This window comes from Massilia rubra, assembly GCF_011682065.1.
GTDB lineage: Bacteria > Pseudomonadota > Gammaproteobacteria > Burkholderiales > Burkholderiaceae_D > Telluria_A > Telluria_A rubra.
Genome location: NZ_VUYU01000001.1, coordinates 1 through 57671, shown reverse-complemented (window position 1 = coordinate 57671; position 57671 = coordinate 1). Strand labels below are relative to the sequence as shown.

At 63.8% G+C, this 57671-nt stretch carries 53 protein-coding genes (1 of these 53 running past the window's edge); 22 read left to right on the top strand and 31 right to left on the bottom strand.

Annotated elements, in window-relative coordinates; genetic code table 11:
* From F0185_RS00265 to F0185_RS00220, 10 genes are all read left to right on the top strand, one after another.
* Positions 1–928, top strand: the 3' portion of a protein-coding gene (locus tag F0185_RS00265; RefSeq protein ID WP_166872046.1) for a PhoH family protein. 122 nt of this gene lie to the left of the window's left edge; the window shows 928 of its 1050 coding nt (coding positions 123–1050); the start codon falls outside the window, past its left edge; it ends in the stop codon at positions 926–928.
* Positions 912–1376: an rRNA maturation RNase YbeY gene (ybeY, locus tag F0185_RS00260; RefSeq protein ID WP_167220511.1), complete on the top strand. Its 465-nt coding sequence runs from the start codon at positions 912–914 to the stop codon at positions 1374–1376. Before F0185_RS00265 ends, ybeY begins: the two co-directional genes overlap by 17 nt.
* A gap of 151 nt (positions 1377–1527) precedes the next feature.
* The gene (locus F0185_RS00255) at positions 1528–3822 is read left to right on the top strand and encodes a hypothetical protein (protein WP_167220509.1); all 2295 of its coding nucleotides are present in this window, start codon (positions 1528–1530) and stop codon (positions 3820–3822) included.
* A 240-nt stretch (positions 3823–4062) separates the two neighbouring features.
* The gene (locus tag F0185_RS00250; protein WP_166887064.1) at positions 4063–4941 is read left to right on the top strand and encodes a CorC family transporter; all 879 of its coding nucleotides are present in this window, start codon (positions 4063–4065) and stop codon (positions 4939–4941) included.
* Complete coding sequence (gene lnt, locus F0185_RS00245) at positions 4941–6497, top strand: apolipoprotein N-acyltransferase (protein WP_167220507.1); 1557 nt, start codon at positions 4941–4943, stop codon at positions 6495–6497. Before F0185_RS00250 ends, lnt begins: the two co-directional genes overlap by 1 nt.
* Positions 6498–6600: 103 nt before the next feature.
* Positions 6601–7527: a glycine--tRNA ligase subunit alpha gene (glyQ, locus tag F0185_RS00240; protein WP_167220505.1), complete on the top strand. Its 927-nt coding sequence runs from the start codon at positions 6601–6603 to the stop codon at positions 7525–7527.
* A 17-nt stretch (positions 7528–7544) separates the two neighbouring features.
* The gene (gene glyS, locus F0185_RS00235) at positions 7545–9632 is read left to right on the top strand and encodes a glycine--tRNA ligase subunit beta (RefSeq protein ID WP_167221278.1); all 2088 of its coding nucleotides are present in this window, start codon (positions 7545–7547) and stop codon (positions 9630–9632) included.
* An 11-nt stretch (positions 9633–9643) separates the two neighbouring features.
* Positions 9644–10216 (top strand): D-glycero-beta-D-manno-heptose 1,7-bisphosphate 7-phosphatase, encoded by a 573-nt coding sequence (gene gmhB / locus F0185_RS00230; RefSeq protein WP_166887073.1) that lies wholly within the window; start codon positions 9644–9646, stop codon positions 10214–10216.
* 31 nt (positions 10217–10247) lie between these two features.
* Positions 10248–10988 (top strand): lysophospholipid acyltransferase family protein, encoded by a 741-nt coding sequence (locus F0185_RS00225; protein ID WP_166887076.1) that lies wholly within the window; start codon positions 10248–10250, stop codon positions 10986–10988.
* A 14-nt stretch (positions 10989–11002) separates the two neighbouring features.
* A complete protein-coding gene (locus F0185_RS00220; RefSeq protein WP_167221276.1) occupies positions 11003–11935 on the top strand; it encodes a M48 family metallopeptidase in 933 nt (310 codons plus the stop codon).
* A 37-nt stretch (positions 11936–11972) separates the two neighbouring features.
* On the opposite strand, the gene F0185_RS00215 is transcribed toward F0185_RS00220, so the two are convergent.
* From F0185_RS00215 to rfbC, 8 genes are all read right to left on the bottom strand, one after another.
* Positions 11973–12527 (bottom strand): YcxB family protein, encoded by a 555-nt coding sequence (locus tag F0185_RS00215; RefSeq protein WP_229476642.1) that lies wholly within the window; start codon positions 12525–12527, stop codon positions 11973–11975.
* A 45-nt stretch (positions 12528–12572) separates the two neighbouring features.
* Positions 12573–13835, bottom strand: coding sequence for a lipid IV(A) 3-deoxy-D-manno-octulosonic acid transferase (gene waaA, locus F0185_RS00210; protein ID WP_167220503.1), 1263 nt, complete (start codon positions 13833–13835; stop codon positions 12573–12575).
* Positions 13835–14815: a lipopolysaccharide heptosyltransferase I gene (gene waaC, locus F0185_RS00205; protein WP_167221272.1), complete on the bottom strand. Its 981-nt coding sequence runs from the start codon at positions 14813–14815 to the stop codon at positions 13835–13837. The genes waaA and waaC overlap by 1 nt, the downstream gene beginning before the upstream one ends.
* Before the next feature lie 22 nt (positions 14816–14837).
* Positions 14838–16220, bottom strand: a complete 1383-nt coding sequence (locus F0185_RS00200; protein WP_167220501.1) for a phosphomannomutase/phosphoglucomutase — start codon at positions 16218–16220, stop codon at positions 14838–14840.
* Between the two features lie 206 nt (positions 16221–16426).
* Positions 16427–16735: an H-NS histone family protein gene (locus F0185_RS00195; RefSeq protein ID WP_166887084.1), complete on the bottom strand. Its 309-nt coding sequence runs from the start codon at positions 16733–16735 to the stop codon at positions 16427–16429.
* A gap of 81 nt (positions 16736–16816) precedes the next feature.
* The gene (locus tag F0185_RS00190) at positions 16817–17911 is read right to left on the bottom strand and encodes a glycosyltransferase family 4 protein (protein ID WP_166887087.1); all 1095 of its coding nucleotides are present in this window, start codon (positions 17909–17911) and stop codon (positions 16817–16819) included.
* A gap of 225 nt (positions 17912–18136) precedes the next feature.
* Positions 18137–19021, bottom strand: a complete 885-nt coding sequence (rfbD, locus tag F0185_RS00185; protein ID WP_167220499.1) for a dTDP-4-dehydrorhamnose reductase — start codon at positions 19019–19021, stop codon at positions 18137–18139.
* The gene (gene rfbC, locus F0185_RS00180) at positions 19018–19563 is read right to left on the bottom strand and encodes a dTDP-4-dehydrorhamnose 3,5-epimerase (protein ID WP_166887092.1); all 546 of its coding nucleotides are present in this window, start codon (positions 19561–19563) and stop codon (positions 19018–19020) included. Before rfbC ends, rfbD begins: the two co-directional genes overlap by 4 nt.
* Before the next feature lie 282 nt (positions 19564–19845).
* Here rfbC and F0185_RS00175 point away from each other — a divergent pair, with 282 nt between their 5' ends.
* Entirely contained in the window at positions 19846–20691 is an 846-nt protein-coding gene (locus F0185_RS00175; protein ID WP_166887095.1) for a symmetrical bis(5'-nucleosyl)-tetraphosphatase, read from the top strand.
* Here the strand turns inward: F0185_RS00175 and F0185_RS00170 are convergent.
* The 6 genes from F0185_RS00170 to F0185_RS00145 all read right to left on the bottom strand — a co-directional run bounded on the left by F0185_RS00170 (position 20688) and on the right by F0185_RS00145 (position 25401).
* The gene (locus F0185_RS00170; protein ID WP_167220497.1) at positions 20688–21428 is read right to left on the bottom strand and encodes a lysophospholipid acyltransferase family protein; all 741 of its coding nucleotides are present in this window, start codon (positions 21426–21428) and stop codon (positions 20688–20690) included. The two genes, F0185_RS00175 and F0185_RS00170, sit on opposite strands and share 4 nt — an antisense overlap.
* A 94-nt stretch (positions 21429–21522) precedes the next feature.
* Positions 21523–22833 (bottom strand): dihydroorotase, encoded by a 1311-nt coding sequence (locus F0185_RS00165; protein WP_167220495.1) that lies wholly within the window; start codon positions 22831–22833, stop codon positions 21523–21525.
* Between the two features lie 2 nt (positions 22834–22835).
* Positions 22836–23801 carry an aspartate carbamoyltransferase catalytic subunit gene (locus tag F0185_RS00160; protein ID WP_099875215.1) on the bottom strand — a complete coding sequence of 322 codons (966 nt, stop codon included), beginning with the start codon at positions 23799–23801 and terminating at the stop codon, positions 22836–22838.
* Positions 23794–24330, bottom strand: a complete 537-nt coding sequence (pyrR, locus tag F0185_RS00155; protein ID WP_167220493.1) for a bifunctional pyr operon transcriptional regulator/uracil phosphoribosyltransferase PyrR — start codon at positions 24328–24330, stop codon at positions 23794–23796. Before pyrR ends, F0185_RS00160 begins: the two co-directional genes overlap by 8 nt.
* Entirely contained in the window at positions 24314–24706 is a 393-nt protein-coding gene (gene ruvX / locus F0185_RS00150) for a Holliday junction resolvase RuvX (RefSeq protein ID WP_167221270.1), read from the bottom strand. Before ruvX ends, pyrR begins: the two co-directional genes overlap by 17 nt.
* Positions 24707–24744: 38 nt before the next feature.
* Complete coding sequence (locus F0185_RS00145; protein ID WP_166887110.1) at positions 24745–25401, bottom strand: YqgE/AlgH family protein; 657 nt, start codon at positions 25399–25401, stop codon at positions 24745–24747.
* Positions 25402–25594: 193 nt separating this feature from the next.
* Here F0185_RS00145 and F0185_RS00140 point away from each other — a divergent pair, with 193 nt between their 5' ends.
* Positions 25595–27043 (top strand): cryptochrome/photolyase family protein, encoded by a 1449-nt coding sequence (locus F0185_RS00140; RefSeq protein ID WP_167220491.1) that lies wholly within the window; start codon positions 25595–25597, stop codon positions 27041–27043.
* Between the two features lie 207 nt (positions 27044–27250).
* On the opposite strand, the gene F0185_RS00135 is transcribed toward F0185_RS00140, so the two are convergent.
* From F0185_RS00135 to F0185_RS00110, 6 genes are all read right to left on the bottom strand, one after another.
* Positions 27251–33259: a hybrid sensor histidine kinase/response regulator gene (locus F0185_RS00135; protein ID WP_167220489.1), complete on the bottom strand. Its 6009-nt coding sequence runs from the start codon at positions 33257–33259 to the stop codon at positions 27251–27253.
* Positions 33260–33286: 27 nt separating this feature from the next.
* Complete coding sequence (locus tag F0185_RS00130; RefSeq protein ID WP_229476640.1) at positions 33287–35608, bottom strand: methyl-accepting chemotaxis protein; 2322 nt, start codon at positions 35606–35608, stop codon at positions 33287–33289.
* Positions 35609–35652: 44 nt separating this feature from the next.
* A complete protein-coding gene (locus F0185_RS00125) occupies positions 35653–36186 on the bottom strand; it encodes a chemotaxis protein CheW (protein WP_368737892.1) in 534 nt (177 codons plus the stop codon).
* A 3-nt stretch (positions 36187–36189) separates the two neighbouring features.
* Positions 36190–36561, bottom strand: a complete 372-nt coding sequence (locus tag F0185_RS00120) for a response regulator (RefSeq protein WP_166871988.1) — start codon at positions 36559–36561, stop codon at positions 36190–36192.
* A 15-nt stretch (positions 36562–36576) separates the two neighbouring features.
* The gene (locus F0185_RS00115; RefSeq protein ID WP_126076625.1) at positions 36577–36978 is read right to left on the bottom strand and encodes a response regulator; all 402 of its coding nucleotides are present in this window, start codon (positions 36976–36978) and stop codon (positions 36577–36579) included.
* A 105-nt stretch (positions 36979–37083) separates the two neighbouring features.
* Positions 37084–37236: a rubredoxin gene (locus F0185_RS00110; protein ID WP_054268606.1), complete on the bottom strand. Its 153-nt coding sequence runs from the start codon at positions 37234–37236 to the stop codon at positions 37084–37086.
* Positions 37237–37344: 108 nt separating this feature from the next.
* On the opposite strand from F0185_RS00110, the gene thiD reads away from it, so the two are divergent.
* Together thiD and hemL are read left to right on the top strand one after the other, a co-directional pair.
* A complete protein-coding gene (thiD, locus tag F0185_RS00105) occupies positions 37345–38181 on the top strand; it encodes a bifunctional hydroxymethylpyrimidine kinase/phosphomethylpyrimidine kinase (protein ID WP_167220487.1) in 837 nt (278 codons plus the stop codon).
* Positions 38178–39467: a glutamate-1-semialdehyde 2,1-aminomutase gene (gene hemL, locus F0185_RS00100; RefSeq protein ID WP_167220485.1), complete on the top strand. Its 1290-nt coding sequence runs from the start codon at positions 38178–38180 to the stop codon at positions 39465–39467. The genes thiD and hemL overlap by 4 nt, the downstream gene beginning before the upstream one ends.
* On the opposite strand, the gene F0185_RS00095 is transcribed toward hemL, so the two are convergent.
* From F0185_RS00095 to mpl, 11 genes are all read right to left on the bottom strand, one after another.
* Entirely contained in the window at positions 39468–39830 is a 363-nt protein-coding gene (locus tag F0185_RS00095) for a colicin immunity protein (protein ID WP_167220483.1), read from the bottom strand.
* Between the two features lie 35 nt (positions 39831–39865).
* The gene (locus F0185_RS00090; protein WP_167220481.1) at positions 39866–40339 is read right to left on the bottom strand and encodes a hypothetical protein; all 474 of its coding nucleotides are present in this window, start codon (positions 40337–40339) and stop codon (positions 39866–39868) included.
* Between the two features lie 387 nt (positions 40340–40726).
* On the bottom strand, positions 40727–41692 hold the full coding sequence (gene corA, locus F0185_RS00085; protein ID WP_167220479.1) for a magnesium/cobalt transporter CorA: 966 nt from the start codon (positions 41690–41692) through the stop codon (positions 40727–40729).
* Between the two features lie 81 nt (positions 41693–41773).
* Entirely contained in the window at positions 41774–42196 is a 423-nt protein-coding gene (locus F0185_RS00080) for a DUF4124 domain-containing protein (protein WP_167220477.1), read from the bottom strand.
* Between the two features lie 20 nt (positions 42197–42216).
* The gene (gene mtgA, locus F0185_RS00075) at positions 42217–42942 is read right to left on the bottom strand and encodes a monofunctional biosynthetic peptidoglycan transglycosylase (protein WP_167220475.1); all 726 of its coding nucleotides are present in this window, start codon (positions 42940–42942) and stop codon (positions 42217–42219) included.
* Positions 42939–43766 (bottom strand): shikimate dehydrogenase, encoded by an 828-nt coding sequence (gene aroE, locus F0185_RS00070; protein ID WP_167220473.1) that lies wholly within the window; start codon positions 43764–43766, stop codon positions 42939–42941. The genes mtgA and aroE overlap by 4 nt, the downstream gene beginning before the upstream one ends.
* Positions 43763–44647 carry an energy transducer TonB gene (locus F0185_RS00065; RefSeq protein ID WP_167220471.1) on the bottom strand — a complete coding sequence of 295 codons (885 nt, stop codon included), beginning with the start codon at positions 44645–44647 and terminating at the stop codon, positions 43763–43765. Before F0185_RS00065 ends, aroE begins: the two co-directional genes overlap by 4 nt.
* Positions 44648–44726: 79 nt before the next feature.
* Positions 44727–46775, bottom strand: a complete 2049-nt coding sequence (locus F0185_RS00060) for a ribonuclease catalytic domain-containing protein (protein WP_167220469.1) — start codon at positions 46773–46775, stop codon at positions 44727–44729.
* 42 nt (positions 46776–46817) lie between these two features.
* Positions 46818–47411, bottom strand: a complete 594-nt coding sequence (locus F0185_RS00055; protein ID WP_167221266.1) for a chorismate--pyruvate lyase family protein — start codon at positions 47409–47411, stop codon at positions 46818–46820.
* The gene (locus F0185_RS00050) at positions 47408–47995 is read right to left on the bottom strand and encodes a YqiA/YcfP family alpha/beta fold hydrolase (protein WP_167220467.1); all 588 of its coding nucleotides are present in this window, start codon (positions 47993–47995) and stop codon (positions 47408–47410) included. The genes F0185_RS00055 and F0185_RS00050 overlap by 4 nt, the downstream gene beginning before the upstream one ends.
* Positions 47992–49371, bottom strand: a complete 1380-nt coding sequence (mpl, locus tag F0185_RS00045; protein WP_167220465.1) for a UDP-N-acetylmuramate:L-alanyl-gamma-D-glutamyl-meso-diaminopimelate ligase — start codon at positions 49369–49371, stop codon at positions 47992–47994. The genes F0185_RS00050 and mpl overlap by 4 nt, the downstream gene beginning before the upstream one ends.
* A 217-nt stretch (positions 49372–49588) precedes the next feature.
* Between mpl and F0185_RS00040 the strand changes: the two genes are divergently transcribed.
* The 8 genes from F0185_RS00040 (at position 49589) to F0185_RS00005 (ending at position 57558) form a co-directional block, all read left to right on the top strand.
* Positions 49589–50233 (top strand): hypothetical protein, encoded by a 645-nt coding sequence (locus tag F0185_RS00040; RefSeq protein WP_167220463.1) that lies wholly within the window; start codon positions 49589–49591, stop codon positions 50231–50233.
* Entirely contained in the window at positions 50230–50802 is a 573-nt protein-coding gene (locus F0185_RS00035) for a TlpA family protein disulfide reductase (protein ID WP_167220461.1), read from the top strand. Before F0185_RS00040 ends, F0185_RS00035 begins: the two co-directional genes overlap by 4 nt.
* A 196-nt stretch (positions 50803–50998) precedes the next feature.
* On the top strand, positions 50999–51436 hold the full coding sequence (gene aroQ / locus F0185_RS00030; protein WP_167220459.1) for a type II 3-dehydroquinate dehydratase: 438 nt from the start codon (positions 50999–51001) through the stop codon (positions 51434–51436).
* A 92-nt stretch (positions 51437–51528) separates the two neighbouring features.
* Positions 51529–51993, top strand: coding sequence for an acetyl-CoA carboxylase biotin carboxyl carrier protein (accB, locus tag F0185_RS00025; RefSeq protein WP_166887162.1), 465 nt, complete (start codon positions 51529–51531; stop codon positions 51991–51993).
* Between the two features lie 9 nt (positions 51994–52002).
* Positions 52003–53403 carry an acetyl-CoA carboxylase biotin carboxylase subunit gene (gene accC / locus F0185_RS00020; RefSeq protein WP_166887165.1) on the top strand — a complete coding sequence of 467 codons (1401 nt, stop codon included), beginning with the start codon at positions 52003–52005 and terminating at the stop codon, positions 53401–53403.
* Positions 53400–54347, top strand: a complete 948-nt coding sequence (prmA, locus tag F0185_RS00015; RefSeq protein ID WP_167220443.1) for a 50S ribosomal protein L11 methyltransferase — start codon at positions 53400–53402, stop codon at positions 54345–54347. The genes accC and prmA overlap by 4 nt, the downstream gene beginning before the upstream one ends.
* Positions 54348–54351: 4 nt before the next feature.
* On the top strand, positions 54352–56610 hold the full coding sequence (locus F0185_RS35280) for a zinc-ribbon and DUF3426 domain-containing protein (RefSeq protein ID WP_167220441.1): 2259 nt from the start codon (positions 54352–54354) through the stop codon (positions 56608–56610).
* A gap of 9 nt (positions 56611–56619) precedes the next feature.
* Positions 56620–57558 (top strand): carbohydrate kinase family protein, encoded by a 939-nt coding sequence (locus tag F0185_RS00005; protein ID WP_167220439.1) that lies wholly within the window; start codon positions 56620–56622, stop codon positions 57556–57558.
* Positions 57559–57671 lie beyond the last annotated feature (113 nt).

The window sequence follows — 57671 nt, the reverse complement described above, 5'->3', positions numbered from 1 at the left end:
CGTGACCATTTTCCGGCGCGGCGAAAAATTCATCGTCAGCGGCCATAACGCCGAACACGCGGTCCAGATCCTGGAGCGCTTCTACGCCGTCGCCAACAAGATCGTTCCGATCGAAGAAGTGCAACTGGCGCTGGTCGAACAGCGCTCCGGCCTGCACAGCCAGCAAAGCCCGGACAGCACGCCGACCGAAGCGCTGCCCGACATCGAGATCAACAGCCCGACGCTGAAAACGCGCCGCCACGACCTGCGCGGACGCACGCCGCACCAGATCCAGTACCTGCGCTCGATCCTCGAACACGACATCAGCTTCGGCGTCGGTCCCGCCGGCACCGGCAAGACCTACCTGGCGGTGGCCTGCGCGGTCGACGCGCTCGAACGCGACGCCGTCAAGCGCATCATCCTGACCCGTCCCGCGGTGGAAGCGGGCGAGCGCCTGGGCTTCCTGCCGGGCGACCTGACCCAGAAGATCGATCCGTACCTGCGCCCTTTGTACGACGCGCTGTACGACCTGCTCGGTTTCGACCGCACCCAGAAGATGTTCGAGAAACAGGTGATCGAGATCGCCCCGCTGGCCTACATGCGCGGGCGCACCCTCAATCACGCGTTTGTGATCCTCGACGAAGCGCAGAACACGACCGTCGAACAGATGAAGATGTTCCTGACCCGGATCGGCTTCGGCAGCAAGGCCGTGGTCACCGGCGACGTCACCCAGGTCGACCTGCACAAGACCCAAAAGAGCGGCTTGAGCGACGCCGTGCATGTGCTCAAGGACGTGCGCGGGATCGCCTTTACCCAGTTCTCCAGCGCCGACGTGGTGCGCCATCCGCTGGTGGCGCGCATCGTCGATGCGTACGAATCGGCCGCCTCGGTCGACGACCTGGCCGCCCTGCCGAAACCTGTTATCGCTAAAAATGTCCGCAAAAAATAAGCTGTCGCTGTCGGTCCAGTATCCCGACCCCCGCCTGCGCGAATCGATCACGCGCCCGAAAGTGCGGCGCTGGGTGCAGGCGGCGCTGTTGGCGCCGGCCGAACTGACCATCCGCTTCGTCGACGCCGAAGAAGGCCGTGTGCTCAATCGCGACTACCGCGACAAGGACTACGCCACCAATGTGCTGACCTTCGCCTACAACGAAGGCGAAGACGTCGCCGAGGATGAACCCACCCGCGCCGACATCATCCTGTGCACCGACGTGCTCGAAAAAGAAGCGCTGGAACAGAAAAAGACCGTGGAAGAGCATGCCGCGCACCTGATCGTGCATGGCGTGCTGCACGCGCAAGGCTACGACCATGACGACGATGACGAGGCGACCGAGATGGAGCAGCTCGAGCGCGACATCCTCGCCGCGCTCGGCTACCCCGATCCGTACGCGTCCTGAAACCTCCGGCGACGCGCGCGCCTGTCACTTTCTTTCCACAATGCTAACGCTTTGATGGACCCGGAACGGGGCTCTGAAGTACCATACGGCACTGTATAAATCGTATGTACGGCGGCGCGCTGACGTGCCTTTGCACCTTTCCGGGATTTTCGTGACGACTTTTCTTTACCTGCAGCGCTTCGCCGACGGCGAAAGCGCTGTCATGCCTTTCGATGTCCTGCTTTCCATCCTCGCGCGCCACGGCAAACCCGGTCGCGGCCTGTACGACACCGAAATCACCTTCGCCAACGAGCTGGCGGCCGGCGCCACCCTCATCGGCGCGCGCACCGGCGGCGCCCTGTGCGTCGGCTTCGAACGCCCGCGCTTCGACGCGCCGCTGCGCGCACTGGTGTGGGAGTGCATGCGCGAGTTGGGCTGCGCCGTGTTCGACGACGCGCTCGACATGGTGTACACCCCGCTGCACGGCGACTGCACCCTGCCGCCGGCATTGATGGCCGCCTGCGCCAACGGCGTGCGCCAGGTCGACAGCGCCCAGCAGCTCTGGCCCGACCAGTTGGAAACGCGCTTGCCGGACGTGGCGCCTCCCGGCCTGCCCTATGCCAAAGGCCTGCAGCTGTTCGACGAGGGCGACTTCAGCGCCAAGGAAGTGACGATCGAGCTGGCGATCCGGCCGGAAGCCTGCAACGCCGCCACCCTGCGCGTGCTGCGCAACCTGACCGCGCGCGTCGACGCCGCCATTGGCGCCAATCCGCTCTACCAGCCGTTCTACCGCTTCGTGCACGACGACAGCGCGCGCCTGTTCCTGGCGTCGGCGCAACTGGGGCCGCTGGCCCACAGCGCCACCATGATCAGCCCCGGTCCGGGCCTGTCCACGCACCGCCCCGGCTTTGCCAGCGAGCGCGGGATCGATGCCGGCGCCCGCGCCGAACAGGCCAGGCTGGTCGCTTTCGTGCGCGCCAAATACCAGCTCACGCTCGACGGCGGCGGCGCCAGCATCGATGCGCTGTCGGCCCTGCTCGACAAGCTGCACGCCTGGTACCTGCTCGAACGCGCCAAGCAGCCGGCCAACGCCGCCTTCAGCAGCCCGCTCGCCGCCAGTTGGGCGCTGCGCGCCGGCGACTACCTCGGTTGCGTCGTCGCCAGCCAGATCGGGGGCCAGTGGGGCGCCATCACGCGCGGCGGACATCGCCTGGCGGTGGTGCGCACCCATCGCGGGCGCATCTGCCATCCGCACCTGCAAGTGCTCGACCACATCGTCAACGGCGCCGACGACAGCGTGGCGCGCTGGTACGCCCGGCTTGCCGTGAGCGACGCCAGCGCCTGCGCGCGCGCCGACGATATCGCCGCCCGCATCCCGCAGCTGTGCGCACTGCTGCTGGCGAGCGACGCCGCCGCCCTGCCGCTCGCGGCGCAACTGCCACGCGAGCAGCTCGATTACAGCGTGGCCTCGCTGCGCCACCTCGACGCCTGGCTCGGGCAGCTGCGCCAGCAGGGCGCGGCCGTGCCTGCGCACGAACTGGAGCGCGTGATCGACGCGGCCGGCGCCTATCTGGGGGAAGTCGTGCGCGGCAACACGGCGGACCACGGCCAGTGGCAATGGATGAACTACGACGACATGGTGCGCGCCTATCCGGCCTTTGCGCGCCAGCGCGCGCGCGCGCGCGGCTTCATGGCTTTTCTCGACAGCGTGGAACACACCACCTACCCGCTGGCCACGGTCGCCACGCTGCTGGCCGACGCGCGCGCCGAATCGCTGCAGGACTACGCGCGCAAGCTGCTGCCGCAGGCCGCCGACGAACGCGCCGGGCCGCTGGCGCCGGGCGAGATCGAACAATGGCCGGCCGCTCCCGCGATGGCGCTGGCGCTCGACCAGGTCCGCAACGCCGTCATGAAGTGGCGCCGCACGGCCACGCCGGCCGACTACGCCGCCACCTGCGCCGACAACCCGGGCTGGCTGGGCGGCGACAGCCTGGCCGAGATCTACCGCCGCCAGCATCTGCTGCTCGAAAGAGGCATGGTGGTGTGGGCCTCGCTGGTCCAGGCCGACAAGGCCCTGTTCGCGCAGGGTCCGCACGACATGCCGGCGCTGCTGGCGTACAGCCTCGAGCGCCATTTCGAAGCGCGCCCGCAAGCGCTGCACCGCATCGCGCAAGAGCTGTCTTCGTACAAGGGCAAGGAGGCGCCGGCCGCGCTGCAACACATCACCCACTGCCTGGCCGCCGAACAGCAACGCCCGCAGGACATGGCGGTGCCGGACATGCTCACGCAGCGGCGCGTAATGATCTCGTCCTTCCTGGCGATCCGCAAGCACATGCCGGCCGACGTGCTGCACGGCGCCTGGTTCCCGGTGCTGACCCACCCGGACACCCTGTGCCTGATGATCGCGCCGCGCGCCTTCTGGCCGCCGGAACTGGCCAGCGCATGGAAGTCGGGCGCGATGGTGTAAGCGGCGCCGGCGAGAGGGGCGCGCTATTTCCCCCAGCCGCGCGAGCGCCTCGCTCGCCAGCGCGCCTTTCCCGCGACTGCCCGTTGATGCCCACCAACGGCGCAACGGTGGCCGATGCCGGCGAAGAAGCCCGGTCCAGCGCCATCGTGCCCCGTATACCGGCCCCGGTTCCGCTTAAAAAACAGGCAACCCCGCTTTTGGTGTATCCTACGCCTATCGCAACAACGGCTCACGCCAACTATGCCAGAGCACCCTAATGACGTCCGAACGGACGCCAAGACCCACCGGTCACTGTTTGAACGCCTGACCGCACTGATCTCTCCCGAGCCCGAAAACCGCGCCGAGCTGCTTGAAGTGCTGCACGACGCCCATGAACGCAACCTGATCGACGCCGATGCGCTGTCCATGATCGAAGGGGTGTTCCAGGTCTCGGACCTGTCCGCGCGCGACATCATGGTGCCGCGCTCGCAGATGGACGTCATCGACATCAGCAAGCCGATCGAGGAATGGATGCCGCAAGTGCTGGAAACAGCCCACTCGCGCTTCCCTGCCATCGAGGGCGAACGCGACAAGGTCATCGGCATCCTGCTGGCCAAGGACTTGCTACGCTACTACGCCGAAGAAACGTTCGACGTGCGCGAGATGCTGCGTCCCGCCATCTTCATTCCAGAATCGAAACGCCTGAATGTGCTGCTGCGCGATTTCCGCGCCAATCACAATCACATGGCCATCGTCGTCGACGAATACAGCGGCGTTGCCGGCCTGATCACGATTGAAGACGTGCTCGAGCAGATTGTCGGCGACATCGAGGATGAATACGATTTCGATGAAGAAGAAGACAACATCCTGTCGATCAAGGAAGGCCAGCTCGGCCCGCGCTGGCGCATCAAGGCCTTGACCGAGATCAGCCAGTTCAACGAAGAACTCGGCACCAACCTGCCCGAAGACGACGTCGACACCATTGGCGGCCTCGTTGCCAGCCACCTCGGGCGCATGCCGCACAAGGGCGACACCTTCGACGTGGCCAACCTGCGCTTCGAAGTGTTGCGTGCCGACGCGCGCCAGGTGCATGTCTTGTTGGTGGAAAAACTTCCGCTGCCCGAAGACGAACACGATTGATGTTGCGCCGCTCGACCGTTCCGCTCGATCCGGCGCTGCGCGCTCCCCGCACCACGCTGTTGCCCATGCTGTTCGCCGCCCTCGCGGGCGCGTCCTGCGTGCTGGCGTTCGCGCCGGTCGGCTGGTGGCCGCTGCAAATCCTCGCGCTCGCCTTCCTGTTCTACCAAATCGGCATGGACACCAATGTCCGCCGCAGCAGCCTGATCGGCTGGGCCTTCGGCTTCGGCTGGTCGGTTGCCGGCATGCACTGGCTATACATCTCCATGAATCGCTTCGGCAGCATTCCGGGGCCGATGGCGGTGGCGGCCGTGTGCCTGCTGGGTCTGTACATGGGCTTGTTCGGGGCCTTGGCCAGCGGGGTGTCGACCTGGCTGCGCAAGCGCTGGTCCCTTCCGGTTGCCAGTTTCCTGCTGCTGGTGCTGCCGGTGGCCTGGGGCTTGTCGGACTGGATGCGCGGCTGGGTCATGACGGGCTTCCCCTGGGTGGCCACCGGTTACGCCCATAACGCCAGCCCGCTGGGCGGCTACGCCCCGATTGTCGGCGTGTACGGCATCGGGGCGATCGCGGCCGTCTGCGCCAGTTGCATCGTCATGCTGACCCAGCGCGCGCGCTGGCCCGGCATGGGCTTGCTCGGCGCCATCCTCGCGGCCGGCTACGGGCTCACCTTCGTGGCCTGGACCGCACCGCAAGGCAAGCCGATCAGCGTGCGCCTGTTGCAGGGCAACGTCGAACAACAGAAAAAATTCGATCCGGACCACGTACTGCGCGCGCTGGAAATGTATCGCGGCATGATCACCGCCCAGCCGGCCGACCTGATCGCCCTGCCGGAGACTGCCATCGCCAGCCTGCCCCAGTACCTGCCGCCCGATTATTTGCCGTCGCTCAAGAACTATGCCGCCGCCACCGGCAGCCACATCCTGTCCGGCATTCCCATGTCCGACGGACCCGGCAGCTATGCCAACAGCGTGATCGGCGTCAACCCGTCCGGCCAGGATTACCGCTACGACAAGCACCACCTGGTCCCGTTCGGCGAGTTCATTCCGCTGGGTTTCCGCTGGTTCGTCGACATGATGCACATTCCGCTGGGCGACATGAGCCGCGGGGCGCAAGTGCAGAGCCCTTTTGCCGTCAAGGACCAGCTGGTGTTGCCGAATGTCTGTTACGAAGATGCCTTTGGCGAAGAAATTGCCTTACAGCTGCGCACCATGCCGCATCCGGCCACGATGCTGCTCAATATGTCGAACCTGGCCTGGTTCGGCGAATCGGTGGCGATTCCCCAGCATGTGCAGATGTCGCAAATGCGTTCGCTCGAAACCGGGCGGCCGATGCTGCGCGCCACCAACACCGGCGCGACGGTCGTGATCGATGGGCGCGGCAAGATCGTCCATTCCCTGCCGATGTACAGCAACGGCGTCCTGGCGGCCCAGGTGCAGGGCATGGGCGGCATGACGCCATTCATCCGCATGGGCAACTATTTGTTCCTGGCACTGGCGGCGCTGGCGTTCGGCGTCGCCTGGTTCTCGGGCCGTAACTTTGCAAAAACGCAGCAAACATGACATTGTCGTCACTTGCCCCCCAGCGTCCCGCTAAAACCCGCTAAAATTGGTCGTTTTAGCAAACTCATTCGTTCGCGCCGTCAGCCGCGCGACAGCCACCAAGATGCTCACATTTCAACAAATTATCCTGACCTTGCAAACCTACTGGGACAAGCAGGGCTGCGCCTTGCTCCAGCCATACGATATGGAAGTCGGCGCGGGCACCTTTCACACAGGCACCTTCCTGCGCGCCATCGGACCGGAACCCTGGCGCGCCGCCTACGTGCAGCCCTCGCGCCGCCCGAAAGATGGCCGTTACGGCGAAAACCCGAACCGCATGCAGCACTACTATCAGTATCAGGTGGTCCTGAAACCGGCGCCGGAAAACATCCTCGACCTGTACTTGGGTTCGCTCAAGGCGCTCGGCCTGGACCTGCAAAAGAACGATGTGCGCTTCGTCGAAGACGACTGGGAAAGCCCGACACTGGGCGCCTGGGGCCTCGGCTGGGAAGTCTGGCTGAACGGCATGGAAGTGACCCAGTTCACCTATTTCCAGCAAGTGGGCGGCCTCGATTGCAAGCCGGTGCTCGGCGAAATCACCTACGGCATCGAACGGCTGGCCATGTACTTGCAGGGCGTCGAGAACGTGTACGACCTGGTCTGGACCGAATGGGAAGAAGATGGGGCGGCCGGCGCTCCGGTCAAGAAATCGCTCAGCTACGGCGACGTGTTCCATCAGAACGAAGTCGAGCAATCGACCTATAACTTCGAACACGCCAACACCGACCTGCTGTTTACCCAGTTCGCCAACCACGAATCGGAAGCCAAGCGCCTGATCGAACTCGAACTGACCCTGCCGGCCTACGAGCAGATCATGAAGGCTTCGCACAGCTTCAACATGCTCGACGCGCGTGGCGCCATTTCGGTCACCGAACGCGCCGCCTACATCGGGCGCGTGCGCACCTTGTCGCGCCTGGTCGCCCAAGCCTATTACGACTCGCGCGAAAAGCTGGGATTCCCGATGGCTCCCAAAGCGCCGCTCGCCGCCTGAAAGATAAAACTAGAATGATGAATCAAACCCTACTCGTCGAACTGCTGACCGAAGAACTGCCGCCGAAAGCGCTGGCCAAACTGGGCGCCGCGTTCGCCGCCGGCATTGTGAACGGACTCAAATCGCGCGACTTCCTCGGCGACGACAGCGTGGCGACAAGCTACGCCTCGCCGCGCCGCCTGGCCGTCTCGATCACCGGCGTGCGCGCCATGTCGCCCGATAAATCGGTGCGTGAAAAAGTCTTGCCGGTCAGCGTCGCACTGGACGCCGACGGCAAGGGCACCGCGCCGCTGGCCAAGAAGCTGGCCGCCCTCGGCGTGCCCGACCTCGATATCGCGACCCTGGAACGCGCCGTGGACGGCAAGGCGGAAAGCCTGTTCTACACCCGCCAGGTGGCCGGCAGCGCCTTGCAAACCGGCCTGCAGGCCGCGCTGGAAGAATCGGCCGCCAAGCTGCCGATCCCCAAATTAATGAGCTACCAGCGTCCGGACGGCGCCACCGTGCAGTTCGTGCGCCCGGCCCACAAGCTCGTTGCGCTGCATGGCGAGGCCGTCGTGCCCTTGACCCTGCTGGGCCTGGCCGCCGGCCAGCAGACCCTCGGCCACCGCTTCCTGACCGATGGCGAGCCCTTGACGATCGCGCACGCGGACCAGTACGCGGCCACGCTCGAAGCCGACGGCAAGGTGATCGCCAATGTCGAGGCGCGCAAGGAAAAAATCCGCACCGCCCTGCTGCAAGCGGCGGGCGCCGACCAGGTGCTGATGCCCGAGTCGCTGCTGGACGAAGTGTCGGCGCTGGTCGAGTGGCCGGTGGTCTACGAGTGCCGCTTCGAAGAAGAATTCCTGGCCGTGCCGCAGGAATGCCTGATCCTCACCATGCAGACCAACCAGAAGTATTTTGCGCTGACCGATGCCGCCGGCAAGCTGCGTTCGCGCTTCCTGATCGTCTCCAACATCGAGACGGACGATGCGCAGCACATCATCGGCGGCAACGAGCGCGTGGTGCGTCCGCGCCTGTCCGACGCCAAGTTCTTCTTCGAGCAGGACAAGAAGAAAACGCTCGAGTCGCGCCTGCCGCTGCTGGCCAATGTGGTCTACCACAACAAGCTGGGCACCCAGGCCGCGCGTTCGCAGCGCGTGGTGGCCATTGCCACCGACATCGCCCGCACCATGGGCTACGACGAACAACTGGCCGCGCGCGGCGCGCAACTGTCCAAGGCCGACCTCTTGACCGACATGGTGGGCGAATTCCCCGAGCTGCAAGGCATCATGGGCACCTACTATGCGCGTCACGACGGCGAGCCGGAAGAAGTGGCCTTGACCGCGACCGAGCACTATCAGCCGCGCTTTGCCGGCGACAGCCTGCCATCGACCGACACCGGCACCGCCGTGGCCCTGGCCGACAAGCTCGAAACCCTGGTCGGCATCTGGGGCATCGGCCTGCAGCCAACCGGTGAAAAAGATCCGTTCGCACTGCGCCGCCACGCGCTGGGCGTGCTGCGCATGCTGGTCGAAAAACGCATGGACGTGTCGATCATCCAGCTGCTCGGATTCGCCAACGCGCGCTTCGAAGGCATCGCCGGCTTCACCGATCCGGTGCTGGACGTGCGCGCCTTCATGTTCGAGCGCCTGCGCGGCGTGCTGCGCGAGCGCGGCTTCTCCGCCAACGAAGTCGAAGCGGTGCTCACCTCGCACGTCGATCGCCTGCACGACATCGTCGCTCGCCTGGAAGCGGTGCAAGCCTTTGCCGCCCTGCCGGAAAGCGTCACCCTGGCCGAAGCGAACAAGCGCATCACCAACATCCTCAAGAAAAACGGCGCCGTGGCCGAAGAACCTTCCGAAGCGCTGCTCAAGGAAGACGCCGAACGCACCCTGTTCGCGGCGATTGCGCGCGTGCGCCCCGAGATCGACGCGGCCTTTGCGGCGCGCGACTTTGCAGGCACGCTGAAAACACTGGCCCAGCTGCGCGACGACGTCGCCAGGTTTTTCGATGACGTGATGGTGATGGACGAAGACCTGGCGCTGCGCAACAACCGCCTGGCGCTGCTGTCGGTCCTGCACGGCATGATGAACCGCGTGGCCGACATTTCGAAGCTGGCGGCCTAGGAGAAGCACGCATGAAGATGATCATCCTCGACCGGGACGGCGTCATCAACCACGATTCGCCGGCCTTTATCAAGTCGCCGGCCGAATGGATTCCGATCCCCGGCTCGCTCGAAGCGATCGCCCGCCTGAACCAGGCGGGTTATCGGGTGGTCATCGCGTCGAACCAGTCGGGCATTGCGCGCGAACTGTTCGACATGGCGATTTTGAATGCCATCCACCAGAAGATGCACGCCAGCGCGCAGCAGGTCGGCGCGGACATCGACGCCATCTTCTTCTGCCCGCACGCGGCCATCGACAACTGCGACTGCCGCAAGCCCAAGTCGGGCATGTTCGAAGAAATCTCCAAGCGCTTCAAGGTCAGCCTGAAAGGCGTACCGACCGTAGGCGACTCGCTGCGCGACCTGCAGGCAGGCTTCATCAGCGGCTGCACGCCCTACCTGGTCCTGACCGGCAAAGGCGAGAAGACCCGCGAGACCGGCGGCCTGCCGCCAGGCACCCAGGTCTTCCCCGACCTGGCGACGATGGTCAGCGCGCTGCTCAAGGCCACTGCCCCGGCCGCGCCAGCCGGCCATGGCGCAACCTGACACCACCCCTCACGCATCCCCGGAGACTTCTTTGCGTCATACCTTCCTGTTCCTGCGTTCCCTGTTGTTTACCGTGATCATGGTCGTGGCCACCATTGTGTGGGCCTGCGTGTGCTTCCTGGCCGCGCCGCTGCCGTACAACCAACGCTTCTGGGTCACCTCGCGCTGGAATGTCTTCGTGATCTGGTGCGCCAAGGTCATTTGCGGCATCCGTTACGAATTCAAGGGCTACGACAACCTGCCCGACGCACCGGCCATCGTGCTGTCGAAACACCAGTCGGCGTGGGAGACGATTTTTCTGCTGCCGAACCTGACCCGCCCTTTGGTGTTCGTCTTCAAGAAGGAGATTTTGTATATCCCCTTCTTCGGCTGGGCCATGGCGCTGCTGCGCATGATTCCGATCGACCGCAAACAGGGCAAGAACGCCTTCAAGCACGTCGTCGCGCATGGCAAACGACGCCTGGCCACCGGTCAATGGATTATCATGTTCCCTGAAGGGACCCGCATCCCGGTCGGTCAAACAGGTAAATACAAAAGCGGCGGTACGCGCCTGGCGATTGAAACGAATGCGGTGGTGGTGCCGATCGCGCATAATTCAGGTGAATGCTGGCCCAAGAACTCTTTTCTGAAACGCCCCGGTGTGATCACGGTGTCGGTCGGCAAACCGATTTCTCCCGATGGACACACTCCCGACAGCTTGATGCAAGAGGTAGAAAATTGGATAGAATCCGAAATGCGCGTCATTTCGCCCCACGCCTACAACGCTGGCTGAGCGGAGTCGGCGCCCTGATCCAGTCATCGGCGCCGCAAAAGAACGAGTCCTCGCCCAAGATCGACGGCGACCAGCTCGAACTGTTTGCCCAGGACTTTTTTGCGGCGCTCGAACCGGCCGCAAAGCAGTCCAGCGCGCCGCAGCCGCTGTTCAAGGCGCCGCCGGCGCCGCCCAAAGTCGTTTTTCCCACGCCGGTGCGCGCACCGGACGCGCCGCCGCTGCGGCGCATTCAGCTCGGTCCCCATAGCCTCGAATTCGAACTGCGCCGCTCGAGCCGGCGTTCGATCGGCTTCATGATCGACGACCAGGGCCTGCGCGTCACGGCCCCAAAGCGCATCGCCCTGGCCGACATCGACAACGCCATCCGCGCCAAGCAGCGCTGGATCCTCACCAAGCTGCGCGAACGCGGCGAGCGGCGCGCCACGCGTCAGGAACGCGCGCCGGTGGTGTGGGTCGATGGCGCCCAGTTGCCCTACCTGGGCGCGAACATCACCCTGCGCCTGGTCGACGCGCCGCGCAGCCGTTGCGAGTTCGATGCGCAGGCGCGCGTGCTGACCGTGGGCGTGGTGGCGGGACTGGCCGAATGGCAGTTGCAGGAGCGGGTGAAAATCTGGTTCCAGGCGGAAGCGAAGCGCCTGTTCGCCGAACGGCTCGACCTGTATGCCGAAAAACTGGGGGTGCGCCATGCCTCGCTCACGCTCTCGTCGGCCGGCACGCGCTGGGGTTCATGCACGGTCGATGGGCGCATCCGCCTGAACTGGCGCCTGGTCCACTACGCGCTGCCGCTGGTCGACTACGTGGTGGCGCACGAACTGGCGCACCTGCTCGAGATGAACCACAGCGCGCGCTTCTGGGCCAAGGTGGAATCGGTGTATCCCGACTATGACGGCGCCAGGCTGGCGCTGCGCCAGCGCTCGCAGGAGATGCCGGTGGTGTTCAGCGCCTGAACAGATGCCGGCCGGCTCGCAGCCGCATCAAAGACTCTCAGCCTCTCAGTGCCCGCACCGATTCGCCGAAGCGCGCCATGCTCTCGCCCTGCGCCTGGCTCAGGCAGCGAAACGGAATCGGCAGGGTGCCGCGTTTGAGCACCATCATGAAGCCGCGCGAATAGCGCCGGATCGAACAGACATCGCCCCAAGGCACCAGGGTCACGCCGCTGCGGCTGGCGCGCACGATGCCGTGCGTGTCGATCGTGAATTCATAGGTATTGCGCGACCGCCCCTGGGCGACGAAATGCAGGGCCGCGGACGCGGTACTTTTGATTTGCATCCAATAGGTAGCCAGGGTACCGATGCGGCGCCGGCGGATGATATAGCCGGCGTGCTGCCACATGAAGCTGGCATATTCCGGCAACGCATAGCGCACCGAAAACTGCACCGTTTCGGGCGCGCTGGCCGGCACCAGGCCGGGGCCGAGGACCGGCAGCGACATCACCGGGTTATCGATGGCAATGCCGTTGGCCGGCTCGAGGCGCTGGCGTTGAACCAGCATGGCGACGGGCTTGCGGCTGCCCACCTGCTTTGGATGACTGAACCACATGTGCTTCCCCAGTTATTATTTATTGTGGGGACATGTTACCAAAGCCTAATAAATCAGTCGTCGCAATAAACCAACTGTGCGCGCGGTCGCGCCGCGATGGCGTTGGGCGTATGCGGCCGCCTGCGCACCCATGGCGGCACGGGCCTCAGGGTCGCTCAGCAGGCGCGCCGCTTCGCTCAGCAGTGCGGTGGCGTCGGGCACGCGGATCGCGCCCCCGGCGGCGATGGCGTCGTCGGTGGCCAGCGCAAAATTGAAGGTATGCGGGCCGACCAGCACCGGTTTGCCCAGCGCGCATGGCTCGATCAGGTTCTGGCCGCCCAGAGGCAGCAGGCTGCCGCCTACAAAAGCGACGTCGCACGCGGCGTAGTAGGCGAACATTTCGCCCATCGAGTCGCCCAGCAGTACCTGGGCGTCGACGCCGTGCTGCGCGATGCCTGAGCGGCGCCGCAGCGAAAAGCCGCGTTCCAAGACCTGCGCCGCCACATCGTCGAAACGCTGCGGGTGGCGCGGCACGAGCATGAGCAGCGGTGCGCCATGCGGCCACGCCATCGCCTTGAAGGCGTCCAGGATCAGCGCCTCTTCGCCATCGCGCGTGCTGGCGCACAGCAGCACCGGGCGCGCGCCGATTTGCGTACGCAGCCAGGCGCCGGTCGCCAAGGCCGCATCGGGCACCACCACGTCGAACTTGATGCTGCCCGTGACTTCCACCTTGGGCGCGCCGAAAGAACGCAGGCGCGCCGCGTCAGCCTCGGTCTGGGCGCCCACCAGGGCGATGCCGCGGCCGGCCTCGGTCATGAGTTTACCGAAGCGCTGGCCGCGCCTGAGCGAGCGCTCCGACAGGCGCGCATTGACCAGCGCGACCGGAATGCGCTCGCCGCAGGCGGCGATCAGGTTGGGCCAGACTTCGGTCTCCATCAGGATGCAGATGCGCGGCGTGAACTGGCGAATGAAGCGGTTCACCATGGCCACGGTGTCGTACGGAAGATAGGCCTGGATCAGGCGCTCGCCATGCTTGGCGAACAGCGCTTTGCCGGTGGCGCGCCCGGTGGGCGTCATGTGGGTGAGCAGGATGCGGCTGTCGGGATAGGCCTCGACCAGCGCGTCGATCAGCGGTTCGGCGGCGCGCGTTTCGCCGACCGACACCGCGTGCACCCAGATCGTGTGCCAGCCCGGCGCGCGCTCGCGGTAGAAACCGAGCCGCTCGCGCCAGTGCTGGCGGTAGCCCGGCTCCTTCATGCCGCGCCACCACAGGCGCAGCAGCACCAGCGGCAGCGCCAGGTACCACATCACGCTGTAGAAGGTGCGCATCAGGCCATGCCCCGCAATTGCTTGACGGCCGCCAGGACCTCTGCCACAGAGGGCGGCGCGCCCTTGTCGCCCAGGTTGATGATCTGCTCCGACCAGTTGCCTTCGGTCTTCCACTTGGGCGAGTCGCAGTAAATTTCGATCACGGGACGCATGAAGGCGGCGGCGATGTGGGTCAGGCCGGTGTCGACGCCGATCGCCAGCGCCGCGTTGCGCGCCAGGCTCACCGCTTCATCCATCGACAGTTTGGGCAGCACGGTGGCGTTCGGGAGGCTGGCGGCGAGCGTGTCGGCTTCGGCTTTCTCAAGGGGCGAGCCCCAGGCCAGCAGCACCGGCATGGGCGCCAGCGCGTGCCCGATGGCGATCCAGTTCTCGGGCGCCCATTTCTTGGCGTTGCGCGCGGTCCCGTGGAAGAACACCGCGTAATCCCCGGCCGGCATCCATGCCGGGCGGTTGGCGTGCTCAAGCCCCGGCAGGCCGAAGTCGGGCCGGGTATCGAGCGCGTAGCCGAGTGCCGCGCCGGCCACCAGGCGCCCGCGCGCCACCGCGTGCGTGCGCGGGTCCGTAGGAATGCTTTGGGTGTGGAAGATGCGCGAGACGCCTTCGTAGCCGGAGCCTTCGCTGCCGTTGGCCAGGCCCACCTTGCGCCCGCCTTTTTTCACGCGCGCGGCGCCCATGATGATGCCGGTCTTGAGCAGGCCCTGGGTATCGAACACATAGTCGTATTCCTCCTCGCGCACGGCCTTGAAAAAACCGCGTATCTCGGCGCACGTCTCCTTCTTGCCGAGGCTCTTGCGCCAGCGCCGCAAGGCGAACGGAATGATGCGGCGCACGCGCGGGTTCAGGCGCACCAGGCTGACATAGCCCTCCTCCACCACCCAATCGATGTTGGCGTCGGGATGGTGGCGCAAGATGTCGGCCACCATCGGCAGGTTGTGCAGCACGTCGCCCAGGGACGACACGCGCACCAGCAGGATGTTCAGGCGCGCCAAGCGGGGCTCGCGCTCAGAACGGCAGTTCGGCGTCGGGGCGCACGGCCACGATCACGCGCCGGAACTCGCCCTGGATGCGGCGCAGCGCTTCCGGCGTTTCCGCTTCGAAGCGCATCACCACCACCGGCGTGGTGTTGGATGAACGCGCCAGGCCAAAGCCGTCCGGATACTCGACGCGCAGGCCATCGATGTCGATGATGCGCTCCGAGCCAGGGAAAGACGCTTCATTGCGCAAGCGCTCGATCAGGGCCACGTTCTCGCCTTCGGCCAGGTGCAGGTGCAGTTCGGGCGTGCTGTCGGACTGCGGCAGCGCGTTCATCATGGCCGACGGATCGGCCGCGCGCGTGAGCAGTTCGAGCAGGCGCGCGCCGGAATACAGGCCGTCGTCGAAACCGTACCAGCGGTCCTTGAAGAAGATATGGCCGCTCATTTCGCCGCCCAGCGGGGCGCCCGTTTCGCGCAGCTTGGCCTTGACCAGCGAGTGGCCGGTTTTCCACATCAGCGGACGCCCGCCATGCTTCGAAATCCACGGCGCCAGATGGCGCGTGCATTTGACGTCGTACAAAATCTCCGCGCCCGGATTGCGCGACAGGACATCGGCCGCGAACAGCATCATCTGGCGGTCCGGATAAATGATCTGGCCATCCTTGGTGACCACGCCCAGGCGGTCGCCGTCGCCATCGAAGGCGATGCCGATTTCGGCGTCGGTCTCTTGCAGGCAGCGGATCAAGTCTTGCAGGTTTTCAGGATGGGCCGGATCGGGATGGTGGTTGGGGAAGGTGCCGTCCACTTCGCAGAACAATTCGATCACTTCGCAACCCATGCCGCGATACAGGTCACCGGCAAAGGCGCCGGCCACGCCGTTGCCGCAGTCGACCGCGATCTTCATCGGGCGCGCCAGCTTGACGTCGCCGATGATGCGCTCGAGGTAGGCGGCGCGGATGTCGTGCGTGCTGTAGGCGCCCGGGGTGGCGGCAACGCTGCCGTCGTGCGCGGCGATGCTGTGGTACAGCGCCTGGATGGTCTCGCCGTGGATCGCTTCGCCGGCCAGCACCATTTTAAAGCCGTTGTAGTTGGGCGGATTGTGGCTGCCCGTGACCATGATGCCCGAGGCCGCGCCCAGCACATTGGTGCCGAAGTAGACCATCGGCGTGGCCACCACGCCCAGGTCGATCACATCGACGCCGGCAGCCTGCAAGCCTTGCGCCAGCGCCGCCGTCAGTTCCGGACCCGACAAGCGGCCATCGCGGCCGATCACGACGGTGCGTTCGCCCTTGGCCAGCGCGGCGGCGCCGAAGGCCTGGCCGATCTGGTGCGCGATGCCGGCGTCGAGCGTGCTGCCGATCACACCGCGAATGTCGTAGGCTTTGAAGATCGTCTTGGAAAGTGGAAGCATGGAGTAGAAACCTCAGGTAAGTCGCGGCGCGGCAGGATGCTGGCGAGCGCCATGCGAAAAACGGCGTCAACCTGGCTTGCAAACAGTGCGTCGGGATGATGATGGGGGACAGCGATTAAAGAAAAAGACCGGGAATGCCTGATATTGTAGCGGCAAGCGGGGCCTTTGGGAATTGCCCGCCGATCCTGCCGCTACATGAAAATCGATTACACGCGCAGCTTGTCGATATCCTTGCCGCCTTCGACCCATTCCTTGACCCATTTCGGCTGACGGCCACGGCCGGTCCATTGTTGGGCTGCATTGTCCGGATGACGATAACGCACGGCGACGCTGCCGGTCTTGGCGCGGATACCGGTACCGATCAGATCCTTTAGTGGCACACCAACGCTCTGGGCAATTGCCAGGATCTGTTCGCGGGCTTTGGCGACTTCCTGGTGCTCGCGCTTCTTCATTTCTTGCTTGATTTGATCCTGCAGGTTGCGCAGATCACCGATCGACATATTTGACAGATCCATCATCGTTCCTTCAAAGTGGGTTGAAACAGATTAAGTGAAATCTCACCAATTGTCGCAATATACTACATCCGCGCATTAATGCTAGTCCTTCTTGCGAAGAATGAGCCATCGGGGTGACTTAAATCGAACAATACGCGCATACAGCCACACATAACTGACGACGAACAATAAGCAGAAGAAAATCAATACTCCGGTATCTTTCCAGAACACCGTGGCCGGGATTACCGCCATCAGGGAAAACATCCACAGGTACGGCGATGTTAGCGAATTGCGGCGCATCAGGGCGCGCGCTTCTTTGCGGCCCACCGCCCATTGCACAATGCGCCGGAAAATCAGGCTGTGCAGGTGTATCCCGTCCGGCATAGCCGGCGATTTTCCGCGCAAGAACATGCGGCGATAGGCCGAGAAAATCGTTTCGAACGCCGGATATATCAGCAGCAAAGCCGCATACCAGGTCGACACGTCGGGGTTGCGCATTACCAGCAGCAGCGCCAGCTCGCCCAGCATGAAGCCGATAAAATACGCGCCGCCGTCGCCCAGGAATATCAGGCCGACCGGGTAATTCCAGATCAGGAAGCCGGCCGTGGCGCCCGCCACCATCAGCGCCGCCACCAGCACGAACACATCGCCCACCTGCCACGCCACATAACCGAGCGAGATAAGCATACAGATGGTTACCACGCTGGCCAGACCATTAAATCCGTCGATGATATTAATCGCGTTGGCGATACCGGCCACCGCCAGCACGGTCAGCGGAACGGCCACCCAGATATACACGATGCGCCACGAGCTGAACGGAAAATCGATGCGGTCGAGTTTGGCGCCGAGCAAGAAATAGCCGAGCAAGGCGGCCGCCATCGTCAATATCAGGCGCCGCAGCGCACTGACATTGCCGGTGTAGTCTTCCACGATGCCGCCGACAAAGGCCACCCCGGCGCACAGCATCAGCGACATCAGCCAGACGGCCATGGCCGGCACGCGCCAGATCGAAATGAGCGCGCTGATCACGACCGCCATGAAAATCGGCAGCCCGCCAATGCGCGCCACGGTATGCGAATGGACTTTTTGAACGCCGAAGAAATCGGCATCGAGCGCGGGACCATGCAGCCTGGCCTGCTTGATTACAAGCAGGGTCAGCAAGGCGGAAGCGACGAAACTCACGAGAAATGAAAACATTATTATTTATATATGCTAAAACGCGGGCAGGCTCGTGCCCTACCCGGCGGACCAACGCATGCGGTGAGTGTTGCGGTCGCCATGATCTGGTATGAAAGTAATCCATGATTGTACCGGATTACCCGCCCCCCAAATACGCCAGGATGGGGGCCAGCGGGCGACGCTACGCAGGTTTTATGCAAAAAAGAGCGCTTTCGACGCCTGTTGCGGCATTTTTGCTTAGTCTTAGACAAGACCCCTGCCGGCGTCTGCTGAAGAAAGGCAGTCGGCCAGGGCTGTTTGCCAGTCCGGCAAAGGGCCGCACAGGGCCATCAGCTTGCCGCAATCGAGACTGGAATTGGCCGGTCGCGGTGCTTTGGCGCCATATTCCGCCGCAGTGATCGGCACCACCTCGCAAGCGAGGCCGGCGGTGCTGAAAATCGCCCCGGCAAAGCCGGCCCAGCTGGTGCAGCCCTGGCTGGTCAAGTGGTACAGGCCGCCGTGCCGCTCCCACCACGGGGCGCCGCCCGCCTCCGCCAGGCCCAGCAAATGCGCGCTGGTGTCGGCCAGGGTGCGGCTCCAGGTGGGTGCGCCATGCTGATCGGCAACGATACGCAACTGCTCGCGCTCCCTTGCCAGGCGCAACATGGTCAACAGGAAGTTATTGCCGCGCAAGCCGTACACCCAGCTGGTACGCAGGATCAGATGCCGGATGCCGGCGGCGGCAATGGCCTGCTCCCCGGCAAGCTTGCTCTGTCCGTAGACACTCAGCGGCGCTGGGGTGTCGGTCTCGGCATAGGCGCCCGCCGCCTTGCCGTCGAACACGTAATCGGTGGAATAGTGCAGCAGCGTCGCGCCCAGCGCCCTGGCCTCGTGCGCCATCAGGGCCGGCGCATCGGCGTTGATGCGCATCGCCAGCGCGGGCTCTTCCTCGGCGCGGTCCACGGCCGTATAGGCGGCCGCGTTGACGATCAGGTCCGGCCGCACCGTGCGCAGCACGGCGCGCAGCTGGTCGAGGTCGGCCAGGTCGCAAGCGGCGTGCGCGGGCGCGACCAGTTCGCCCAGCGGGCGCAGGCTGCGCGCCAGTTCATGGCCAAGCTGGCCGTTGGCGCCGGTGAGTAAGATCTTCATGGAAATACGTCGGACTGCGCCAGCAGCGCACCCTTGCTGTCTTTTCCGGAAAGCATAGGCAAACCGGGCAAGGGCCATTCGATGCCGATGTCGGGATCATTCCATAGAATCACCCGTTCCAGTTCGGGCGCCCAGTAATCGGTGGTTTTATACTGGACTTCGGCGCTATCGCTGGTGACCATGAAACCGTGCGCAAAACCGGGCGGCACCCATAGCTGACGCTGGTTTTCGGCGGATAAATCCAATCCGATCCAGCGCCCGAAAAAGGCCGACGATTTACGCAAATCGACCACCACGTCATACACCGATCCCGCGCTCACGCGCACCAGTTTGCCTTGCGGGTGGCTGATCTGGTAATGCAGGCCGCGCAACACATTCTTGGCCGACTTGGAGTGGTTATCCTGGACAAAATGCGCGCAGACCCCGGTCAACTGCTCGAATTTGCGCTCGTTAAAACTTTCAAAGAAAAAGCCCCGGTCGTCGCCGAACACGCGCGGCTCCAGGATCAGGACTTCGGGAATGGCGGTGGGCGTGACTTTCATCAGAAAATCCTATCATCGAAGTGGGCATCAAATACTGCCGGCAAGCATTATCTTTTATCGGCCGGGACGGTCCGGACCGGCCCGCACCAGCATATGATACGCAAATACGCGCGCGCAATCGATACCCATATTGATCAGGCTCAAACGACGGCTATTAGCATGAAAGCAATGCATGTTACAGCTCAAACCGGCACCATTGCTTACAAAAATGATTTAGTATCCGCCGGGCCTGGAAATGCGGCACCATGATTTTATGTGAACCCTGCCCGTACTGGAATTGAATTGTTAAGAACTTATGTCATCGGCGATCTGCAAGGATGCGCCCACGAAACCGCTGTCCTGCTCAAGCGCATCGAAGAAGATGCGGGCGGCCCCGCGCGCGTCCTGTTCGTGGGGGACCTGATCAACCGCGGCCCGGCTTCGCTCGACGCGCTGCGCCGGGTGGCCGCGCTGGAGCGCGCGGGCGCCGGCGAGGCGCTGCTCGGCAACCACGACCTGCATTTGCTGGCGGTGGCGGTGGGCGCGCAAAAGACCTCGAAATCCGATACGCTCGACGCCATCCTGGCCGCGCCCGACCGCGCTGAACTGATCGACTGGCTGCGTCATCGCCCGCTGGCGATGATGGCCGAAGGCCACCTGCTGGTGCATGCGGGCGTGGCCCCGCAGTGGGACGCGGCGCAAACCATGGCGCTGGCGGGCGAAGTCGAAGCGGTGCTGCGCGGGCCGGGCTGGATCGATTTTTTGCGCGACATGTACGGCAACGAGCCGGCGCGCTGGGACGATGCGCTCAGCGGCCTGGCGCGCCTGCGCTGCATCGTCAACGCGCTCACGCGCATGCGCCTGTGCGCGCCCGACGGCACCATGGATTTCAAGGAAAAGGAAAGCGCGGGCGCGCCGCCAGGGTCAAGCCTGCTGCCCTGGTTCGACCTGCCGGGCCGGCGCAGCCTGGGCGCCACCGTGGTGTTCGGCCACTGGTCGGCCCTTGGCCTGCTGCTGCGCGATGACGTGGTTGGCCTCGACAGCGGCTGCGTGTGGGGCGGCAAATTGACCGCGCTGTGCCTGAACGACCGCAGCCTGCTGCAAGTCGACTGCCCGGAGTACAAGGAACCGGGCAAGCCGAAAGCCTAGCCGGGCTTGTGCCCCAGCGCCGTTCCCACGGCGGCGTGGGCGGCGGCGCAGACATCGCGCCGGTGCGCGCCGGCGGCGTCGATCGGCGCCATGCACACCACGCGCGCGGTCACGGCGGGACCGGACAGGATCGCCACCATGCTCTCGGCGAAGGTCATCTCGCCGATGAATTCGATGGACGGATGCAGCGCGCCGCTGGCGTCCACATAGCTCACCGCGTACGGCTGCACCATCACGCCGGCATCGACCGCCGCTTCGAACAGGTTGGCATGGAACGGCAGCAGGCTGCCCTGCGCGGCGGTGGTCCCTTCCGGGAAGAAGGCGACCCGCTCGCCCTGCTCCAGCTTGTGCACCAGGCCCTTGAAAATCTGGCGCAGGTCGCGCCGGTTGCCGCGCGCGAGGAACACCGTGCCGGCCTTGTCGGCCAGCCAGCCGAGCACCGGCCACTCGCGGATCTCGGACTTGGCCACGAAGCGGCACGGGTACAGCGCATTGATCACAAAGATATCGAGCCACGAAACATGGTTGGCCACCACCATCGCGTGCGCCAGCGCCGCCACGCCGGTGGACGGCGTCACGGTCACGCCGCAGATGCCCACCAGCCGGCGCGACCAGCTTTGCGTGACGCGGTCGCGCAGCGCGTGGCTGGCCCACGGGAACACGAATGCGCACGCGGACAAGCCGGTCAACAGATGGAAAAACACGCGGCACAGCCGGAAATAGAGCTTGATCTTCAAACGACTCCAAAGGAATGGGAAAGCCGGGAGCGCGAACTACCCGATGTGCATGCGGCGTCGCGCGCCGCATGCCACTGCAAGTGCTGAATCGGCACTAGCGCTGGAACGCGATGCGTCCACCGACGATGGTCGCCCTGACCTGCCCGGCCAGTTCATAGCCCAGGAAAGGCGTGTGCTTGCCCTGGCTGGCCAGGGCCGAGGCCTCGACCGTCCAGCGCGCGGCCGGATCGAACACCACCACATCGGCGGGAGCGCCCGGCGCCAGCTGTCCTACGTCCAGGCCGGCGATGCGCGCCGCGTCGGTCGTGATCTTGGCGATGGCGCGCGAGAGCGGCGTGCTTGAGGCTGCGGCGCCGTGCTGCAGGCCGGCGTAATCGTCGGCCCACTTGATCGCCAGCGACAGCAGCAGTTCGAGCCCGGTGGCGCCGGGCGAGGCTTCGCCGAACGGCAGCAGCTTTTCGTCGTCGTCGACCGGAGTGTGGTCCGAGCAGATGGCGTCGATGGTGCCGTCGTACAGGGCGGCGCGGATCGCATCGCGGTCGCGCTGGCTGCGAAACGGTGGCGTGACGCGCGCGTTGGAATCGAAAAAGCCGATGTCGGCGTCGGTCATGTGCACATGATGCACCGCCACGTCGCAAGTGATCGGCAAGCCTTCCTTCTTGGCCGCCTTGACCAGCTCCAGGCCGGCGGCCGACGACATGCGGCACAGGTGCACGCGCGCGCCGGTGGCGCGCACCAGTTCGAATACGGTGTGCAGCGCAATGGTTTCGGACATCACCGGCACGCCGGCCAGGCCCAGGCGCGAGGCCAGCGGCCCGCTGTGGGCGATGCCGCCGCGCCCGATGTGCGCATCCTGCGGGCGCACCCACACGGTAAAGCCGAAGGTTTTCGCGTACTGCATGGCGCGCAGCAGCACGGTGGTGTCTTCGATGACTTCCTCGGCCTGCGAAAAGCCGATGCAGCCCGCTTCGGTCAGCTCCATCATCTCGGTCAGGGCCTTGCCCTTCAGGCCCATGGTCAGCGCGCCCAGCGGGTGCACATTGGCCTGCCGCAGTTTGCTGGCGCGGTGCTTGAGCATTTCGACCAGGCCCGGTTCGTCCAGCACCGGGTCGGTATCGGGCGGACAAATGAGGCTGGTCACGCCGCCCTGCATCGCCGCCTGCATCTCGGACTTGAGGGTGGCCTTGTATTCGTAGCCCGGCTCGCGCAGGCGCGCCGACAGGTCGACCAGGCCGGGAGCGACCACGAGACCGGTGGCGTCGATGCTGTTGCCGGCATTGAAGCCGGCCGGCGCCGTGCCGGTCGAGGCGACCTTGCCGTCGATGATAAACAAATCGGTGACTGCGTCGATGCCGTTGGCCGGGTCGATCAGGCGCCCGTTCTTGATATGAAGATGGTTGTTCACGTTCACCCTTGCGCTCCTGCCAGAATACTCATTACCGCCATCCGTACCGCGATCCCGAACGTCACCTGCGGCAAAATCACCGCCTGCGCGCCATCGGCCACGGCTGAATCGATTTCCACGCCCCGGTTCATCGGCCCCGGATGCATGACGATCGCATCGGGCTTGGCCAGCGCCAGGCGCTCGGGCGTGAGGCCATAGCTCTTGAAATACTCCTGCGCCGATGGCAGCAAGGCGCCGCTCATGCGCTCGTTCTGCAGGCGCAGCATGATGATCACGTCGACGTCCTTCAGGCCCTCGTCCATGTTGGTAAACACGCGAACGCCCATCTGTTCCAGCCCGCCCGGCAGCAAGGTGTGCGGGCCGATGGCGCGCACTTCCGGCACGCCCAGGGTGGTCAGGGCATGGATGTCGGAGCGCGCCACGCGGCTGTGCAAGATGTCGCCCACGATGGCCACGCGCAGGTTGGTGAAGTCTTTTTTGTAGTGGCGGATCGTGTACATGTCGAGCAGGCCCTGGGTCGGGTGCGCGTGGCGGCCGTCGCCCGCGTTGACCACGTGGACGTGCGACTGCTTCGTGTCGATCAGGTGCTTGGCGATCAGGTAGGGCGCGCCCGACTGCGCGTGGCGCACCACGAACATATCGGCATGCATGGCCGACAGGTTGTCGATGGTGTCGAGCAGCGACTCGCCCTTGCTGGCGGACGATGCCTGGATATTGAGGTTGATGACGTCGGCCGAGAGGCGCTTGGAGGCGATCTCGAAGGTGGTGCGGGTACGCGTGGAGTTCTCGAAGAACAGGTTGAACACGCTCTTGCCGCGCATGAGCGGCACCTTCTTGACTTCACGGTCGGAGATGCCGACAAAGCTCGACGCCGTGTCGAGGATATGATTGACGATCGATTTTGGCAGCCCTTCGATGCTTAACAGGTGCTGCAGTTCGCCATTTTTATTCAGTTGCGGATTAAGCATGGTCTTCTTCTATGGTGAGCGAAAATTGCCCGTCGCCGGCACGCGCCAGCGCAAGCGACTGATTGGCTTCCAGCGCGACACTGGTGGCGACGAAATCGGCCGCCACCGGCAGCTCGCGCCCGCCGCGGTCGGCCAGCGCCGCCAGCATGATGCGCGCCGGGCGACCATAATCGAACAGCACGTTGATCGCGGCGCGCGTGGTGCGCCCGGTGTAGAGCACATCGTCCACCAGCACGATGTTGGCGCGATCGACGTTGAACAAAATGTGGGTCGGCTTGACGTCCGGATGCAGGCCTTTTTTGGCAAAGTCGTCGCGGTAGAACGAGACGTCGATGAAGCCCAGGCGGGCGTTCAGGCCCAGGTCCGCCGCGAGGCGTTCGGCCAGCCAGGCGCCGCCCGAATGGATTCCGATGATGGCCGCGTCCTGCACTCCGTGCAAGCCGTCACGCACCTGGCCGAGCAGCGTCTGGTACAGCGCCTCGGCGTCGAACTGCTTGATTGCGTCGAGCTGATTAGTTGTTGTTGGCATGGTCGTCAAAGTATTGTTGCAAAATGATGGAGGCGGCTTGGTCGTCGATGATCTGGCCGCGCCTGGCGTTGATCACGGCCGACGAATAGCGTTCGTCGACCAGCGTGACCGGCAGGTTGAAGCGCCCGTGCAGCTGGTTGGCGAAGCGGCGGCAGCGCAGGGTCATCTCGTGTTCGGCGCCGTCCGGGTGGCGCGGTTCACCCACCACCAGGCGAGCCGGCGCCCAGGCGGCGATCAACTCGCCGATCTGCTTGAAGCGGGCCGCGTTGTCGATGGCGTTGACCACCGCGAGCGGCTGCGCCTGACCGGTCAGGGTGTTCCCCATGGCGATGCCAATACGCTTGATGCCGAAATCGAAGCCGAGTACGAGTTCAATCACCGCTTCAGCCACGCGCGCGGTTCCCGCAGGAGTGGTCAAGCATGGCCGGCCTCGGAGGCGAGCATCATCGGGTCGATGCCAAGCAGTTTGATGGCGGCGTTGTAGCGCTCTTCGATCGGCAGGTCGAACAGCACGCGCGCGTCGGCGCCCACCGTCAGCCAGCCATTGCGGCCGATTTCATCTTCCAGCTGGCCGGGGCTCCAGCCGGCGTAGCCGATCGACACCAGCAGCCGTTGCGGGCCGTCGCCGTTGGCCACCGCTTCGAGCACGTCGATCGAGGTGGTGAAGGCCACGTCCTCGGTCACGGTGAGCGACGACGAATAGCGCGCGCCGGGTGTGTGCAGCACGAAGCCGCGGTCGTCCTGGACCGGGCCGCCGAACATGATCGGTTCATTGACGACGGTGGTGCGCAAGCCGTCGGCAAGTTTGAGGTCGATCCGTTCGAACAGCACTTCCATGGTCATGTCGGTCGGCTTGTTGATGACCACACCGAGCACGCCTTTGTCGTTATGCTCGCAGATATAGACCACGGTGCCGCCGAAAATCGGGTCCTGCATCGATGGCATCGCTATCAGGAAATGATTTGCTAAATTCAAGGTCGATGTCATGACGTGACCTTCGTCGGGACGCAGTTCGTCGTCCTGCGACATGCCGGGCACGGGCAGAGTTTTGCCGATTTTGCTTTTCTTCATATTCGTCACTCTCTCTGCTCGCTCTCTGGTGTTCTGCTTTACTGCTAGTATCCGGGCTTGCAAACGATGGATTTTTCGATAGTTTACACTGAATTGCGGCCGCCACCACGGGAAGCGCCATCACGCGCGCGGCTAACTTCGATGGTAGCCGATAATTCCCCCACCTTTCTTGATACCAAACACCATCAATATTATGAGTAAATCGCTCGTCTGGTTTCGCCGCGACTTGCGCGCCTTCGATCACGCGGCGCTGCATCATGCATTAACGTCGTCGAATAGCGTCTATTGCGCGTTCATTTACGATAACACAATCCTCGACAGTTTACCGCGTGCGGACCGCCGCGTCGAATTCATTCACGCCAGCCTGGCCGAACTCGATGCGGAATTGCGTCAGATGGGCGGTTGCCTGATCGTGCGCCATGCCGATCCAGTGGAGGTAATTCCAACACTCGCCGCGCAACTCGGGGTGGACGCGGTGTTCGTCAACGGCGACTACGAGCCGCAGGCGATCGCGCGCGATGCGCAAGTGGCCGCGCGCCTGGAGGCCGACGGCCGGCGCCTTGTGAGCCACAAGGACCAGGTCATCTTCGAAAAGAGCGAGGTGCTCACGCTGGCAGGCCAGAACTTCTCGGTCTTCACGCCGTATAAAAACGCCTGGCTCAAACGCATGGCGGCCGAACCGGATTGCGTGGTGGCGTATGCGGTGGAGCCGCACGCGGCGCGCTTTGCGCCTCCCGCCGGCGACGAGCGCCTGCCGACCTTGCGCGAGATCGGCTTCGAGCCGACCAATCTGTCGGCCTTGTCGATCCCAACCGGCATGAGCGGCGCGGCGCAGTTGTTCGAGGACTTCATCGGCCGCATTGCCGATTATGGCGAGGCGCGCAATTACCCTTCGGTCAAGGGGCCGTCGTACCTGTCGGTGCATCTGCGCTTCGGCACCTTGTCGCTGCGCCACCTGGTGCGCACGGTGACGCAGCTCATTGCGCGCGGGGCCGGCGGCGAAGGCGCGCCGGTGTGGCTGTCGGAGCTGATCTGGCGCGATTTCTACGCCATGATTCTGTATAACCATCCGCATGTCGTCGAGCGTGCGTTCAAGCCCGCCTATGACGCGATTGCGTTCGAGACCGGGCCCGAGGCCGACGCGATGTTCGCCGCCTGGTACGAAGGGCGTACCGGCTATCCGCTGGTCGATGCGGCCATGGCGCAGTTGAACCAGACCGGCTACATGCACAACCGGCTGCGCATGGTCACGGCCTGCTTTTTGATCAAGGATCTGGGGATCGACTGGCGTCGCGGGGAGGCCTACTTTGCGCTGCACCTGAACGATTACGACCTGTCGTCCAACAATGGCGGGTGGCAGTGGGCATCGTCGTCGGGATGCGACGCGCAGCCGTATTTCAGGATTTTCAATCCGGTCACGCAGTCGGAGAAGTTCGACGCCAGGGGGAAGTTCATCCGACGCTACCTGCCGCAGCTCGATGGCTTGTCGGACAAGGAGATCCACGCGCCGTGGACGGTGCCGCCGATGGTGCTGGCGCAGAAGAAGATCGTGCTGGGGAAGGATTACCCGGCGCCGCTGGTCAGGCATGACGAGGCGCGGGCGAAGACGTTGGAGCGGTATGCGGTGGTGAAGGCGGGCTGACAACAACTTCATTGGCTCCGCCCCCGCACACAGTCGTTTGCCCGCTAGCCCGTCGTTCCCGCGCAGGCGGGAATCCATAGCACCGCTGATCAAAGGTGCTATGGATTCCCGCCTGCGCGGGAACGACGGTTTGAACGGTAGCGAAAATAAAAAACGCCTTGCACCATTTAACCGGTGTAAGGCGTTTTTGTTTGTGCCACCTGGCGCTTAATGCGCTACCGGCATCTCGCGATTGAGCAAGCCGGCAATCGCCGCGAGCAGCATGTCTTCCTGGAACGGCTTACCGAAGTAGGCATTCACCCCCAGGTCCAGCGCGTAGTTGCGGTGCTTGTCCGCCGTACGCGAGGTGATCATGATGATCGGGATTTCGTTGGTGCCGCTGTTACCGCGAATATTGCGGGTCAAGTCGAAACCATCCATGCGCGGCATCTCGATATCGACCAGCATCAGGTCGGGCACGGTCTCTTGCAAATGCTCGAGCGCGTCCACGCCGTCCTTGGCCAGCACCACCTGATAACCCTCGCGCTCCAGCAGGCGCTGGGTCACTTTACGCACGGTCAGCGAATCATCGACCACCATGATCACAAAGTCGGCCGCACGCGTCTCGGGCACCGCCGTCACCGTTTCCACCACCACGCGCTGACGCAGTTGCGGATGATGGTCGAGGTGATGGGACAAGGCCACCGGGTTCAGGATCAACACGATATCGCCCGAACCGAGCACCGTCGCACCCGAAATACCGATCATGCGCGAGAGCTGCGGGCCGATATTCTTGATAACGACCTCGCGGTTGCCCTGCACGTCGTCGACCTGTACCGCCAGGCGGTCGGTGCCGCTTTTGAGCACCATCACCGGGCACGAACGCTGCGACATCGGCCGCGCTTCGGTATCGCCCAACAAGGTTGGCAGGTAATGCAGCGCGACCTTCTGGCCCTGGAATTCGACAAAGCCTTCGGCGTGCGCGGCGTTGACTGCCGCTTCCTTCATCTGCAATACCTGCTCCACCAGGATCGATGGCAGCGCAAACGTCTTGGTACCGCTGGTGGTCAGCACGACCTGGGTGACCGCAAGGGTCAGCGGCAGGTGAATCGTGAAGCGCGCGCCCTTGCCGGTTTCGGTGGAAATCGCCACCCGGCCGCCAAGCGCTTGCGCTTGCGAGCGCACCACGTCCATACCCACGCCACGGCCGGCCAGTTCGGTCAGCGCATCGGCGGTCGAGAAGCCCGGTTCGAAAATCAGGTCGGCCGCTTCGGCGTCGGTGACGATGGCATTCGGCGCCAGCAGCCCGTTTTCACGCGCCTTGGTGCGGATGCGGGCCAGGTCGAGACCCGCGCCGTCATCGTTGAACTGGATAACCACCTCGTTACCCTGCTGGCTGACCTGGATCAGCAGCTCGCCCGTTTCGGCCTTGCCGGCCGCACCACGACGGGCACGCGATTCGATACCGTGCACGATGGCGTTACGCAGCAAGTGCTCGAACGGCGCAGCCATCTGCTCCAGAACGCTGCGGTCGATTTCGACCGTGCCGCCCCGGATGTCCAGATTGACCCGTTTGTCGATTTCTTTTGCGGTCTGGCGCGCCACGCGGAACAGACGCTCCGACAGGCTGGCAAACTGCACCATCCGAACCCGCATCAGATCCTGCTGCAGGTCGCGCGTCAGGCGCGACTGCACGTTCAAGTCGTCGGTGGCGCCGTCGACCGTGCGGGTCAGGCTTTCGTGGAACGACGCAACGTCGTTCACCGATTCGGCCATCATCCGCGTCAGTTCCTGCAGGCGGGTAAAGCGGTCGAATTCGAGCGGATCGAATTCGCGTTCGCTGGAAATCGACATACGCGACGAAATCTGCGATTCCGCCTGCATCTCGACTTCGCGCAACTGGCGCCGCAAGCGACCCAGGTTGTCCGAGAAGTCGCTCAGCGAGGCCTTCAGGGTCGACACCTGGCTTTCCAGCTTCGAACGCGTGATCGATACTTCACCTGCCTGGTTGACCAGGCGGTCCAGGATGTCGGCGCGTACCCGCACCAACGGCGTACGGGTCTGGGCCGCGTGGGCATCGTCCACGCTGCCGGCGGTTGCCGCGGCCAGGCCCGGCACCGGCACGAGGCCGAGGGCAGGCTGCTGCAGTTGTTCGAACAGCAGAAGCGCGTGATCGTAGTTGGCCATCAGTTCGTCGAACGCGGCTGGCGTCGACGTTCCGGCGTGGACCATGTTCTCGATCTGCGTTTCGATCTCGTGGGTGTGCTGGCCGAGGCGCATCGCACCGGCCATCCGCGCACTGCCCTTGACCGTGTGCAGGGTACGCAACAGCTGCTGTACCGGGCTGGTATCGGACGGATTTTGCTGCCACTTGCGCAGGTTGTTGCCGATTTCCGGCAGCAGGTCGGTACCCTCTTCCAGGAACACTGGCAGCAGGTCGACGTCAAGGTCATCGGCGAAGGCCGTTTCCGGCGCCACCGGCACGGCGGCCGTGTCGGACTCCGGCTGCAGCAAGGCTTCGAGCAGCGGCACGTGCGCCGTCATCGGCTGCATCGGCGCAGGTTCCGGCGCGGCTGCGGCGATCGGCTCTTCAAGAACCGGCGCGGCTTCGATAACCGGTTCTTCAACCACTGGCTCGGCTTCAAGCACTGGTTCGGCTTCAACCACTGGTTCGGCTTCAACCACTGGCTCGGCTTCAACCACTGGCTCGGCTTCAAGCACTGGTTCGGCTTCGATGAGCGACTCTTCGACGACTGGTTCGGCTTCAAGAACCGGTTCGGCTTCGATGACCGGCTCTTCGGCCACTGGCTCGGCTTCCAGCACTGGCTCTTCGATTACCGGCTCGGCCTCGATCACTTCTTCGGCTTCGATGACTGCTTCAGCTTCGATGACTTCTTCAGCTTCGATGACTTCTTCAGCTTCGATGAATTCTTCGGCTTCGATGACTTCTTCGGCTTCGATGACTTCTTCAGCTTCGATGACTTCTTCAGCTTCGATGACTTCTTCGGCTTCGATGACTTCTTCGGCTTCGATGACTTCTTCAGCTTCGATGACTTCTTCGGCTTCGATGACTTCTTCGGCTTCGAGCAATGGCTGCTGCGCTTCTTGCGCCACCGGCTGCGCCGGTTCAGGATTGTCCAGCAATGGAATATCGAACGGATCGTCCTCGCCGAACAGGGCGTCGATGGCGTCGATTTCCGGTTCGGACGGGGCGTCGGCCACGGCCGATTCGCGTTCCGGCATCACCGGCGGCGATGCCACCAGCTCGTCGAGCGTTTCGGCGAACAGGCCGTCCAGACGGCGTGCCAGGTCTTCGTCGGCGCCCGCAAACACGGCGGCCGCTTCCTGCGCCGCAAGCTGCTCGCGCAGAACGTGCAGGCGCGCCACCAGATCCGGTTCGGCCGGCGCAAGTTCGCCCAGCGCGAAGCGCTGCAGCATGTGGCGCACGCGATCGATGGTTTCGTCGAGCAGGTCGCGCTGGGCTTCGTCGAACACCGGCGCGGGGCTCTTGAGCACCATTTCGACTTCGTAGGCGATTTCGCGCAGGGCGTGGAAACCCACCGTGGCCGAGGTGCCGGCCAGGGTATGCGCGGCTTTTTCGGCTGCCGGCGTGACCTGGCGCTGCGGTTCGTGGCGCCATTCGGCGAAGTCCTGGCTTAACAGGCGAACCAGTTCGTCGGTCTCGGCGAGGTAAATGTTATACAGCGGCAGCGGGATTTCGAGTTCGCCAATGCGCTTGGTGTTGTCGTCGGCCGCGGCGATGGTGCCCGGAACCGGGAACTCGATCACATTGCCAGGCGCTGCGCTTCCAGCCGCAGGCAGGGCGATGATGTCGTCGAGGATCATCGGTTCGAACGAATCGTCGATCGCAAAGTGGTCGTCGTGATGCTCGTCCACCGGGGCGGCGGCCACGATTTCCTCGACCACTGGCGCCGCTGGCGCTTCGGCCGGCGTTGCATCCATGGCGAAGGTTTCGCCATGCTGCACGCGTTCGGCGGCGGCGACCAGCGCGTCGCTGGTGCGCTGCGAGCTGCCGGTGGCGGCAAGCTGCTCGACCCAGGCGGTCATGTCGGTGGTGGCGCGCGTGAGCAACGCCAACAGGTTGGCGTCGGCCGCGCGTTCTTCCGACAACCACAGGTTCATCACTTTTTCGACGGCGGCTGCGCCTTCGGCGAAGTTGTTCAGGCCAACCATGCGTCCACTGCCCTTGAGCGTGTGGAAGGAGCGCCGCAACATCGTCAGCGTCTCCAGGTTGTTCGGCATGCTTTGCGCCGCCGGCAGGGTCGAGCCGACGAAGGCCAGCACTTCCTGCGCTTCGGAGATGAAAATTTCGAGCAGCTCGGCTTCGATTTCGTCGTCGCCCGGCGGCGCGGGCGCTGCCACCACCACGACTGGCGCCTTGACTTGCGCTTCCGGCTCCGCCGGCGCGGCTGGCGCAGGCGTGTCGATCATCGGGACCGGCTCGATCTCGAGTACCGGTTCCTGGTCGAATTGCGATTCGCCGTGCGCCGGTTTTTCGAACGGGACGGCGCGCAGCATGCCCTCGACGCTGTCGAAGGTGAAGCGCTCGCGCGCCTCGTCGACGTTCTTGGCCAGCATGTCGACAAAAAAGCCCAGCGCGCCGATGTTCTGGGCGATGTTCTGCAGCGAGGCCGTTTCCAGTTCCGGATTGCCTTCGGCCGCGGCCAGGGTGCGCACCGCATCCTTGACGTGCAGGGCGGCGCGCATCGCGTCTTCCTGGTCGAGGATGGCGACGGCGCCCTGCAGCTGGTGCAGGACCGGATCGATCTGGGCCAGGGTGGCGCGCTTGCTGGTGTCGGAATAATAGTCGTCGAGGACTTTTTCGACCTGGCGCAAGCCATTTTTCATTTCGGCGGCCAGCACGGCGACGGTTTGCTCGTGCTGGATGCGGCGCGACAGTTCGCCCTGCCATTGCGGCGCTTCCGGCGGCGTTTCGCCGGCGCCAATCGCGGCGAGGCGGGCGCCGATGATGTCGGCGTGGGCGTCGAAATCGTCAGGCAACTGGCGGATTTTATCCAGGCTATTCTCGATGAACAGCATGGCGGTCGCCATTTCGAGACTGAACACGCTGTTGTGCTTCGTGGCCGCCGTGGCGGTGGCCACGTGCACCATCTGGCGCTGCAGGCGCGCCAGCGCCGGAGCGCCCAGCTTGTCGCCAGCGGTGGCCATGGTGCCGAGCAGTTCGACGAATTCGGCTTCCAGCGCCGGCAGCGGTTCGACCGACAGGCGGTCCCAGTGGCTCTTGGCCTTGGCCAGGGCTTCCTTGGCGGTTTTCAGCGCGTCGGCGTCGATGCGGCCGTAGCGGCGCGTATCGTAATCGGCCGGCACCATGCCGTCGAGATGATAGGCGCGGCGCAGGGCCAGCGCCGTCGGCGGCGGATTGGGCACGGCGGCCATGAAGAACAGGGCGTCGCGCAGCATCGTTTCGGGCAGGCTGACCTGGCCTTGCGAGAGGCGGCGGATCTGCAGATTAATCAGGCCGAAGAGCTGCTTGACATACAGGTCGCTGGCCAGGTGGCCCTGGGCCACCAGTTCGGCGAAGCCTTGCATCGCCATCCAGAAGGTGCGCGGCAAAGGCTGGTCCTGGGCGTCGGCCACGTGGGCGATCGCCTCCAGCAACACCTGGGCGTGCTGCTGCTGGCTGGCCTTGTCGGCGCTTTTCAGGAACGGCAGCAGCGCTTTTTCGAAGCGCGTGCGGCAGGCCGCGTAGTCCGGCTCCGCATCGGTCGCCACGTGGCGCTTGAGCGACACCGGCGCCGACAGGTCGGCGAAAAACAGGTCGGCCGGGTGAATCCGGTCGGCGCCCAGCATTTCCTTGAGCGCGCGATAGTAAGGGAACAGGCGCGCCGGCTGCTGTGGCGCGCCCGAAAGCAGTTCTTCGAGATACTCGATCACCGCCTGGTACGCGTGCGCGATGACTTGCGCGCGCTCGGGCGTGCAGTCGAGCAGGCCATCCTTGAAGCGGTCCAGCGCGCTCTCGGCGGCTTCGGTCATGGCGCCGGCGCCATCGACATCGACCATCTGCAAGGCGCCATGCGCCTGGTGCAGATAGGCTTTCGCATGTTTGAGCGAACTTGCCTGGGCTTCCGCCGTATGCTCCGCCGCCTCGGACAGCGCGGTGTTGGAGCGGCCCAGCGCATCGCGGATCTCGCTCATGACCCAGGACAGCGGTCCTGTGTCGAACTGCGGCACGTGCGAATTGTCAGTAGTGGTCATGCTTACCTTGATAAATCAACCGGGTTCTCAAGCCACCACGCGGAAGCGCGATACCGAGTTTTTCAGTTCCTGCGCCAGCAGCGACAGCTGGCGAATAGATTGGGCGGTTTGCTGCGTACCGTCCTGGGTATTTTCGGTCACCGACAGGATGTGCTGAATGTTGTGCGCCACATCGTTCGCCGATGTCGCTTGCAGCTCGGTTGCAAACGAAATGCCCTGAATCAGTTCCGCAAGACGGTTCGAAACGCGCGAAATGTCGGACAGCGCGGCACCCGCGGCATCGGACAGCCTGGCTCCCTCGACCACACCCTGCGTCGATTTTTCCATAGCGGCCACCGCATCGTGGGTATCGGTCTGAATGGTACGCACCAGCGCGCCGATCTGTTTTGCCGCTTCCGCCGAACGTTCCGCCAGTCGCTGAACCTCTTCCGCAACCACCGAGAAGCCGCGTCCCGCTTCGCCGGCCGATGCCGCCTGAATCGCCGCGTTCAGCGCCAGTACGTTGGTCTGTTCGGTAATGTCGGAAATCAGTTCCGTGATCTCGCCAATCTCCTGGGACGATTCGCCCAGTCGCTTGATTCGTTTCGAGGTTTCCTGGATCTGCTCGCGAATTTCGTGCATACCCTTGATCGAGTTTTCCACCGCCGTCGAACCTTGCAATGCCGCCGCAACCGACTGGCGCGCAACCTCTGCCGATTCATTCGCCGACTTCGATACGTCGGTAATTTCGTTCGCCATTTTCAGAACCGTCTCGGACGCTTCCTGGATCTCGCGCGACTGCTGTTCGGTCGCCGCCAGCAGGTCGGTCGAAATATTCTGTGCGTTGGTCGATGCCGAGGTAACCTGTTCGGCCGTCGTCGTGACGCGTTCCACCAGCCCGCGCAGCTCTTCCACCGTGTAGTTAACCGAGTCGGCAATCGCGCCGGTAATGTCTTCCGACACCGTTGCGTGCACGGTCAAGTCACCATCCGCCACTTCCTGGAGTTCGTTCATCAGGCGCAAAATAGCTGCCTGGTTCTGGTCGTTGGTCGCTTTCGCTTCTTCTTCCTTCGTCTGCGCCAGCTGGCGCATCGATTCCGCTTCCTGGCGACGCACATCGGCGCCGCGAGCCCGTGTACGCGAGTCTTGCAGCATGACGCGGGCGATACTGACGCCGACGCCCAGCGTGAACATGGTGGCCAGGGCCATCACCCAGAACCAGGCGTTGTTCGAATCCTGCTCGTTACGAAAGCCCACCTGCACCTTGGTCAGCAGCGACTTGACTTCTTCGTTTTCGTAGAAGATCGACTGTTCGGCGCCTTTGGCGGCCGTGAATTTCGGCAGGTTGTCGAGGATCGAGGCGACCAGTTTCTGGTAGGTGTCGAATTTCGATTTGATCAGTTCGAGCTTGACGCGCAGTTCCGCATCCTTGGTTGCGGACAGTTGCATCGTCTCGTTCCCGTTCAGGAAGCCTTCGACCGTGGTACGGAAGGTCGTGGTGTCGCGGCCCAGCTGGAACGCGGTTTCAGGACGAATACCGCCGGAGGTCAGGAACTCACTGGCGCTGCGCGAGAGGCGCTGGGTCAGCATCATCAAACGGCCGATCGCCGCCAGTTCACGTGGCGTGCCGCCGCGCTGGACTTTGTCGTTGAGCAGTTCCTCGGTCATCGTCAACAGCTCTGGCGAGAGGGTGTCGAGCTGGCGCAGGGTCTTTTCAAAGCCCGTCAATTCCGGCTTCATGCGCATGATGGTGCCGGCGGCGTTGTCGGTGCTGACCCACTTGGTTTTCGCCGCGCTGATCAGGCGGTTCATACTGGCCGGTGGCGTCGGCAGCTGGACGCCGCCGATCTTGCCGCCGCGCTGGAGCGCGTCCAGGTCGGCCTTGAGCTGGGCACGGCTTTGCTCGAGCTGCACGAACGCTTCCTGGTTACCCTGGATCGCGTTAGGCGCCGCTTTACCGATACGCTGGGAGTGCATCAGGGCGTCGGACGCGATCTGCGTCTGGGCCGATGCGTCGGAGCTACTGGCCGCGTTGCGCCACAGCGCCACCACGGTGACCAGGATACCGGCCACGAACACCATCAGCAAAATACGCAGCTGGCGCGGCAACGACAAATGGCCGATCAGCGGCAGGCGCGCTTCGACCTCGCCCTCGTCATCGTCGTCGCGTCGCTTGCGGCCCATGATATTGGCCAGGCGCAGCTCGTCGTGCTGATCGAGTTCGGCGCGATGGCTGTCGTCGATCACGTTCTGCTCGCCGACCAGCGCCGGCGCGTCGTCCTTGTTCAAGGCCGCAGCCTCCAGGTCGGGACCGAATTCAGTATCCGGTACCGGCTCACCCTTTGGCGTACTCTTCCATGCAAATCCCATTCCAGCTCCCAGTTTCTTAAGGTATGGCCACTTATGACTGCGGCTTAAAATCCAACGTGCAAAAACCGCGCATCGGTGACGAGGGCCGCCAGGTCGAGCGGGATCCATTCGTTTGCGTCGGTATCGCGTAATCTGTCGCCGGTGACTTCCATGTCGCCGGCGTGGCGCAGGCCGTACACGCGGGCCACCAGCAGGCCGCAGTTAAAGCCCAGGTGGGTGGCCAGGGTGACGATGCGGCTGTCCGGGCCGGCCACCGTTTCGGAGCCTCCCTGGAAGCGCGCGAAATCGATCAGGCCAACCAGATTGCCCCGGATATTGGCCAGTCCCAGGTACCACGGCTGCGTCAGCGGCACCACCGTCACCGGCGGCACCGGCACGATTTCGCCGGCCTGGGTGAGGTCGAGCAGGAAGCGCTCGGCGCCGATCAAGACCCCCAGCTGGTTGACGCGCGCGCCACTGTTGGTACGGGCCGCCTGCATGCGTTCGAGCAGCTGCACCTGGTACTGGCGCAGGCGGGTGCGGCGGCCGGCGCCATCGGTGGGCGCGGATGCGACTGGGGCGAAATCGACGTCGCTCACGGTTTAGGCGCCGCCGAGGGCGGCGATCTTCGCCAGCAGCAGTTCGGCGTCGACCGGCTTGACCATGTAGTCGCGCGCGCCCTGGCGCAGGCCCCAGACACGGTCGGTTTCCTGGTTCTTGCTGCTGCAGATGATGATCGGCACGTCGCCCAGCTCAGGGTCGCGCGCGATGGTGCGGGTGACCTGGAAGCCGTTCGCGCCAGGCATGACCACGTCCATCAGGATCAGTTCAGGTTTGTCGTCCTTGATCTTGAGCAGCGCTTCCTCGCCGTTTTCGGCGGTGGTCACGGTGAAGCCGGCTTTGACCAGGATGTCGGTCAGGTAGTAACGTTCGGTCGGGGAATCGTCGACGATCAGGATTTTTTGTATGGCCACGGGAGGCTCCAGTAATTATTTTGAAACGGTATCGGCAGTGTGCTCGCGCACCGCGCTAAGCAGACTGTCTTTGCTAAAGGGTTTGGTCAGGTAGGCGGAGGAACCGACCATCAGGCCGCGCGCCCGGTCGAACAGGCCGTCTTTCGACGACAGCATCAACACCGGGGTGGCGTGGAAACGCGCACTGCGCTTGATCAGCGCGCAGGTCTGGTAACCATCCAGGCGCGGCATCAGGATGTCGCAGAAGATCAGCGACGGATGATGGTCGTTAATCTTGGCCAGGGCATCGAAGCCATCTTCGGCCAGCACCACCTGATAACCCGCCTGGGTGAGGAAAATCTCGGCCGAACGACGAATCGTGCTGCTGTCGTCGATCACCATGATTTTCAGTACGTTCGGTTGCGGCAATGTCGTCATATTCAGTTTCACTCGGCATGAGCATGAACGATATCATAGGGCAACCCTTTTGTCCCCTTAATGTTGCGGCTGGTCAACATGTGTCGGCAATAAGCCTCATGCCAATCAGATAACTGTCATTTCGAAGTCATCTTTACGGGCGCCGCACTCGGGGCAGGTCCAATTCATGGGCACATCGGCCCAGCGGGTGCCGGGGGCGATGCCTTCTTCCGGGATGCCGGCGGCTTCGTCGTAGACCCAGCCGCAGATCAGGCACATCCAGGTCTGGAAAGCGGCGCCTGCTGCGCCGGTTGATTCATTGCTGCTCACGTTGGACTACCCTTCTATCTAGTAAAATGCCGAATCAGGCATCTTAATCTACCGGCCGTGCAAATCCAAACTTCTCCTCTGATCTTAACGTTCGGCGTGTCCGACCCCATAGGCGCTACCGGCATCCAGGCCGACCTGGCGTGTTTTTCGGCCCTCGGCTGCCACGGCCTGTCGGTCATGACCGGCATTCTCATTTCCGACACCGCGAGGGTCGAAGACGTGCAGGAAGTCGACGCCGACTGGGTCTGCGACCAGGCCCGCGTGGTGCTCGAAGACATGCCGGTGGCGGCCTTCAAGGTGGGCGCGCTGACCAGCATCGAGCAAGCCTCGGCGATTGCCGAAATCGTCTCCGACTATCCGGACGTGCCGCTGATCCTCGACCCGTTCTTATCGAGCCTGCCCGATTCGGGCCTGGCCGACGACGACATGCTCGGCGCGATCCGCCAGATCCTGGTGCCGCAGGCGACCGTGCTGCTGCTCACCCAGGTGGAACTGGCGCGCATGGCCGAGACCTGGCGCGACGGCGGCGGCGACATGCTCAAGGAAGACGTGCTTGAACTGACCGGCATGGGCTGCCAGTACGTGCTGGTCAAGTGCACCGGCACCAGCGGCACGGGCGCCGGGGCGCAGCTGGCCAACACCCTGTTCGACGAGAACGGCGTGATCGGCACCTTCAACTGGCAGCATTTTCCCGGCCCATTTGTCGGCGCCGGCAGCACCTTGTCGGGCGCGCTGGCCGCGTTCCTGGCGCGCCAGCTCGAACCGATCGACGCCATCCAGGCGGCCCAGGAGTTCACCGTCGGCGCGCTGGCCAACGCGCAGCGCTTCGGCATGGGCAAGCTGGTGCCCAACAAATTTTTTGCCCACCCTATTTCCTTATCGAGCAAGCCATGACCACAGACTCCCTGAATAACACGCTGTTCGCGCGCGCCCAGAAAACCACCCCGGGCGGCGTCAATTCGCCGGTGCGCGCCTTTAAATCGGTGGGCGGCACGCCGCGCTTCATCACCCGCGCCGAAGGTCCCTACTTCTGGGACGCGGACGGCAAGCGCTATATCGACTATATCGGCTCGTGGGGGCCGGCCATCGTCGGCCACGCCCATCCGGAAGTGGTCAAAGCGGTGCAGGACGCGGCCGCGCGCGGCCTGTCGTTCGGCGCCCCGACCGAAGGCGAAATCCTGATGGCCGAAGAAATCTGCCGCCTGGTGCCGTCGATCGAGCAGGTGCGGCTGGTCTCGTCCGGCACCGAGGCGACCATGAGCGCGCTGCGCCTGGCGCGCGGCGCCACCGGGCGCGACAAGATCGTCAAGTTCGAAGGCTGCTACCACGGCCACGCCGACTCGCTGCTGGTCAAGGCCGGCAGCGGCTTGCTGACTTTCGGTAACCCGACCTCGGCCGGCGTGCCGGAAGATTTTGTGAAGCATACCCTGGTGCTCGACTATAACAATGTGGCCCAGCTGGAAGACGCGTTCGCCTCGATGGGCGACACCATCGCCTGCGTGATCGTGGAACCGGTGGCCGGCAACATGAACCTGATCAAGGCCACGCCGGAATTCCTGCGGGCCATGCGCGCGCTGTGCACCAAGCATGGCGCGGTCTTGATTTTCGACGAAGTCATGTGCGGCTTCCGCGTCGGGCTGGGCGGGGCGCAGGCGCTGTACGACATCGTGCCGGACCTGACCGCGCTGGGCAAGGTCATCGGCGGCGGGATGCCGGTGGCGGCCTTCGGCGGTCGCGCCGAACTGATGCAAAACATGGCGCCGATCGGGGCGGTGTACCAGGCCGGGACCTTGTCCGGCAATCCGGTGGCGGTGGCGGCCGGCATGACGACCCTCAAATTGATCCAGCAGCCGGGTTTCTACGAGAAGCTGACGGCGCAGACCGCAAAGCTGGCGGCCGGACTGGCGCAAGCGGCCAACGAGGCGGGCGTGACTTTCTGCGCAGATTCAGTGGGCGGCATGTTCGGGATTTACTTCAGCGAAGAAGTGCCGGGCAGCTATGCCGAGATGATGGCGGGCGACAAGACGCGTTTCAATACCTTCTTCCACGCGATGCTCGACGAAGGCGTGTACTTTGCGCCGGCCGCGTTCGAGGCGGGTTTTGTGTCGGCGCAGCACGATGACGCGGTGATCGAAGAAACCATCGCGGCAGCGCGCCGGGTGTTTGCCAAGCTGGCTTGATCAGTCAGCGTACTGCAGCTTGCTGGCCCGATGCGGCCAGCCGGCGAGCGGGGCCGCGGTCAGGATAAACGCGCTGTGCGCTTGGGCTTGCGAGGCGATAAAGCGCGCCGCTTCTTGATTGTTTGCGCTGGCCTGCTCCTGATCGAGCGGCGGGTCTTGCCCATCCCAAATACAGCCGAGCCGCGATTCGAATCCGGGCGCATGCCAGATTCCACCTTCGACGCGTGCGATAACCAGGCCCTTGCGCGCGGCCTCGGCGCAGACCTGGATTGCGGCACGTGGCGACAGGCGCATATTGATGCTGCCGTTCGATTCAAAGAAGGCATCCGGCGATTCGTACAGATGGCTTTTGTCGATGTTCATGGCAATGTCCTCATGACGAGGTGCCGGGTGAAGATTTACATCATCGGCACGCGTTGATAACGTTCCATCGCAAACTCAGGGAAAAATTCTCCCTCAAAAAACGGCGCCCTCACCGCCATCGCACAGACGTTCGCGCCGCATACGATAGTAAGCTCATCGCCGGCGCGATTAGTCAGCACCAGTCCACTATCCGCGCAGAACTCGTCAACCTGGACCACCAGCTTGTCAATGCTCTCGATCTGCGCCCATTGCGGCGGAAGAGGGAGCATTTCCGGCAGCGTCATCTCTTCGCTGGCATCCCAGAAAACCAGTGAGCCGACCTCTTCCCAGTCGCCCAGATCGTTCATGACGCATTCAAGCCGCCAGGTCGAACCGTTACCGAGGAAGCACCAGAACGTCGTTATCCCTCCAACATCACGCCGGTTAGTGGCATAGCCTTTCAATCCGCTTGCCAGCAGGATGCCTGGGCCACCAGTGCGCCCCCAGTCAAAGGTAAAGTGCTGTTTCATTTTCCATCTTCCCGTCTCGGGCAGTTTTGCCGTGACGGGGCCGAAGATCGGTAGCATCGCATCCGGAAAAAGTGCGAAATGGCAGCACACATTCGCGTCGTTGCGACAGCGCCTTTGTCATTGGTCGGAGGGCACGCCTCAAGAATCATCACGGTTGACTCCACCGATACTTCATCTTAGTAGGCGGGTGCAGGCGACGCAAGCCCAGCATCGCCACTGCGGAGGGATCGGGCAGTAAATGGGGGAGCAGGCAGCGAAGGCATGATCGTCGATCCGGCTTGATTGAGGTCAAGCCCAGTCTAAGCTTGCCAATGGCCGCGTTCAGACCCGATCACGCCAGGACTGACGTCGATCAACATGCCAGGGAAGACACGGAACCAAAGGACTTTACTTCAACCATCCTCTGCGCAAGAACACCCACACCGGCGTAATCATCGACACCACCATCAGGGTCAGGGCCAGCGGGTAGCCGTACTGCCACTCCAGCTCCGGGAAGGCCTTGAAGTTCATGCCGTAAATACTGGCGATCAGGGTCGGCGGCAAGAACGCCACCGAGGCCACCGAGAAAATCTTGATGATCTTGTTCTGGTTAATGTTGATGAAACCGACCGTGGCGTCCATCAGGAAGTTGATTTTGTCGAACAGGAACGATGTGTGGCCGTCCAGCGATTCGATGTCGCGCAGGATCTGGCGCGCTTCTTCGAACTGCTCGGCGTTGAGCAAGCGCCCGCGCATCAAAAAGCTCACCGCGCGCCGTGTATCCATCATGTTGCGCCGGATCCGTCCGTTCAAGTCTTCCTCGCGCGCGATCGCGTTCAGCGCGTCGGCCGCGTCTTTATCGGTGAATTCTTTTTGCAGCACCAGCCCGCTGACTTCTTCCAGGTGCTGGTAAATCCCTTCGAGCGCATCGGCCGAATACTCGGCGTCGGTGGCGTACAGGTCGAGCAGCACGTCCATGTAATCGGCAATCGAGCCCGGCCGCGAGCGCGCGCGCATGCGCACCAGGCGAAATACCGGCAAGTCGTCGGTGTGTACCGAAAACAGCATTTTGCGCGCGAGAATGAAGGCGACCGTGACCACGCGCGAGGGGCCGTCATCTTCTTCCAGCAGGAAGTCGGTGCGCAGATGCAAGTCGCCGTTTTCCGCTTCGTAATAGCGGGCCGACGCTTCGATATCCTTGACTTCGTCTTCGCCCGGCAAAATCACGCCGTAAATGGTCTTGACCCAGGCCCGCTCGTCATCGTTCGGATCGGTCAGGTCGACCCAGACCGGGTCCACGTTTTCGAGATCCGCCCGCGACTCGATCGGTACCTGATTGAGTCGGCCATTTTGTAGGACAAATACGTTGATCATGCGCTTTCTCGGCCGGATTCAAAACAGCGCAAGTGTACCTGTTAGCCCTGAGGCCGGCCACCCCGAAACACTTAAATTGGCTCAGCGCAGCTGTTTTTCGATCATTTTGTCGACCATCGGGTTCGAGCCCGGCGCGGCCTTCTCCACCGGCGGCTTTTTCGGCGCTTCGAAGCCCTTGGTGTCGTGTATCTGGATGACCTTGCTGGTGCGGTTGTCAGGCGTGCAATCGGTATTGGAAATGACGGTCTTGCCGTTGATGACGCACTTGCGCATCTGGCCATCGCCATTGCCGGCCGCCTCGCTGACGGCTTGCTTGGCCGAGTCGATCACCTTGCCGGCCGGACTGGCGGTAACGGTCTTGCCGAGTTTGGCAGCGCCCTCGGCGAACAGATTGCGCTCGTAGCGCATGGAAAACAAGGCGGCCATGGCGAGCGCCGCCAGGGCGACCGAGCCGGTGGCGACCCAGAACAGCGAAATGGCGCCTTGCTGGTGACGAGAAATCATGGACATATTCCAGTAAACAATCAGGGCAAGTCTGCCGAACTCATACGGTTGACGATGAGGGTGGTGCGGCGCGCCAGGTAGCTCGAGCTGCGGTTGCGGTCGTAATACCGCGGATTGGGCAGCATCACGGCCAGCTTGGCGGCTTGGGCCACGCCGAGGTTGGCCGCGGTGCTGCGGTAATAATAGCGCGCGGCCGCCTCGGCGCCGAAGATGCCGCGTCCGAATTCGGCCACGTTCAGGTAAATTTCCAGGATGCGCTGCTTGCTCATGACCGTTTCGAGCATGAAGGCGATGATCATTTCCTGGCCCTTGCGCAGATAGCTGCGCGAGCCGGTCAGGAACAGGTTCTTGGCCAGTTGCTGGGTGATGGTGGAGCCGCCGCCGACCACCTTATGGCGCCGGTTGTTGCGTTCGTAGGCTTTTTGCAGCGCTTCCCAGTCGACCCCGTCATGCTCGGAAAAATTGGCGTCTTCCGAGGCGATCACGGCCCGTTTCAGGTTGTCGGATATGCGCTCGTACGGCACCCACTGATGCTGCAGCACGGCCGTGGGTTTCTTTTCGCGCATCAGGGACAGCTGGTCGTCCATCATGTTCGTGCTCGACGGATTGAACTGGGCGTACCAGCACACCATCAGGAAGAAATACAGCTGGACCGCGATGAACACCAGCAACGGGCCGAGGAACAGCCACTTGATCCAGCGCCGGCGCGCGCCGCCATTCTTGGCTGGCTTGGCGGCCTTGCTCATAGCGCCAGGCGCAGGCGATCCAGGATGGCCGCGGTGTCGGGACGCGCGCCACGCCACAGCAAAAAGGCTTCGGCCGCTTGCTCGACCAGCATGCCGAGGCCGTCGCGCGCGAGCGCCCCCTGGGCGGCGGCAAAGACCATGAAGCGGGTCGGAGCCTTGCCGTACATCATGTCCAGCGCCAGGGTGCCGGGACCGAAGGCGCCGGCCGGCACCGGCGGCATCGCATCAAGCAGGCTGGCCGAGGTGGCGTTGACGACGACGTCGTACGGGCCGCCAATGGCGTCGAAGGCGCAGGCGGCCAGGCGCTGATCCTGGGCCAGCTGCGATGCGAAGCGCTCGACCAGGGCGTCGGCCGTGGCCAGGGTGCGGTTGGCGATCGTCAGTTCAGCCGGCAAGGCGGCCAGCAGCGGCAGCACGGCGCCGCGCGCGGCCCCGCCCGCGCCCAGCAGCAGCACGCGCTTGCCTGCCAGTTCGACGCCGGCATTGCGGGTGATGTCGCCCACCAGCCCGGCGCCGTCGGTGTTGTCGCCGATGATGCCGCCGCTGCTGTTAAATACCAGGGTGTTGACGGCGCCGGCGGCGCGCGCGCGTTCGGTCAGGCGGTCGGCCAGGTCGGCGGCCTGCAGTTTGAACGGCACGGTGACGTTGGCGCCCTGGTAGCCGGCGGCAATGAGGGCGCGCACGGTGGCGTCGAATTCATCCAGCGGCGCCAGGCAGCGTTCGTACACCATCTCTTGCCCGGTCTGCAGGGCAAAGGCGGCGTGGATCTCGGGCGACTTGCTATGGGCAATCGGGTTCCCGATGACGCAGTAACGCTCGCTCATTTGGACTGGCCGCGCAGCTCGGCTTCGAGCTTGTCTTCACGGGTGAACTTGAAGCTCGTGATCATGATCCACAAGTCATCGCGGTCATTGGAACGCATGTTTTTCGGGAAGTGGCTGAACGGCGCGGCACGGCGCACGATGGCCAGCGCCGCCTTGTCGAGCGCGGGATTGCCCGAACTCTTTTCGATGCGCACGCCGCCTTCCTTGGTGTAAATGGTGCCGTCCTGGAAGATCGGGATGTACACGATCAGCTCGCCGTACAGTTTCTTGCCGTCTTTCTGTGGAAAGTTCAGCGTACCGACGTCTTCGATCTTCTTCTGCGTCGATTTGTAGTAAACGGCGTAACCGACTTCCTGCGTGCTCGGCGTGAAGAAGGTCTTGCGCGGACGCTTGTTCTGGTCTTCGATGCGCTGGGCAATCTCCGCCTTCTGGCGCGAGAGCGGCTTGGTGCTTTCGATCAGGTCGTTGCCGTCGCGCTCGGGATCGGGCGCTTCCTTGTCCGTCACCGGCGACGCGTGCAAGGACGAATCGTTGGCCTTGGTCAGCAGGTTTTTCTGCATCTGCTCCAGTTCAGTGATGCGGCGCAGGGTCGATTTGACGCTTTCGCCGGTCTCGTCCTTGCGCATGTCGGGCAGGGGCGAGGCGGCGCGGCCGTCCTCGGCATTGCCGCCGCCATCGAGATTGGCCTGGGCCAGCGCGTCCGCTTTCAAGGGTTTATTGGCGTGCTTGGCGTTGACCAGGATGACTTCGAGGCCGGGATCGGTCGGGGTCAGGTTGAATGCCTCGGGCGCGACGAAACGGACCGCCAGCAGGGCCGCGTGCACCGCGACCGAAACGGCCACGGCGATGGACAGGGAGCTTATATTTTGCAAGTGCTTCACACGATACCGGGAAGAATTTTGTTGAATCAGGGAACGGCCATTCTACATTCTAATGGCCGCCGTGGCGATGCTGGCAAGCTCAGCCGGCTGTCGGTTCGCTGGTCACCACCGTCACCGAACCTTCGGCTTCCACCGCTTCGGTGGCGGCCGCTTCGCCGGTGTCGGCCGGCGCGGCCGCCTCTTCTTCCTCGTAATCGAGGTCCGCATCGGCCGCGATCTCGTTGTTGGAAGGCAGTTCGAGCAAGCGCGCTTCAATCGTCAGATCGAGCTCGTCCCAACGCAGGATGTCGAGTTTGACCTGCGCCCCGCGCGCCACCTGCGGCATGCCGGGCAGGCGAATGATCAGCGGAATGTCGGCCAGGCGCAACACTTCATCCTTGAGCACGACCGCTTCGACCTGGCGCTGCTCCTGCTGGCCGAGCCAGCGCAGGCACCAGTAGCGCTCCATATTCTGCTGATGGTCGTTGTAGGCGGCATACGCGGCGTCGAAGGCCGAGACGATGGCGAACAGGTTGGCGTCGCGCGGCTTGAACGGCGCCACCAGCGGGGCCGTGACGCCGTGCTCGGCGCAGGCCAGGATCTGCCACTGGTTGACCAGGTCGGTATACCGGCGCAGCGGCGAGGTGCTCCATGCGTACTGGTCCACGCCGAGGCCCTGGTGCGGCGCGGCATGGGTAACCATGCGCACCTGCATCTTGGCGGCCCAGCCGGCGCCGCTGCCGGCGCCTTGCGAACGGTAAATACCCGGCACGCCCGAGTCGTGCATCAGCTTGCCCCAGGTGCTGTTGGCAAAAATCATCAGCTCGGCCACGATCTTGTCGAGCGGCGCGCCACGCTTGCGGCGCAGCACCGTCACGACGTCGTCTTCGACATAGAAATTGAAATCGACCCGGTTGTTTTGCTCCGGTTTCAGGCCGAAACCTTCGCGCTTGACCATGCGCGCCGCTTCCAGGGTGAGCGCCCACTGCCACAGCACGGCCATCTCGGCCTTGTGCGGATACTCGCCCGTGCCGGCGGCCAGGGCTTCTTCGCTGACCACGTCGTCCAGGTCGTTGTTGCGCAGGTTGCTCTTGATCGGCACCAGTTCGGCGCGGGTGACGGTCGACTTCACGCTCCAGTCGGCCGGGTCGATGGTGGCGTACAGCGACACCGCCGGGCAAGTCTTGCCTTCGGCCAGGGTGAAGGCGGCGACCAGCTCGTCCGGCAGCATGGTGATTTTGTCACCCGGCATGTAGACGGTGGACATGCGCGCACGCGCCATTTTGTCGATCGCGTCGTCGGGGCGGATGCCCAGACCTGGCGCGGCGATGTGAATGCCGACCTGCAGCATGCCGTCGGCCAGGGTGACGACAGAGAAAGCATCGTCGATTTCGGTGGTGGTCACGTCATCGATCGAGAACGCGGCCACGTTCGCCACCGGCAGATTGGCCGGCATCGACGGCACCGTCACCGCCGGGAAACCGGCGCCGCGCGGGAAGTTCTCGAACAAAAAGCGCGCCATGTGCAATTCCCTGGGCGAGCCGATGCCGCCGGCGGCCAGCATCAGGCGCTGCGGCGTGGTGTGCAGTTCGTTGCACGCGGCGTCGAGCGCCTTGAATTCGATGCTGTTCTTGTCCGGTTTGAACAACAGTTGCTGCACCAACGGACGCATGGACTCGGGCAGCGTGTTGGCCTTGAGCTGGTCCACATAGCCGGCCTGGATCAGGCCCTGCTGTTTCTTTTTCTCGATGCCGGCCTGGGCCGCGCGCAGCGACGCTTCGGGCGCGGCCTTGTAGCGCCCGCGTCCCTTCTTATAGAAGTAGATCGGCGCGCCGTGCAGCGCCAGGACCAGCCCGGCCGCTTCGGATGGCAGCGGGGTATGGCCGAAATACTCGGCGCCCAGCTCGGCGAATCCAAACTCGTCCTGGCCGGCGACTTCCCACAGGAACTCGAAATCGACGTCGGCGGCAACCGCCTTGGCCGCTTCCAGCAGGTCGGCCGCGGACGGCTTTTCGTACTGCAACAGGACGTCCTTGACCTTGACCTTGGTGCGCTTGCCGCTTGGCATTTCAACTTGATAGGCTTCGCCCGCTTGCGACAACACGGTGCCGACCTTGAAATCGCCGGATTCTTCAAAAAATAGATTCATGTGAACGCTTTGTCTTTGCTTTGATATTTTTACTTACTATGTTTACTTGGTATTGTTCGTTGGCGCGGGGGTCAGGTCGCGCCTGGCAAGTGCCAGGACCGGGGGCAGAAACACCTCGGTCACGAGCAAGATGCCCCGGTGGCGGCGATACAGGCAGCGCCGCGCATATAAAACAGGGTCGCCGTCCACGCCGAGCGCCGCGCGCGCGCGTTCCATTAATGGATGGCCGGCGCGGATGCGCGCAAATTCCAGCTCGCCGCGCGCCACTTGCGGGTCGTAAAACAAGGTGCTGCCGAGCGAGCGTTCGCCCAGTCCGCCGAACAGCGGCCAGTCGCTGGCGTTGGCCGACAACGGCACCACCGTGTGCGCGAACACCACCGGCGCGTCGTCGCAGCGCAGCAACACTTCGCGCTCCAGCACCTGGACCGGGCGCGGCAAGCCCAACGCGCCGGCTTCGTCAGCCAGGCACGGGGCGCGCCGCTGGTGCAGGCGCTGCACCCGAAACGCCGCGCTGTGTGCAACCATGCGCGCCGTCAGCGAACCGCCGCTGGTGAGCCAGTCGCGCAGCGCCGGCGGCGCGTTGACCCGGTTCACATGCCGGTGCCACAAGGCCTGGCGCAGCGAGGCGCACCTCACCGCGCCGGGCTCGCGGCGCCGTCCAGGCAAAACGCCAGGACTTCGTCCACGTAGTGCCCGAATTCGGCGATGGCGTGGTCGCTGCCATCGATCACGTGCTGGCGCGCGCCGGCGTAGTGCGCCGTCATGTCGCGGTAGTCGAGCACTTCGTCGCCGGTCGCAGCTAACAGGAAATAGCGCTCCGGACGCGTAATGGCGGGCACGGCCAGCGCGCCCAGTTCCTCGATATATTCGCGCTTGAATTCGAAAACTTTGTCGGAATGATACTCGGTCGTGACGCCGACATGCTTGCCGAGGTCTTTCAGGGGGTACACCGCCGGATTGAGCAGCGCCGCGCGGCAGCCCAGATGCTCGGCCAGCCAGGTGGCGTAGTAACCGCCCAGCGAGGAGCCGATGATCGCCAGGTCGGCCCCATCGTAACGCTCGACCAGGGTCAGGGCCAGCGCCATCGCCTCTTTCGGCGAGGCCGGCAGTTGCGGGCAGATCAGATCAAGCGCACGCCCCAGCGCCGCCATTTTCTCCCCCACCACGCGCGCCTTGTACGAACGGGGCGAGGAACGGAAACCGTGCAGGTAAAGAATCATTGGGCCAGCGCCTCGAGCAGTTTCTGGTGCACGCCGCCAAAGCCGCCGTTGCTCATGACCAGGATATGGTCGCCCGGCTGGGCCGCGTCGACCACGGCCTTGACCAGGAAATCGAGATGGTCGAAGCTGTGCGCGATCGCCCCCAGCGGAGCGAGGGCGTCGGCCAGGCTCCAGCCCAGCGCTTGCTGGCTGCCGAAGCCGAACACCAGGTCCGCTTCGCGCAGGCTGCCCGGCAAGGCGTCTTTCATCGAGCCGAGCTTCATGGTGTTCGAGCGGGGCTCGAGCACGGCCAGGATGCGGCCCTGGGCCTTGTCGCCGCTGCCGATCTTCTGGCGCAGGCCGTTGACGGTGGTGGCGATCGCGGTCGGATGATGGGCAAAATCGTCATACACGGTCATGTTGCGCACCACGCCGCGCACTTCCATGCGCCGCTTGACGCTCTCGAAGCGGGCCAGCGCTGCGGCCGCCTGCGCCACCGGCACGCCCACGTGGCGCGCCGCGGCAATGGCCGCCAGCGCGTTCAGGCGGTTGTGCTTGCCGGTCAGGCCCCAGGCCACGGTCGCCACGACCGCGCCCTTGAAGACCACGTCGAAGTCGCCGCCGGCGTGTTCCGTCATGGTCCAGTCGACCCCGTCGCTGGCGCCGAACATTTCCTTCTCGCTCCAGCAGCCGCGCTTGAGCACGCGGCCCAGGGACGCCTCGTCGCCGTTCACGATCAGGCGGCCAACGCCGGGCACGGTGCGCACCAGGTGGTGGAATTGGGTCTCGATGGCGCCGATATCGGGGAAGATGTCGGCATGATCGTATTCGAGGTTGTTCATCACGGCGGTTTTCGCGTGGTAATGGACGAACTTGCTGCGCTTGTCGAAAAACGCGGTGTCGTATTCGTCCGCTTCGATCACGAAGTAGCCGGACGGCTCGCTGCCGGCCAGGCGCGCCGAAATGCCGAAATTCATCGGCACGCCGCCGATCAGGAAGCCCGGCGAATAGCCGGCGTCTTCCAGGATCCAGGCCAGCATGGCCGAGGTGGTGGTCTTGCCGTGCGTACCGGCCACGGCCAGCACCCATTTATCGTGCAGGATGTGTTCGCCGATCCACTGGGGACCGGACATGAACGGCAGGCTGCGGTTCAGGATTTCCTCGACCAACGGATTGCCGCGCGCCACCACATTGCCGATCACATACAGATCGGGATTGAGCTTGATCTGGTCCGGGCTGAAGCCCTGGATCAGTTCGATGCCCTGGGCTTCGAGCTGGGTGCTCATCGGCGGGTAGACGTTGGCGTCGCAGCCGGTGACCTTGTGGCCGGCTTCTTTCGCCAGGACCGCGAGGCCGCCCATGAAGGTGCCGCAAATGCCGAGGATGTGAATATGCATGGTGTCGTGGCCAAATGAATGAATACGCGATTTTACCCGACCCAATGGGAGAGCTCGAAAAACCGTAGCGAGCGGTGCACGGTGGGTCCGAGAAGCGCAGCCGTACGAAGGTACGGTGAGCATCGCAGGACTACGCGTCCCGAACCAACCGTGCACCGCGCAGTAGGTTTTTCGAGCTATCCCATGGGTTTTTCCGTTCCAGAGTATTATCTCGCTCATGATGCCTACCCCGATTGACGATCTCTCCCTGCTGCGCACGGAAATCGCCGCCGTCGCCGCGCGCCTGATCGCCCGGGACGGCGCCGACTACGCCAGCGCCAAGCGCAAGGCCGCGCTGCAGGTGCTCGGCGAGCGCGCCGACAGCGCCAACCTGCTGCCCGACAACGCACAGATCGAGGCGGCCGTGCGCGATTACCAGGCGCTGTTCTTGGCCGACAGCCAGCCGGCGCGCCTGCTCGCGCTGCGCACGGCCGCCCTGCAAGTGATGGAGGCGCTGGCCGAATTTTCGCCCTACATCACCGGCGCGGTATTGAACGGCACCGCCGGCGAGCACGACGACATCGAGCTGCAACTGTTCGCCGACAGCGCCAAGGAAGTGCAGATTTACCTTTTGAACCGCAACGTCACGATCGATATTTCCGAAACGCCGCACTTCAAGGGTGCGCGCTTCGACCCGGTCGAGACGGTCAGCTTTTTGTGGCATGGCGAAGGCGTGCACGCCGAACTGTATGAAAAGCACGACCTGCGCGGCGCCCTCAAGGCACGCGCCGACGGCCGCCCCCAGCGCGCCGACGCCGCCGCCCTGCGCAGCATGATGACCTCTTCCGCAACGACGCCGACACCCCTTCAGGACCCGACATGAACAAGCAAACCATTTTCACTTTCGCCGGCATCGCCGTGCTGGCCGGCGCGCTGGGCGCCTGGGTCGGCACCCGCAACAAACAAGCGCCCACGGTGACCTCTGGCGCCCCGGCCGCCGAACAGCACCCGGCCGGCCACGGCCCGACCCCGGTCGAGGCGCTGTTCGCCGAAACCCTGAACAACCCGGCCGGCACGCCGCAAGCCCTGGCGCAATGGAAAGGCAAGCCGCTGGTGGTCAATTTCTGGGCGCCGTGGTGCCCGCCCTGCGTGGAAGAAATGCCTGAACTGGCCGAGGTGGCGCGCGAACACAGCGCCAAAAACATCAATATCATTGGCATCGGCATCGATTCGCCGACCAACATCGCCGAATTTACGAGCAAATTCAACATCAGCTACCCGATCTATGTGGCCGGCATCAGCGGCACCGAACTGTCGCGCAAGCTGGGCAACAGCGCCGGCGGCCTGCCCTACACCGTGCTGATCGGCGCCGATGGCCAGGTCAAGAAAACCTATCTGGGACGCATCAAGTTCGACGAGCTCAAGGCCGACCTGGCCGCACTCAAGTCCTGAGAGGCTGAGAGTCTTTCGATATGCCCGCTCATCACGCCAGAAAAACGCTTAACCTCTGAGGCACAAACCCTTGTCAAGACCGTGCTTTACGGTACGGAATGCACCAGTCAGTAACTTTTAGCAATTTTTTTCGCTTGCCAATGCCCGCAGTTGGCGGCAAAATGCGTGACTTTCGCGTGATAACGACCCTTCAACCATGGCAAAAAAGCTCCTTCTGCTGAACGGCCCCAACCTGAATCTGCTGGGGACACGGGAGCCTGAGGTGTACGGCACGGCAACATTGGCCGACATCGAGAACGCTGCGACAGCCCAGGCTGCTGCTGCGGGCGCCACGCTATCTTGCTTTCAGAGCAATCACGAAGGCGCCCTGATCGATGCCATCCATGCCGCCCGCGGCGACGGCGTGGACGCGATTGTCATCAATCCGGGCGGGCTGACGCACACCAGCGTGGCTTTGCGCGATGCGCTGGCCGGGGTGGCGATTCCGTTTGTGGAAGTCCATATTTCCAATATTTACCAGCGCGAAGCGTTCCGCCATCACTCTTTTTTGTCCGCCATTGCGCAGGGCACCATTTGCGGGCTCGGCATTGATGGATATCGCTTTGCCATCGACTTTGCGCTTAAAAAGCGTTAATCTACTGGCATCTTCAAGCATTATGCGCGGTTTTGCTTTTATGATAAGCACGCCGCATACTCTTAAAACACAATAATTCCAAGGGGTTTCACATGGATTTACGAAAACTCAAGACCTTGATCGATCTCGTCGCCGAGTCGGACATCGCTGAACTCGAAGTAACCGAAGGCGAGAGCAAGGTCCGCATCGTCAAGTCATCCGCAATCCCGCAGAATCAGATGGTCATGATGCAGCCGCAAGGCATGCAGCAGCACTACGCCGGTGGCCAGGCCCCGATGCCGGCCCCGGTCGCCCCGCCTGTGGTCGTGCCAGCCGAGCCGACCGGCCACATCGTCAAGTCGCCGATGGTCGGCACCTTCTACCGTTCCTCGGCCCCGGGCTCCCCGGCCTACGTCGACGTCGGCTCGAACATCAAGGAAGGCGAAACCCTGTGCATCATCGAAGCGATGAAACTGCTCAATGAAATCGACTCCGACTTCTCCGGCGTCGTGACCAAGATCCTGGTCGAGAACGGCCAGCCTGTCGAGTTCGGCCAACCGCTGTTTGTGATTGGCTGATCGACCACTATGTTTGAAAAAATTCTCATTGCCAATCGTGGAGAGATCGCGCTACGTATCCAGCGCGCCTGCCGCGAGATGGGCATCAAGACCGTGGTGGTTCACTCGGAAGCCGACAAAGACGCCAAGTACGTGAAGTTGGCCGACGAATCGGTGTGTATCGGACCGGCGCCCTCGGCGCTGAGCTATCTGAACATGCCGGCGATCATCAGCGCGGCCGAAGTCACCGATGCCGAAGCGATTCACCCAGGCTACGGTTTCCTGTCCGAAAACGCCGACTTCGCCGAACGGGTCGAAAAATCCGGCTTCGTCTTCATTGGTCCCCGTTCCGACTCGATCCGCCTGATGGGCGACAAGGTCTCGGCCAAGCAAGCCATGATCCGCGCCGGCGTGCCGTGCGTGCCAGGCTCGGACGGCGCACTTCCGGACGACCCGAAAGAAATCATCCAGACCGCGCGGCGCGTGGGCTATCCGGTGATCATCAAGGCAGCCGGCGGTGGCGGCGGACGCGGCATGCGCGTGGTGCACACCGAAGCGGCCTTGCTCAACGCCGTGTCGATGACCAAGACCGAAGCCGGCGCCGCGTTCGGCAATCCGGAAGTGTATATGGAGAAGTACCTGGAAAATCCGCGTCACGTGGAAATCCAGATCCTCGCCGATGAACACAAGAACGCTGTCTGGCTGGGCGAGCGCGACTGCTCGATGCAGCGCCGCCACCAGAAAGTGATCGAAGAAGCGCCGGCGCCGGGCATTCCGCGCAAGCTCATCGAAAAGATCGGCGACCGCTGCGCGGAAGCCTGCCGCAAGATCGGCTACCGTGGCGCGGGCACCTTCGAATTCCTGTACGAGAACAACGAGTTCTATTTCATCGAAATGAACACGCGCGTGCAGGTCGAGCACCCGGTCACCGAAATGATCACCGGCATCGACATCGTGCAGGAACAGATCCGCATCGCCTGCGGCGAAAAACTGCGTTTCCGCCAGCGCGACATCATGCTGTCGGGCCACGCCGTCGAGTGCCGCATCAATGCCGAAGACCCGTTCAAGTTTACGCCATCGCCGGGGCGCATCGTGTCCTGGCACGCGCCGGGCGGTCCTGGCATCCGCGTCGATTCGCATGCTTACGCCGGTTATTATGTGCCGCCGCATTACGATTCGATGATCGGCAAGGTCATCGCTTACGGCGCCACGCGCGAGCAAGCCATCCGCCGCATGCAAATCGCGCTGTCGGAAATGGTGGTTGAGGGTATCCTGACGAATATCCCGCTGCATCGCGAATTGATGATCGATGCGCGCTTTATCGAAGGCGGCACCAATATCCACTACCTCGAGCAGAAACTGGCCGACAAGCCGGACCTGCCGAAAGGCCCGACCAGCCCTAATAAATCGGAAACGAAGGCAGACGCATGAGTTGGACAGAAGTTGTCATTGAAATTGCACGTGAACACGCCGAAGCCTTGTCCGACGCGCTGATGGAAGCGGGCGCCCTGTCGGTGTCGGTGGAAGACGCCGACGAAGGCACCGACCAGGAAAAGCCGCTGTTCGGCGAACCCGGCATGGAACCGACCGAAGCGGCGTGGGATCACAGCCGCGTGGTGGCCCTGACCGACGTTGACGCCGACCAGGCTGCCATCGTGGCCGAAGCGGCTGCCGCCATTGGCATCGACACCACACCAACGTTTACTACGCGCGCCGTAGCCGACGAAGACTGGGTGCGCCTGACGCAATCGCAGTTCGCGCCTATTCATATCGGCAAGAACATCTGGGTAGTTCCGAGCTGGCACGAAGCGCCGGACCCGGACGCCCTGATCCTCGAACTCGATCCGGGCCTGGCCTTCGGCACCGGCAGCCATCCGACCACGCGCTTGTGCATGGAATGGCTGGAGGCGCATCCGGCCCCCGGCAAGACCGTGCTCGACTACGGTTGCGGCTCGGGCATTCTGGCCATGGTGGCCAAGAAAATGGGCGCGGGCGACGTGGCCGGTGTCGATATCGATCCGCAAGCGATCGAATCGGCGCGCGACAATGCCGCGCGTAACCAGTGCGAGATCGACTACTACCTGCCGGACAACTTCGCCACCTCGGCCAAGCCGCATCACGCCACTGGCAAGTTCAACACCGTTGTCGCCAATATCTTGTCGAGCCCATTGAAGCTGATGGCGCCGATGCTGGCCGGCCGGGTTGCCCCCGGTGGTTCGCTGGTGTTGTCGGGCGTGCTGGCGCGCCAGGCGGAAGAAGTGGCCGAGGCGTATGCCCCGTTCATCACGCTCGGCGTGTGGGCGGAGCAAGATGGCTGGGTAGCACTCCACGGCCAGCTTGGCAGCAACGTTCCACCTACCCCTCGCGGTCAATAAAGGCATGGCGCTCGCCACTCGATGCCCCCATTGCAGCACGACTTTCCGGGTCGCTTCAGACCAGTTGAAGTTACGTGGGGGCATAGTGCGCTGCGGCGCCTGCAATGAAATCTTCGACGGCAACGCGGCCCTGGTCGAACTCGACGCGCTGCCGCCAGCCATCCCCTCCCCTGTTGCACCGCCACCTGCCGCCGCGGCGACGGGTGCGTCCGTGGACAACGGCAATGCCGTCTCCACGCTGCAGATGGAGAGCTCGTTCGAGCCGGCTTTCGTTCCGGTGTGGCTCAGGCCGCAGCCGGCGCCGGAGCCGGTTCCCGAACCTGAACCGCTTCCCGAACTGCTTCCCGAGCCAGTGTTCGTGGCGGAGCCTGAACCTGTGCCGGCGCCCGAAGCCGAGCCTGTTCTAGAGATCGAGCATGTCCAAGAGATCGAGCCCGCGCCGGAACCCGAGCCGCCGCCCACGAAACCGTTCATCCCGCTCTCGATCGCGATGTTCGTCGAGCCCGAGGATATGTATGACGAGCCGTACGCGGCTCCCTACGTCGAGCCCGAACCGCAAGCGGCCGCCTGGCGCGGCAAGTCCAAGACGCCCTGGCCGACGATCGATATCGGCGAGCGCGGCGACGCAACGCCTGGATCGAGCCCGGCGCCATTTTCGATCGACATGCCGATCGATGAAGAAATCGTCGCGATTGCTCCTCCGGAAGATTCGTCCGAGCCTGACTTTGGCGAACTGAGTTTTAACGAGCCCTTGCTCGATCTGAACTATCCATCGGCCCCGGTGCGCGATGCGAACGCGCGCATCGAGCCGGTGTTCTTCGAGCCGGAGCGCAAGGAGACGGCGTTTGTCGAGCCGCTGTTGGAAGAACCGCGCTTTGCCGAGCCGGCCTTCGCGGAGCCGCGCTTTGCCGAACCGGTTTTCCCGGAAGACGTCCCTGCCGAAGCAGCGCAGGAACCGGGGCCGGCGCCGATCGTTGCCGCGCCCGCGCCGGCCGAGGCTGAACTGCCGCCGCTCGAGCCCGAGTTCGACGAGCCGGTCCATGTCGAGCCGGTCGTGGCCGAGCCAGATCAATTCCTGCCGCCGCTGGTCGAGCCTGTGTTCGACGAGCCGGTCGAGGTTGCGCCGGCCGTGGCCGAGCCAGATCAAGTCCTGCCGCCGCTGGTCGAACCTGTGTTCGACGAGCCGGTCCATGTCGAGCCGGCCGCGGCCGAACCAGATCAAGTCCTGCCGCCGCTGGTCGAACCCGTGTTCGACGAGCCGGTCCATGCCGCGCCGGCCGTTGCCGAGCCAACTCCATTCCTGCCGCCGCTGGTCGAACCTGTGTTCGACGAGCCGGTCCAAGCGGCGCCGGCCGTTGCCGAGCCAGAGCCATTCCTGCCGCCGCTGGCCGAACCTGTGTTCGACGAGCCGGACCGGTTCGACACGCCGGCGACCGAGCCAGCCTTCAACGCACCAGTGCGCGCCGAGCCAGCCACGACCAAGCCGGCCCGCATCGAGCCGATGCTGGTCGAGCATGCGTATGACGAGCCGGGTCACACCGTGATGGTGCTGTCCTACGCCGAAGAAGCGGACGACCACGCGCGCAGCGACGCCTTGCTCAACCCGAACACCGAACCGCTGGTGCGCGACCTGGAGCATGCGCCGCTGCCGCTGCTGCGCCAGTCCTCGGGCGACAAGCCGGCCAGCGCGCCGGTCGCGCCACCGCCGCCGCCGGCGCCCGTCATCCCCGAGCCCGAGAACGACGAGCCCGATTTCCTGCGCCGCAGCCGCGAATTTGAAGAAAAGCAAGGCTCGCGCCGGATTGCGTTGCTGATCGGCTCACTCATACTGGCGATCCTGCTCGTGGCCCAGGGTGTCACCACCTTCCGCAACATCCTGGTGGCCAAGTTTCCGGCCATCGAACCGGTGCTGGTCATGGCCTGCGCCACGCTTGGCTGCAAGCTCGAACTGCCGGCCCAGATCGACAGCCTGAGCATCGAAACGGGCGAACTGCAATCGCTCGGCGCCAACGCCTTCAACCTTTCGACCCTGCTGCGCAACCAGAGCGACCTGACCCAGGGCTGGCCGAACATCGAACTGGCGCTGACCGATGGCAACGACAAGACCTTGCTGCGGCGTGTGGTCGTGCCGGCCGAATACCTGCCCAAAGGCACGGTCATCGCCAAAGGCTTCACCGCGCGATCCGAACAAGCCATCAAACTGACTTTTGAAGTAAAACAGATCAAGGCGTCCGGCTACCGCATCGCCATCTTCTATCCATAAGGCACCATCATGACCAAGACCACCCTGATCTGCGGATCGCTCGCGTTCGACAAGATCATGCAATACAACGGCCGTTTCGGCGAAACGCTGCTGGCCGACCAACTGCACAAGGTCAACGTTTCCTTCCTGGTGCCGACCTTGCGCACCGAATACGGCGGCTGCTCGGCCAACATTGCCTACAATCTCAAGATGCTGGGCGGCGAGCCGCTGATCATGGCCACGATCGGCCAAGATGGCGGCGAATACCTCGAACGCTTCGACAAGCTCGGCATCGAGACGCGCGCGATCCGCAAGATTGCCCATTCGTACACCGCGCAATGCTTCGTCACGGCCGACCTCGACAACAACCAGATCAACGCCTTCCATCCGGGCGCGATGGAATTCGCGCATGAAAACAATGTCGGCGACCAGGGCGCGCTGCGCGTGGCGATCATCGCGCCGGACGGTCGTGGCGGCATGATCAAGCACGCGCGCGACTGCGCGGCGCTGAAAGTGCCGTTCATGTTCGACCCGGGCCAGCAATTGCCGATGTTCAGCGGCGACGAATTGATCGAATTCATCAACCAGGCGACCTATGTGGCCGCCAACGACTACGAATTCGAAATGTTGATGGACCGCACGGGCCTGAGCCTGGCCGACATTGCCGGGCGCCTGGAAGCGCTGATCATCACGCGCGGCGAAAAAGGGTCGGAGATCCACACCGGCGGCAAGCGCCACGAGATTCCCTGCGTACAAGCGGCGGCGGTGGTCGATCCGACCGGTTGCGGCGACGCCTACCGCGCCGGCCTGCTGTTCGGCATCACGAATGAGCTCGACTGGCCTACCACAGGGCGCCTGGCAAGCCTGATGGGCGCGATCAAGATCGCGCACCAGGGTGGCCAGAACCACGTCGTCACGGCCGCCCAGATCGCCGACAAGTTCGAAGCCGAGTTCGGCTACCGCTTCTAAGTCGCTTCACCGGGGTCTGACCTCTGATTCGAAATCTTTCGAATCAGAGGTCAGACCCCGGCGCCGTATGACGCCGCGTCGACGGCATTCCGCTTTTACGCTAAAGGATATGT

Excerpts from the sequence above, each read along its gene's own strand:
- F0185_RS00130 (WP_229476640.1), bottom strand. The coding sequence starts at position 35,608 with ATGGGATTTGCATGGAAGAGTACGCCAAAGGGTGAGCCGGTACCGGAT.
- pyrR (WP_167220493.1), bottom strand. The coding sequence starts at position 24,330 with ATGCCAACAACAACTAATCAGCTCGACGCAATCAAGCAGTTCGACGCC.
- glyS (WP_167221278.1), top strand. The coding sequence starts at position 7,545 with ATGAATCAAACCCTACTCGTCGAACTGCTGACCGAAGAACTGCCGCCG.
- F0185_RS00005 (WP_167220439.1), top strand. The coding sequence starts at position 56,620 with ATGACCAAGACCACCCTGATCTGCGGATCGCTCGCGTTCGACAAGATC.
- F0185_RS00200 (WP_167220501.1), bottom strand. The coding sequence starts at position 16,220 with ATGCTTCCACTTTCCAAGACGATCTTCAAAGCCTACGACATTCGCGGT.
- F0185_RS00145 (WP_166887110.1), bottom strand. The coding sequence starts at position 25,401 with ATGAAGAAAAGCAAAATCGGCAAAACTCTGCCCGTGCCCGGCATGTCG.
- lnt (WP_167220507.1), top strand. The coding sequence starts at position 4,941 with ATGTTGCGCCGCTCGACCGTTCCGCTCGATCCGGCGCTGCGCGCTCCC.
- mpl (WP_167220465.1), bottom strand. The coding sequence starts at position 49,371 with ATGCATATTCACATCCTCGGCATTTGCGGCACCTTCATGGGCGGCCTC.
- aroQ (WP_167220459.1), top strand. The coding sequence starts at position 50,999 with ATGGCAAAAAAGCTCCTTCTGCTGAACGGCCCCAACCTGAATCTGCTG.
- F0185_RS00060 (WP_167220469.1), bottom strand. The coding sequence starts at position 46,775 with ATGAATCTATTTTTTGAAGAATCCGGCGATTTCAAGGTCGGCACCGTG.
- waaA (WP_167220503.1), bottom strand. The coding sequence starts at position 13,835 with ATGCGCACCTTCTACAGCGTGATGTGGTACCTGGCGCTGCCGCTGGTG.
- F0185_RS00135 (WP_167220489.1), bottom strand. The coding sequence starts at position 33,259 with ATGACCACTACTGACAATTCGCACGTGCCGCAGTTCGACACAGGACCG.
- F0185_RS00250 (WP_166887064.1), top strand. The coding sequence starts at position 4,063 with ATGCCAGAGCACCCTAATGACGTCCGAACGGACGCCAAGACCCACCGG.
- F0185_RS00080 (WP_167220477.1), bottom strand. The coding sequence starts at position 42,196 with ATGATTTCTCGTCACCAGCAAGGCGCCATTTCGCTGTTCTGGGTCGCC.
- corA (WP_167220479.1), bottom strand. The coding sequence starts at position 41,692 with ATGATCAACGTATTTGTCCTACAAAATGGCCGACTCAATCAGGTACCG.
- F0185_RS00195 (WP_166887084.1), bottom strand. The coding sequence starts at position 16,735 with ATGGATCTGTCAAATATGTCGATCGGTGATCTGCGCAACCTGCAGGAT.
- F0185_RS00115 (WP_126076625.1), bottom strand. The coding sequence starts at position 36,978 with ATGACGACATTGCCGCAACCGAACGTACTGAAAATCATGGTGATCGAC.
- accB (WP_166887162.1), top strand. The coding sequence starts at position 51,529 with ATGGATTTACGAAAACTCAAGACCTTGATCGATCTCGTCGCCGAGTCG.
- accC (WP_166887165.1), top strand. The coding sequence starts at position 52,003 with ATGTTTGAAAAAATTCTCATTGCCAATCGTGGAGAGATCGCGCTACGT.
- F0185_RS00040 (WP_167220463.1), top strand. The coding sequence starts at position 49,589 with ATGATGCCTACCCCGATTGACGATCTCTCCCTGCTGCGCACGGAAATC.
- F0185_RS00140 (WP_167220491.1), top strand. The coding sequence starts at position 25,595 with ATGAGTAAATCGCTCGTCTGGTTTCGCCGCGACTTGCGCGCCTTCGAT.
- F0185_RS00215 (WP_229476642.1), bottom strand. The coding sequence starts at position 12,527 with ATGTGGTTCAGTCATCCAAAGCAGGTGGGCAGCCGCAAGCCCGTCGCC.
- F0185_RS00035 (WP_167220461.1), top strand. The coding sequence starts at position 50,230 with ATGAACAAGCAAACCATTTTCACTTTCGCCGGCATCGCCGTGCTGGCC.
- ybeY (WP_167220511.1), top strand. The coding sequence starts at position 912 with ATGTCCGCAAAAAATAAGCTGTCGCTGTCGGTCCAGTATCCCGACCCC.
- F0185_RS00090 (WP_167220481.1), bottom strand. The coding sequence starts at position 40,339 with ATGAAACAGCACTTTACCTTTGACTGGGGGCGCACTGGTGGCCCAGGC.
- gmhB (WP_166887073.1), top strand. The coding sequence starts at position 9,644 with ATGAAGATGATCATCCTCGACCGGGACGGCGTCATCAACCACGATTCG.
- rfbD (WP_167220499.1), bottom strand. The coding sequence starts at position 19,021 with ATGAAGATCTTACTCACCGGCGCCAACGGCCAGCTTGGCCATGAACTG.
- prmA (WP_167220443.1), top strand. The coding sequence starts at position 53,400 with ATGAGTTGGACAGAAGTTGTCATTGAAATTGCACGTGAACACGCCGAA.
- aroE (WP_167220473.1), bottom strand. The coding sequence starts at position 43,766 with ATGAGCGAGCGTTACTGCGTCATCGGGAACCCGATTGCCCATAGCAAG.
- rfbC (WP_166887092.1), bottom strand. The coding sequence starts at position 19,563 with ATGAAAGTCACGCCCACCGCCATTCCCGAAGTCCTGATCCTGGAGCCG.
- hemL (WP_167220485.1), top strand. The coding sequence starts at position 38,178 with ATGACCACAGACTCCCTGAATAACACGCTGTTCGCGCGCGCCCAGAAA.
- F0185_RS00050 (WP_167220467.1), bottom strand. The coding sequence starts at position 47,995 with ATGATTCTTTACCTGCACGGTTTCCGTTCCTCGCCCCGTTCGTACAAG.
- F0185_RS00095 (WP_167220483.1), bottom strand. The coding sequence starts at position 39,830 with ATGAACATCGACAAAAGCCATCTGTACGAATCGCCGGATGCCTTCTTT.
- glyQ (WP_167220505.1), top strand. The coding sequence starts at position 6,601 with ATGCTCACATTTCAACAAATTATCCTGACCTTGCAAACCTACTGGGAC.
- F0185_RS00190 (WP_166887087.1), bottom strand. The coding sequence starts at position 17,911 with ATGTTTTCATTTCTCGTGAGTTTCGTCGCTTCCGCCTTGCTGACCCTG.
- F0185_RS35280 (WP_167220441.1), top strand. The coding sequence starts at position 54,352 with ATGGCGCTCGCCACTCGATGCCCCCATTGCAGCACGACTTTCCGGGTC.
- F0185_RS00160 (WP_099875215.1), bottom strand. The coding sequence starts at position 23,801 with ATGCTTAATCCGCAACTGAATAAAAATGGCGAACTGCAGCACCTGTTA.
- mtgA (WP_167220475.1), bottom strand. The coding sequence starts at position 42,942 with ATGAGCAAGGCCGCCAAGCCAGCCAAGAATGGCGGCGCGCGCCGGCGC.
- F0185_RS00110 (WP_054268606.1), bottom strand. The coding sequence starts at position 37,236 with ATGTGCCTGATCTGCGGCTGGGTCTACGACGAAGCCGCCGGCATCCCG.